Source organism: Arthrobacter sp. Y3221159 (assembly GCF_059089885.1).
Map to the genome: position 1 here is coordinate 1 of NZ_JBNHFC010000004.1, position 57,671 is coordinate 57,671.

Here is a 57,671-nt window from a genome sequence, read left to right on the forward strand (position 1 = left end):
TGGATTTGGTGACCATGCCCTGGTTCCGGCCCTGGGTGATGACGTCCAGGGAGCGTTCGTAGCGGAACGCGGGGCGGATGCGCTTGAAGATCCTGGGCACGGTTTCGACGTTGTGGGCGAAGACTTCGGGGTTGGAGTCGCAGATCGCGGTGATGTGGTCGGGGTTGCCGGAGAAGTCGGGGATGAGCAGTTCCACGCCAGTGCCGGGGTTCAGTTCGTGGATCTTGCGGACGGTTTCGGCGTAGAGCCAGACGCCTTCGTCTTCGAGGTCGTCGCGGGCGACGCCGGTGACGGTGGCGTAGCGCAGCTGCATGGACTGCACGGAGCGGGCCACCTTGGTGGGTTCGAACCGGTCCAGGGGTGAGGGTTTGCCGGTGTCGATCTGGCAAAAGTCGCAACGGCGGGTGCATTCGGAGCCGCCGATGAGGAAGGTGGCCTCCTTGTCTTCCCAGCATTCGAAGATGTTGGGGCAGCCGGCTTCTTCGCAGACGGTGTGCAGGCCTTCTTTTTTGACGAGGTTCTTGAGTCCGACGAACTCCGGGCCCATCTGGACCTTGGCCTTGATCCAGTCCGGCTTGCGCTCCACCGGGACGGCCGCGTTGCGCTGCTCGATCCGCAGCATCTTCCGGCCTTCGGGTGCCAGTGTCACAGTAGAGCTCCTTCAGGGCTTGATACGAGTGCTTCTTCGTGCTTGCGGAATTCTTCCACAATGCGTTCAACGATGTGGGCCGGGCGGATGTCCTGCCCCGTCTCCAGGGACATGGTGGTCACTCCCGCATCAGTGATGCCGCAGGCGATGATCTGCCCGTAGGGTGCCAGGTCATTGCTGCAGTTAATGGCGATGCCGTGCATGGTGACACCGTTAAGTACCCTGATGCCAATGGCGGCTATTTTTCGGTCCGGACCCTTTTCGTCAGCCCTGATCCAGACGCCGGCCCGGCCTTTGATGCGTTCGGCCTGAATGCCGTAGTCGGACATGACGGCGATCATTATCGCTTCCAGCCGCTCAACGTAGTCCCGGATTCCCGCGCGGTTCTTCAGCTTGAGGATGGGGTAGGCAATGAGCTGGCCGGGCCCGTGCCAGGTTAGCTTTCCGCCGCGGTCCACAGCCACAACGGGAGTGCCGTCGAAGGGCCGCTCGTGGTCTTCCGTGAGCTTTCCCGCGGTGTAGACGGCAGCATGTTCCAGCAATAGCACAGTGCTTGGTGCCTGGCCTGCGACTACTTTGTCATGGAGTTCGCGCTGGATGTCCCACGCCTGCTGGTAATCCACGAAGTCGGGGGCCAGACCCAGCTGTGAAAACTCAAGAGTCATGGCATCCAGCTTAGACGCCGCAGCGCCGCGTACCCGGTTTAGTGGCCAACCTCACCACCTCACCCCGCACCCGCTGGCGGAAGAGCGCCGCCTGTGGATAACTTCTGCAGGCTCCCGCGGATTCGACTAGACATGAGGGATGGACGAGACAACGGTTCCGCAGATCCCCGGTTACACCACGGGGCGGCTCCTAGGCCACGGCGGAAGCGCCACGGTTTGGCTGGGTAAGGAACACCAGACAGGCCGGGAGTTCGCCCTGAAGTGCTTCCACCCCGCCGGTAAGAACCGGCACGGGAGTGGGGGCCTGGCTGCAAACGCCGTACAAGAAGACGCCGTACAGGAAGAAGCTGTACAGCGGGAGATCCGCATCCTCTCCGTGCTGGACCACCAGCACCTCACCACCGCGCACCACGCCGTCCGCTTCGATTCCGGCTCCGGGGGCGGCACAGCGCTTGTCCTGGACTACGCCCCCGGTGGTTCTCTTGCCCATCTCGTTGCGGCCCGGGGCCGGCTGGGCATCGGGGAGACAGTCACGGTGTTGACGCCGATTGGCCAGGCACTGGCGTACCTGCACGGCAAGGGGTTCACGCATTCGGACGTTGCGCCCGGAAACGTGCTGTTCACCGGCCAGGGCAAGCCGTTGCTGTCCGACGTCGGCATCGCACGGATACTGGGCGATCCCGGCCGCGGGGGAGACTGGGGTACACCCGGTTTCCTGGATCCTGCGCCGGTGGATGCGGTGCGTGCCGGTCTGCAGCCGGAACGGGATGTCTACTCGCTGGCGGCCGTCGGCTGGTACTGCCTGACCGGCGCCGCCCCGCCCGTGACGGCCGAGCGCCCACCGCTGTCCCTGCTCGTTCCGGACGTGCCGAAGGAACTTGCCGCTGCCCTGGAATCCGGGCTCAACGAGGACAGGCGGCTGCGGCCGACGGCTGCGGCCCTGGCGGCTGCCGTCTATCGGAGCGCACCGCCCAGCCCTGTCGACCTGGCGGCCTCTGTCCATCCCACCGTCCTTCCGGAACTGGTGACGCGCAGGCATGCCGCGCCGCCGTCCGGTCGGAACAGGATCATCCGGCCCGCCAGGCTCAAGGAAAAGCTGGATGGCTGGCATCGCAGAATGCTGGCGGCACGGTGGGCCAAGGGACGGACCCCCGGTCCGCGGCTGCCGTTCCCCTCCACAGCCGCGGCGCCCGCTGCCCGCGGAAAACACGCCGGTGCCGCGGTCCGGGCCTTGCCGGGCAGGCCCCGCTTGAAGCCGTTCGTCATGACTGCCGCCGCTGCCGTGGCCCTGGCCGTGGCCTGGTGGATGGCGGCGGCCCCGGCGGGCCTGCTGCCAGCTGAACCCGGCAGCGCAGCCGGACCGGCCGCCGGCACTGCGGCTGTTCCCGGCCAGGCGGGTGCAGGCCCGGACGCGGTCCGGGAGGCAAGGCAGCACGCCGCGGCGCCGGACCCTGCCGTGGCTGTGGCAGGACTTGCGGCCCTCCGCGACCACGCGTTCGCCAGCGGCAGGCTGGAACTGCTGGATGAAGTGAATGCGGCAGGTTCACCGGCGGCTGCCGCGGACAGCGGGACGGCGGAGAGGCTCCGCGGCTCAGGCCATGTGCTGGCAGGGTTCACCAGCCTCCTGTCCGATGTACTGGCCGAAGACGTGGCCCCGGGTGGACGTGCCGTGGTCAGCGTCACCTCGGCCACCTCTGCGTACGAGGAGACGGACCGTGCAGGAACGGTGGTTGCATCAGGTGCGGCAAGCGGCGGCCAGCGCCTGCGCCTGGTCCTGGCGTCCGTGGACGGCAGGTGGCGGATCAGCGAGATCCTGTCCGGGTCCTGAACCTCGCCGGGACTGGCCGGGCTAGTCCAAAGCCTCGGCGCCCTCGGTTCCGGCCACCCACTGGGCCGCCTGCCCCAGCGCCGGATGCTGCCACCGGAACCCCGCACCTGAGAGGGCAGCGGGTTCCATCCGCTGGCTGGACAGCAGCAGTTCTTCGGCCAGGTTCCGCATCACGAGCCGGAGCACCGGCGCCGGAACCCGGAAGGAGGCGGGACGGTGCAGGGCACGGGCGAGTGCTTCAACGATAGTGTTGACATCGGCCTCCTCGGGGGCGCACAGGTTGACAGGGCCGCTGACCGAAGACTCCAGGAGGAAGAGGAAGGCGGCCGATACGTCCGGGAGGGTGACCCAGGGCCAGAACTGCCTGCCATCGCCGAAGGGCCCGCCAACGCCGAGCCGCAGCAGCGGCAACAGCCTGCCGAGGGCCCCGCCGGAGCGGCTGAAGACCACACCGGTGCGTGGCACGACAACCCGGACTCCGGACGGCGCAGTGGCGGCGGCGGCCTCCCACTCCACGCAGATCCGGGACAGGATGCCCGACCCCGGCGGAGCGTCCTCCCGCAGGACAGTATTGCCGGCGTCGCCGTAGTACCCCGAGCCGGACTGGCTGATAAATACCGCCGGCGGCGTGTCCAGTTGCCGCATTGCCTGGGTGAGGGTGCGGGTCGGCTGAAGGCGCGAGCTGAACAGTTCATCAACCCGCTTCCGCGTCCATGCCCTGTCGCCGATGCCGGCACCTGACAGATTCACGACGGCGTCTGCCCCCGTCAGTGCGGAGGGGTCGAGCAGGCCGTTGGTCGGATCCCAGCGGATTTCCCCGCTCGAGGAAGGTTCACGCCTGACGAGGGCGGTCACCTCGTGGCCGGCGCCGCGGAAAGTTTCGGACATGTGGGTCCCGAGCAGCCCGGAGGCTCCTGCCATAACAATGCGCATGCTCCATCACATCACGGGCGCGGGCGGCGGCACCTCCGGCAGGGCTGCGGGAGGGTTGACTATGATCAAACGATGACTTCTTCGAGCTACTTCCGTTACCCGCATGTGCATGGTGACCTGGTCACTTTCGTGGCCGAGGACGACGTGTGGATCGCCCCGCTGGAGGGCGGCCGGGCCTGGCGGGTCTCTTCCCTGCAGCTGCCCGCGCGCAACCCCCGTTTCACGCCCGACGGGAAGCGCCTGGTGTGGACCGTGGTCCAGGGGACGGCGCCGGAAGTTGTGGCCGCGGACGTCGACGGCGGTAACTACCGGCAGCTGACCTACTTCGGCCACAGCACCACCCGGGTCAAGGGTTTCACGGCCAGCGGGTCCGTGCTGGTGACCAGCGCCTTCCGCCAGGCCGAAAGCCGGCATACCTACGCCTACAGTGTCCCGGTGGAGGGCGGCTGGGCCGAAGAGCTGCCCTTCGGCCCGGTGGAGTCGGTGGCGTTCGGGCCCGAGGTGGGGGATGAGCGGCCAGTGGTGGTGGGCAGTGTGCTGTCCCGCGAACCGGCCTGGTGGAAGCGCTATCGCGGCGGCACCGCAGGGAAACTGTGGATCGACGCAGACGGCAACGGGGAGTTCGAGCGGCTGCTGCCGGACCTTGACGGCAACCTCGCGGACCCTATGTGGGTAGACGGCCGTATCGCCTTCCTGTCCGACCATGAGGGCTACGGCAACCTCTATTCGGTCCTTCCCGGCGGGAGCGACCTGCGCCGCCACACGGACCACGAGGACTTCTACGTCCGGCATGCCGCCAGTGACGGAAAGCGTGTCATCTTCGAATCGGCCGGGGAGCTGTGGATCCTGCACAGCCTGGACTCCGACGCCGTGCGGCTGGACATCGCACTGGGCTCCGCCTCCCAGTCCCGGCGACCGGCACTGCTGAAGACCTCAAAGCACCTGGGCGCGGTGGTGCCTGACACCGCTGGGACAGCCAGCGCCGTGGAAGCGCACGGCACCATCCACTGGCTCCGCCACAAGGACGGGCCGTCCCGGATCGTCGAGGCGACGCCGGGTGTGCGCGGGCGCCTGCCACGGCCACTCGGCGACGGCCGGATTGCCTATGTCGCCGACCATGGTGGCGTGGAGGCCCTGCACATCAGGGACATCGTGGCAGCGGTTGAGCACAACGCCACTCCCGCCGTCCAGGAAGACGGGCCGGCGGGCACCAAGCCGGGGGAGGCGCCCACTCCTGCCGACGGTGCCGGCGATGCGCCGGTGCTACCGCAGCCCGTCCCGGCGGCCGGCGCCGCGGTGCTGGCCGGGGCCGGCACCTTTGTCCCCGCGGACGACCAGCAGGCGGACCCGCGGCAGGCCGACGTCGCCCCGGAGGACACCGTATCCGCAGCAGACGCCCAGTCCGGGGCGGACGCCCCGGGGATCAACATTCCCATGCCGTCCCGGGCCAGCGCCCTGGAGGCCAGCCCCGACGGGCGCCGGGTAGCCGTTGGCACCTCTTTCGGTGAGGTGTATGCGACGGACACCCGCACGGGCGACTTTGTCCTTGTGGCCAGCATCGGGGAAGGCACCATCTCGGAACTGGCGTGGTCGCCCGACTCCCGGTGGCTGGTCTGGTCCGAGCCGGTCACGTCCTTCGGCTCGCGCAGCCGGCTCCGGCTGGCGGACATGGACAAACCCGGAACGGCCCCCGTTGAGGTGACGGACGGCCGCTTCGGCGACAAGTCGCCGGCCTTCACCCCGGACGGCAAATACCTGGCGTTCCTGTCCAACCGCAGCTTCGACCCGGTGTACGACGGCCACTCCTTCGATCTCTCCTTCCCCAGCCCCATTAAGCCGTACCTGGTGGCACTCGCCGCCGGGACGCCGTCGCCCTTCGGTCCGGCGGTGGCACCCGACGGCGGCGAAGGCTCCGTTACGGACACTCCCGGCGGGCAGGAACCCGGCGAAACTCCGGAAGTTGCAGTTGACCCCGAGGGCCTTGCACACCGCGTCATCACCGTCCCCGTGCCGCAGGGCAATTACACCTCACTGGAAACCGCGGACGGCGCGCTTCTGTGGCTTGACTGGGCACTGGCAGGCGTCACCGGCGACGGAAAAGCGAGCCAGGACGACAAGGATGCCCGCCCCAGCCTTGTCAGGTTCGACATCGCCCGGCGGAAGAAGTCCACGCTCGTGGAGTCGCTGGACAGCTACCGGCTCTCCGGGGACCGGAGCACCGTGGTGCTGATCTCGGACAAGCAGGTCACAGCGGTTCCGGCGGATGCGAAAGCGGACGAGGAATCCGGGAAGCTGGTCAAGGTGGACCTGGGCCGGATCCGCGTAATGATGGATCCGCTCAGCGTCTGGGGCCAGGCCTTCGACGAGGCCTGGCGGCTGCAGCGGGACTTCTTCTGGGCTGAGGACATGGCGGGCCAGGACTGGGAATCCATCCACAAGCGCTACCGCCCCCTGGTTGAGCGCCTGGGATCGCACGATGACCTCGTGGACCTCCTGTGGGAGATGCACGGCGAACTGGGCACCTCCCATGCCTATGTCCGGCCGGCGCCGGTCACCGAAAACGGCAGCCAGGGGCAGGGCCGGCTCGGGGCCGATATCGCCCACACTCCGGCGGGCTGGGAAATCACCCGAATCCTGGCCGGCGAATCCTCGGACCCGTTGGCCACATCGCCCCTGACGCGGCCGGGCGTTGACGCCAAGGCCGGAGACATCCTGCTGGCCATCGACGGCGTCCCGCTGTCGGCATCCGTCACCCCGGCCATGCAGCTGGTGGGTGCGGCCGGACGGGCGGTGGAGCTGACCCTCCTTAACGGCCCCGCCCACACAGGTGCGGCCGGCACCCAGCGGCGGGTCGCCGTCGTTCCGGTCAAGGACGAGGAACGCCTGCGGTACCAGGAGTGGGTAGCCGGCAACCGCCGCACCGTCCGGGAAGCATCCGCCGGAACCTTCGGCTACCTGCATATTCCTGACATGATGGCCAACGGCTGGGCACAGCTCCACCGCGACCTGGACACCGAAACCGCGCTGGACGGGCTCATCGTGGATGTCAGGCGGAACCGTGGCGGCCACACGTCGCAGCTGGTGGCGGAACTGATCGGCCGGAAGGTCACGGGCTGGAGCATGCCCCGCGGGGAGAAGCCGCGGACCTATCCGCACCACGCACCTCGAGGGCCCGTCATCGTGCTGGCGGACGAGTTCGCCGGTTCGGACGGGGACATCATCACCCAGGTGTCCAAGCTGCGGGGGATCGGCCCCGTGATCGGGACCCGTACCTGGGGCGGAGTGGTCGGCATCGACAACAGGTTCGCCCTGGCGGACGGCACCGGCGTCACCCAGCCGCGCTACGCCAACTGGTTCAGCGGGGGCGTGGGGTGGAGCGTCGAAAACTATGGCGTTGATCCGGACATTGAGGTGGCCTACCCGCCGCACGCCTACGCCGCAGGCCGGGACCCGCAGCTGGAGTACGGCATCGGTGCCCTGAAGGAAATGATCCAGGAACTTCCCACCGACCGCCCGCCGGCCCGCGAGGGGTACCGGCGGCTCCGCCCGGCTCCCTTGCCTGCGCGCAGCCAGGGCAAGTAGCCCCAGGAACAAGGAAAGGCCCTGCACCCCCGGAATTCTCCGGGCGTGCAGGGCCTTTGCCGCTTACTGGCGGATCAGGACTCCAGCGTGGCGTCCATCGTGATGTCGATGCTTGCCAGGGCGCCTGAAACCGGGCAACCCACCTTGGCTTCGCCGGCAATCTTCTGGAACTCGTCCTCCGAGATTCCCGGGACCCTGGCCTCGACCGTCAGGTGGCTGCCGGTGATGCCGGTGCCCGGAACGAACGTCACGTCAGCCTTGGCGCGGACTTCTTCGGGAGTGTGTCCGGCCTTTGCCAGTTCATTGCTGAAGGCCATTGAGAAGCATGCCGCGTGGGCTGCGGCAATGAGTTCCTCAGGGCTGGTCTTGCCGTTGGCCGCTTCGGTGCGGGCTTTCCAAGTGACATCGAACGTGCCCAGGCCTGAGGTGGCCAGGCTGGTGGTACCGGCGCCTTCCGTCAGGTTGCCGTTCCATACTGCATTTGCTGAACGTGTTGCTGCCATGTTCACTCCTCAAGTCGATGTGTACCGGGGCAGGCCGCTGCCTGGACCCCGCCGTTTCCCATCCTAGGGACTTCACCCGCCGGGTGCATCCGTGTCCGCTGCCGGTGGATTGTGACTCCGGCGGGACAGGAAACGGGCCAGGGTCAGTTCCAGATGGTGGCGATGGCGATGTTCAGCAGCGCCAGGCCGCCCACGGCATGGGCCAGGCCGGGGCTGACGTCCTGGCCGGCCTTGTACTTTCGGCGGCCGATGAAGGCCAGGACGCCCACAACCAGGGCGATGACGAGCTTGATGCCCAGTTTCGCGTAATTGGCGTCCATGTCGAGCGCCGGGATGAGGCCCATCAGGGCGACGCCGGTGAGGAGCTGCAGCATGGCGCCGTCGAACTGGCGGGGGTGGACGGTGGGCTTCTTCATCTGCCCGATCCAGATGCCCACGATCATGGCCGCGCCGACGATATGCAGGAAAACCACAATGTTGTAGAGGATGTTCATGGGACCAGTGTAGCCAGTTGTTCTACGTCCGGTAGTAGACGCGCTGACGTGCGGCGGACTGCCTGAAGGGCCTTAAAGAACGACGGCGGCGCGGGCCGCGGCGGGTTGTCCCACCGCCGGCCTGCACCGCCGTCGTCCGTGGCTGGCTGCTACAGTCCCAGGTCCGCTTCGAAGGCGCCTTCTTCAAGGCGGGCCTTCAGGGTCTGCAGGAAACGGCCGGCGTCTGCGCCGTCCACCAGGCGGTGGTCGTACGTCAGCGACAGGTACATCATGGAGCGGATGGCGATCGAGTCGTCACCGTTTTCGTCGGCAACCACCACAGCGCGCTTGACGATCGCGCCGGTGCCGAGGATGCCCACCTGCGGCTGGTTGATGATTGGGGTGTCGAACAGGGCGCCCACCGAGCCGATGTTTGTGATGCTGAACGTGCCGCCGGACAGCTCGTCCGGGCCGATCTTGCCGTCGCGGGTACGGGCTGCGACGTCGGCGATCTTGCCGGCCAGGCCGGCAAGGTTCAGGTTGCCGGCGTCGGAGATGACCGGCACCAGCAGGCCCTTGTCCGTGTCCACGGCGATCGCCAGGTGCTCGGCGTTGTGGTACGTGATCTCCTGCTTGTCCTCATCGTAGGCAGCGTTGAGCTTGGGGTGCTGCTTGAGAGCCTCGGCAACAGCCTTGGCGATGAAGGGCAGGAAGGTCAGCTTGGTGCCGTTCTGGGCCTGGAACGAGTTCTTGGCCCGGGTCCGCAGCTTGGCGATCCTGGTCATGTCCACTTCGTGGACCTGCGTCAGCTGGGTGGAGATTTCCAGGGATTCGCGCATGCGGCGGGCGATGACCTGGCGGATGCGCGGAGCCTTCTGCGTAGTGCCGCGCAGGGAGGAGACAGGAGCGGAAGAAGCGGCCGGGGCGGCTGCTGCCGGTGCTGCGGCCGGAGCGGCGGCAGGTGCGGCCTTGGCCTCGGCAGCCGCGATAACGTCCTGCTTGCGGATGCGGCCGCCGACGCCGGTGCCGGAGAGGGAGGCGATGTTCACGCCGTGCTGGTTGGCAAGCTTGCGGACCAGAGGAGTGACGTAGCCGGACTCGCCTCCTGCGGATGGGGCTTCGGCTGCTGCCGTGGCGGGTGCTGCCTGCTGCGGAGCCTCTTCCTTCGGAGCCTCGGGTGCAGGTGCTGGCTTGGGGGCCTCTTCCCTCGGGGCTTCCTGGGCGGGAGCCTCCTTGGCGGGGGCGGCCGGAGCAGCCTGCGGAGCCTCCGCGGGAGCAGCAGCGGCGCCGGAGCCGATGACGGCCAGGACGGAACCAACCGCAGCGGTCTCATCCTCGTTGACGCGGATTTCCTGGAGGGTACCGGCCACCGGGGACGGGATTTCGGTGTCCACCTTGTCGGTGGAGACCTCCAGCAGGGGCTCGTCAACCTCGACGTTGTCGCCCACGGCCTTGAGCCAGCGGGTGACGGTGCCTTCGGTGACGCTCTCGCCCAGGGCGGGGAGGGTGACTTCGTGGCCTTCGCCGCCGCCGGCGGGTGCTTCGGCTGCCGGTGTGGCAGCGGGAGCTTCCGGTGCCGCAGCTTCCTGGGCAGGGGCTTCCTGTGCCGGTGCCTCTTCGGCCGGGGCAGCGGCCGGAGCTTCTTCTGCCGGGGCAGCCGAACCGCCGTCGGAGCCGTCGCCGATGCGCACCAGGGGTGCGCCTACCTCGGCGGTCTCGTCTTCGGCCACCAGGATTTCCTCAATCACGCCAGCTACAGGAGAGGGGATTTCAGTGTCTACTTTGTCGGTGGAAACCTCGAGCAGCGGCTCGTCCACCTCTACCCGGTCACCTACCTGCTTGAGCCAGCGGGTGACGGTTCCTTCGGTGACGCTCTCACCGAGGGCGGGCAAGTTAACGGATTCAGACATGTCGTCCCCGTTCTCCTTATTGATCTTTAGTGCGATTGAATGCTGCCTGATTTTGAGCCTGGTGCCCCGGGGTTTCCATGCCGGGTGCACCAGGCTCCATGGTGCTGCGGAAAATCAGCCGTGGAGCGGCTTGCCCGCGAGTGCCAGGTGGGCTTCGCCCAGGGACTCGTTCTGGGTGGGGTGTGCGTGCACCAGCTGGGCCACATCCTCCGGGTAGGCTTCCCAGTTCACGATCAGCTGGGCCTCGCCCACCTGTTCGCCCATGCGGGCGCCGATCATGTGGACGCCCACAACGGGGCCGTCCTTCTGCCGGACAAGCTTGACCAGGCCGGACGTGCCCAGGATGGAGCTCTTGCCGTTGCCGGCGAGGTTGTATTCCTGGGTCTGTACCTGGTCCTCGCCGAACTTCTCCTTGGCGGCTTTTTCGGTGTAGCCCACGGTGGCGATTTCAGGCTCGGAGTAGGTGACCTTGGGGATGTTGATGTCCTCGACGATCACAGGCTTCAGGCCAGCGATCTCCTCGGCGACGAAGATGCCTTGCTGGTAGCCGCGGTGCGCAAGCTGGACGCCGGGAACGATGTCGCCCACTGCGTAGATGTTGCCCACGCCGGTGTGCAGGCGCTCGTTGGTGATGACGAAGCCGCGGTCGATGGTGATGCCGGCTTCCTCGTAACCGAGGTTGGCGGTGACGGGGCCGCGGCCCACTGCGACCAGGAGGAGGTCCGCTTCGAACGTCTTGCCGTCCACCAGGGTGACCTTGACGCCGTTCTCGTTCTGCTCGACGCCCTGGAAGAAGACACCGGTGGAGAACTTGATGCCGCGCTTCTTGAAGGCGCGCTCGAAGTTCTTGACGATGGTGGCGTCCTCGTTGGGAACAAGTGAGGGCAGGCCCTCCACGATGGTGACGTCCACGCCGAACGACTTCCAGACGGATGCGAACTCGACGCCAATCACGCCGCCGCCCAGGATGATGGCGCTCTTGGGGATGTAGTCCATGGTCAGGGCCTGGTCCGAGGTGATGACCTTGCCGCCGATTTCCAGGCCCGGAAGGGAACGGGAGTAGGAACCCGTGGCCAGGATGATGTTCTTGCCCCTGTAGGCGGTGCCGTTCACCACAACGGTGTCCGTGCCCTGGAGCTTGCCTTCACCCTCGATGACGGTGATGCCCTTGGACTTGATGAGTCCCTGCAGGCCCTTGTACTTGCCGGCGATAATGCCGTCCTTGTACGCGTTGACGGCGTTGATGTCGATGCTGTCCAGGGTGACGTTCACGCCGTACTTGGCGGAGTCACGTGCATGGTCGGCCAGCTCTGCAGAGTGCAGCAGCGCCTTGGTGGGGATGCAGCCGTTGTGGAGGCAGGTGCCGCCCAGCTTTGCCTTCTCCACGAGGCCGACGGTAAGGCCAAGCTGTACGGCCCGCAGTGCGGCGGCGTATCCGCCGCTGCCGCCACCGAGTACCAGGATGTCGAATTCTTGCGCAGTTGCCTGATCGGCCACTTAAACGCTCCCTCGCGTGAACGATGACGCGATCTGCGCGCATCATCTGGTCTTGGAACTTGCACTGCCGTGATTATGTCAGCAGGGCAACTCTCTTGCATTTGTGACTACCGTGGTTCACCTTAGCGAACCACTTATCCATGCTCCACCTTGGCACAGTGTTTGTGGAGCGCTTTGTGTCGAGTGTCACGCGGCTTTGTGGCGGAGGGATCACCCCATGCCACAAAGCCGCTTCCCACTCCCTCCGGGGCTGCGTCAGGCGGCAGCAGCCAGGATGTCCTCCACATACGCCACCAGGGTTCTGACCGTGCAGCCAGTGCCCTGCTTGTGCGTGTAGCCGTACGGGCTGCCGTTGTTAAAGGAGGGGCCTGCGATGTCGATGTGGGCCCAGGGGATCTGTGCGCCGTCCTTGTCCTTGCCCACAAATTCCTGCAGGAAGACGGCTGCGGTCATCATGCCGCCGTGGCGTTCGCCGATGTTGGCCAGGTCTGCCACCTGGGAGTCGAGGCTCGGGCGCAGTTCCTCCGGCAGAGGCATGGGCCACACCAGTTCGCCCGCGCGGTCGGCCGCGGCCTTGAGGGCCGTGGTGACCGGCTCGGAGCCCATGATGCCGGCGGTGCGGTTGCCCAGGGCGATCAGCTGGGCACCCGTAAGGGTGGCGACGTCGATAATGGCGTCCGGGTACTCGCGGCTGGCCGCCACGATGCCGTCCGCCATGACCAGGCGGCCTTCGGCGTCGGTGTTCAGGACCTCCACGGTCTTCCCGCCGAACATGGTCAGCACGTCGGCGGGCCGGGACGCGGCACCTGAGGGCATGTTCTCCGCAATGCACAACCATGCGGTTGCCTTGACCGGCAGGCCCAGCCCGGCGAGGGCAAGGACAGTGTTAAGGACGACGGCGGCGCCTGCCATGTCGCTCTTCATGTCGCCCATGCCGAGGGCCGGCTTGATGGAGATACCGCCGGTGTCAAAGGTGATGCCCTTGCCCACCAGGGCGATCTTCGCCGTCGCCCGGGCGGGGGAGTACTCCACCTTGACCAGGCGGGGCTGGCGGGAGGAACCCTTGCCGACGCCCATGATGCCGCCGAAGCCTTCCTTTTCCAGGCGCTTCTCGTCCCAGACCGTCACCTTGACGGGAAGGCCCTTGGCCAGGTCCTTGGCTGCCTCGGCGAATGTTTCGGGGTACAGGTGGCTGGGCGGGGTGTTGACGAGGGAGCGGGTGGCGTTGACGGCCCTGCCGATCAGGGCGGCGCGCTTCAGGGCGGCGTCGAGTTCCGTCTGGTCAGCCACGTCGGTGAAGACGATGGCCTTGGAGACCGGATCCTTCAGGCCGTCCTTCGCGGACCGGAACTCGGTGAAGGAATAGGCGCCCAGCGCGGCGCCTTCGGCGACGGCCGCGACGTCGGCCACTGACGCCGTCGGGAAGGCCAGGGCAACCGTGCCCAGCCCGGCCAGCTGGCGGACGGCGGAACCGGCGGCGCGGCGGAGGGCCTCGCCCGTGGGTGCCGTGCCGGCCGCGACCTTGCCGACACCGGCGAGGACGAGGATGCCGGCGCCTGTCTCGGGGAGGCCGGGCAGGCGGACGATCTGGTCTGCGGCACCGGTCACCCCGAGTGACTTGAGGGAATCGGTGAGGGCCTCGGCGGACTTCGCGGCCAACGGGTTGTCCAGGAGGACCGGCCCGTCCGTACCCTGCCCCACGCCGATGACCACTGCGTCGCTGGGGCTCTTTTTCAGGTCCCGGGAGAGGGTACTAAGGTTGATTTCCGTATTCTTGACCACAGGGATGAGTCCTCAATTCTCGAAGATCGGTACGGGCAGGGGTGCATGTTCGGCGCTCTGCCATGGAAGACCGGATGACGGCCCTTCCGGATGCCATCCGGGGAGGTGCAAGGCCGCCTGGCAGGCCAGTTCCGATCGTAGCCCTTGGGTGCGCCGGCGGAAGAATCTTCTGAGAGGTGCGCCACAGCCCCACTCGGAATGCCCGGCTGCCTGCCCGCGTTGTAATTGATGTCCACCCGCATCCATGAAAGGAACATGCCGTGCTTGAACGGATCTCCGGCTCCCTGCTGGACCCTGACGCGCTCTATGCGAGCAACATCGAGCTGTTCCACAGCCCTGAACTCCGTGGGCTGAATCTGGTGATGGGCTTTACCGGATTCGCCGATGCCGGGCACGTGGTAAAGCAGATCAACGCCGAGCTGCTGGACTCCCTCGATGCCCAGCCTGTTGCTGTTTTCGACGCCGACCAGCTGATCGATTACCGGTCCCGCAGGCCGCACCTCACCTTTGTGGAGGACCACCTCCAGGACTACCAGGAACCGCGGCTGGCGCTTTACCGGCTGGTTGACGGCCTGGGCAAGCCCTTCCTGCTTCTGGCCGGGTTCGAGCCGGACCTCCAGTGGGAGCGTTTTGCCCGTGCCGTCGTCGGGATCGTGGAGAAGCTGGACGTCAACCTGGTGACCTGGATCCATTCCATTCCCATGCCGGTCCCGCACACGCGGCCCATCGGCGTCACAGTGCACGGCAACAGGCCCGAGCTGATCGAGGGAATCTCCGTCTGGAAGCCCACCGTGGAAGTTCCGGCCGCCGTGGGGCACATCCTGGAACTCCGGCTGGTGGAAGCCGGGCGGAACGTTGCCGGCTACGTCATCCACGTCCCGCATTACCTGGCGGAAGCGGAGTATCCTGCTGCGGCGGTGGCCGGACTTGAGTACCTCGGCGCAGCCACATCCCTCATGCTGCCCACGGACCGGCTGCGCGAGGCGGGCCGGGAAGTCACGCGCCAGATTGCCGAGCAGATCGACGCGTCCGACGAGGTCCAGCAGGTGGTGTCCCGGCTGGAGACCCGCTACGACGAAAAGGCAGACGGCATTGTGCGCCGCTCGCTGCTCGCCGACGAAAACGACGAGCTGCCCGACGCCGATGTGCTGGGCGCCGCCGTCGAGGCCTACCTTGCCCGGGAGAACCCCGCGCAGTAGGTTTCGGGGCGGCAACCGGCACGCAGCGGCCAGGGTGCCGCCGGGCATGCGGGCATAATGAAGGCGTGACTGCACCCCGAGCATGGCTGATCTGGACCGTCGGAATCTTCGGGTACCTGGTGGCCGTGTCACAGCGCACGTCCTTCGGCGTGGTGGGGCTAGAGGCCACGGAGCGGTTCAATGCCACGGCGTCCGCCATCTCCTTCTTTACCGTCCTGCAGCTCCTGGTCTACGCCGCGCTGCAGATTCCCGTGGGACTCCTGGTGGACAGGTTCGGCTCGCGGGCAATGATCGCCGGCGGCGCCGTCCTCATGGGGCTGGGCCAGCTGCAGCTTGCCTTCGCCGACAGCATCCCGGGCGGGATCCTGGGCAGGGTCCTGGTGGGTGCCGGCGACGCCATGACATTCATTTCGGTGATCCGCCTGATCCCGCTGTGGTTTGCCCCGGCGCGGGTTCCTTTGGTCACCCAGCTGACGGGCATGACCGGGCAGCTGGGCCAGCTGGTGAGCGTCATCCCGTTCGCTTTCGTCCTGCATGCGGCCGGCTGGACCCCGGCCTTCCTGATGCTGGCTGGGCTGTCCGCCCTGGCAGTGGTCCTGGTGGTGGTGCTCCTGAAGGACGTCCCGCCGGGGACGGAGCGGCCGCAGGCGCAGCAGGGGCTCAAGGCCACCGGTATTTCCCTGGCCCGGGCATGGCGCCAGCCCGGAACAAGGCTGGGGATGTGGAGCCACTTCACCATCCAATTCAGCGGCACGGTGTTCGCCATGACCTGGGGCTACCCGTTCCTCATCTCCGGCCAGGGCCTGGAAGCCGGCACGGTGGCGGGGCTGATGGGTCTTTACGTTGCCGCCGGGATGGCCGTGGGCCCGTTCATCGGCCGCTTCGTGTCGCGGCATCCCCTCCGCCGCTCCACCATGGTCCTGCTGATCGCAGCCACCACCGCCGCCGCCTGGGCTGCGGTCCTGCTGACGCCCGGGCGTGCCCCGCTATGGTTGCTCGCCGCCCTGGTGGTCGCGCTGGCCATTGGCGGCCCGGGCTCCATGATCGGCTTCGACTTCGCCCGCACCTTCAACCCGGCCCATCGGATCGGAACCGCCACCGGCATAGTGAACGTGGGCGGATTCATCGCTGCGCTGGTTGCCATCTACCTGATCGGGCTTGTCCTGGACGTCCTGTACGCCAGCGGCTTCTCCAACGGCGTCCTGTACGGGCTGGACCCGTTCCGCATCGCCCTGAGCGTCCAATTCCTGCTGCTGGGATTCGGGGCCACAGCCACGTTGGTGTGCCGGCGCAAGGTCCGCCGGCAGATGGCAGCCCAGGGCGTGGTGGTTCCACCACTGCGCACAGCCCTGGCCCGGCAGCGGCGCGAGAACCTCGCCCGGCGCCGGCAGACGTCTCCCCCAGGCAACGGCGACTAGTCCTCCACCGGCGGGACTACCCACATAGGGAAAATTCCTGCTGAAGCACCTGCACTCCCGGGCGAATGCTGGAGCCATGACAGCTCCTGAACAACTCAGAATCACCGGACCCCAGGATGTCCTCGGGTTCATACCCCATTCCCTGGGCTACTGGCCCAAAGCCAGCCTCGTGGTCATCACCATGCACGGCAAGAGTCTCGGGGCCACGCTCCGGCTGGACCTGCCGGCAGGTCCGGTCCTGGCCGCTCCCGGCACATATCTCCTAATGGTCCGCGGTTACCTGGAGGCTGACACGGAGGCGGACGGCGCGCTGGTGGCCGTCTTTACCGGCGGCGCCGCAGCCTCGGCGGCGGCCACCTACGGCCACTTTCTTGCGGAACTGGACTCCATGCTCCAGGGCACGATGCCTGTGCGGGAGGCCTGGTATGTCGGCACCGATTACTGGCGGGAAGCGTACTGCGACGATGCCACGTGCTGCCCCGTGCCCGGCAGGCCCCTCCAGGAGATCCTGGACAGCCCGCTGAACGCGGAAATGGTGTACCGCGGCAGCAGCGTGGGGCCCGCCCCCGGGCCGCAATCCGCCCCGGCACAATCTGCCACTGCCCGGACCGTTCCAAGCCTGCACCGCGAGGCTGTCCTCGAAGCCGAGGCAGGGTGGGCTGAAGAACTCGACTTCCGCCGGGGGAGCAGGGCGCAGCTTCTGGCGGTCCTGGACCTGTGGGAGGCCGTGCTCGCCAGGCCGAAGGGGGAACCGTGGCTTCCGGAGGTGGAACGCGACGCGTTCCTGCGGGCATCCTTGCTGACCCCGGGCTGGCGGGATGCGGTCCTGGTGATGGCAGCTGCAGGGAAGGATGCAGCCGAAACGGGTGCCGCCCTTTTCGGCATCGTCGGGGACGGCGCCGGTTCCCACCCGGTGTCTCCGGCAATCCCGTGTCCCGCTGCGAAGCCCCAGCCACTTCAGGCGAAGGGCCCGAATCCGGGCTACGCCGACGTACTGATGGGTATCCGGCCTGATGTGCCGGACTGGGCCGGGCTCAACGCGCTGGACGTGGTCCTCGAACACCTCGCGGCGGTTGGCGGGCCTGCCGCCGCCGCGTCGCTGACGCTTCGCGGATGGATCTCCTGGTGCCGCGGTCGGGGGTCTTACGCCGCCGCGCATTTTGCGTCCGCCTTGGAGATCCAGCCGGGGTACCGCCTGGCCGAGCTCCTTCTTGAACTGGTGGGCCGGGGAGCAATTTGCGGCTGGGCCGGACGGAAAGAAGCGGCCTGGCAAAAATTCTGAACAGGCACTGCAGCCTGGAAGCGGGCAGCAAGCAGCGGCTGTGTACGCGGACGGACGGCATCTGGCGGTGCATGGGCAGCGGAGTGGGAACGCGCGGCGGTGATTAGGTCATTGGAGAGGCCCGATCCGGGGAAAACATGAGACAATGGATGCCGAGACCCGGTTGGGTCCGTGTATCGAGTGCCTGTGGATGTGCCCTCCGGGGAACATTGCAGCGGCTTCGGCAGTTGTCTTAAGTGACTCTGCCGGCCGTGGTGGCGCTTGGTTTTCACCACGGACTTGACAGGGTCATAGTGGTGTTGCCCGTATGGCGATTCCACAGACCACCGCTAGAAAGGTTTTCTGTGACCCCGTCTTCCACGAAGAAGGACCCCGCCGCCCAGGACGATTTGTCCGCCGAGGACAAGCAGGTTGCGACCGGCGCCAAGCGGGCAGCCACCAAGGCATCTGCCGGCGCGGACGGCAAGCGCGAGCCGAAGAAGCGCGGGCCCAAGCCCGGCGCCAAGGCGGCGGCCGAGGCCGCGAACAAGGCTTCCGCCGGTGACGTTGACCCTGACGAGGCAGAGGTCGAGGACCTCGACGACATCATCCTCGAGGGACCGGAAGCGGTTGAGGACGCCGACGCCGATGTTGAGGCCGATCCTGCCAAGGCCGTTGCCGGCAGCGGCAAGGGCTTCGTCTACTCTGATGCCGATGACGACGACGCCCCGGTGCAGCAGGTCATGTCCGCGGGTGCCACCGCGGACCCCGTCAAGGACTACCTCAAGCAGATCGGAAAGGTCGCCCTGCTCAACGCCGAGCAGGAAGTGGACCTTGCGCTCCGCATCGAGGCCGGACTGTTCGCCGAAGAGAAGATTGCCGCCGACGACGGCTCCATGGACCCGAAGTACAAGCGGGAACTGGAATTCATCATCCACGACGGCAAGCGCGCCAAGAACCACCTGCTGGAGGCCAACCTCCGCCTCGTGGTGTCGCTCGCCAAACGCTACACCGGCCGCGGCATGCTCTTCCTGGACCTCATCCAGGAAGGCAACCTGGGCCTGATCCGTGCAGTCGAGAAGTTCGACTACACCAAGGGCTTCAAATTTTCCACCTACGCCACCTGGTGGATCCGGCAGGCCATCACCCGCGCCATGGCGGACCAGGCCCGCACCATCCGCATCCCGGTCCACATGGTTGAAGTCATCAACAAGCTGGCCCGCGTCCAGCGCCAGATGCTCCAGGACCTGGGCCGCGAACCCACGCCCGAAGAGCTGGCACTCGAACTGGACATGACCCCTGAAAAGGTCGTGGAGGTCCAGAAGTACGGCCGCGAGCCCATTTCCCTCCACACCCCGCTGGGCGAGGACGGTGACTCCGAGTTCGGCGACCTGATCGAGGACTCGGAAGCCGTGGTTCCGGCCGACGCCGTGAGCTTCACGCTCCTGCAGGAGCAGCTGCACTCCGTACTGGACACCCTGTCCGAGCGCGAAGCCGGCGTCGTGGCGATGCGGTTCGGCCTCACCGACGGGCAGCCGAAGACTTTAGACGAAATCGGCAAGGTCTACGGCGTCACGCGTGAGCGCATCCGCCAGATCGAATCGAAGACCATGTCCAAGCTCCGCCACCCCTCCCGGTCGCAGGTGCTCCGGGACTACCTGGACTAGGCCACAGCAGGGCAAAGCGGGCCATTCCCGCCCGGGAACGGAAATTTCCCAGGCGCGGAATGGCCCGCGTTGCTGCTTAAAGGACCTGCCAGTGCTGCGCCGGGACGCGGCGCGCAGAAGATGCTGGTGACAGCGGACGCGGGTCTAAAAACGGGTTAAAAGAGGAACGGGACCCCTCCGGCCGGAGGAATCCCATTCCCTCGATAAGTCTCGGTGCAACTAGTCGACTTCTACGGCAGCCTTCTCATGAAGCTTGGCCGTCTCATCGTGCCAGTCGGAGCTCAACGGCTTCAGGGTAGCCTCGACCGCACGGGCGTGGTGGGCGCAGAACAGCAGCTCACCGCCGGAGGACTCGAGTACAACCCGGACATATGCCTGGGCTCCGCAACGATCGCACCGGTCGAGGGCGTTGAGCGTGCGGTCCGCCACTGCTGTTGTCATATCGGCCTCCTTAGTAGATCAGTACGTCTATATAACCAGTATTCGTAACAAAACCATCGCAAGGATGGGGCAAGTTCGCTGTGCGCGTATCCGCAAGGTTCAGTCAAGATTCACCACGGAAGGCCGAGCGGTGGGTCAGTGGTGCGCTGCACAGGCCCCTCCGCAGTGTGGCAGCCAGCCGTCCGGGCCGGGGCCGACTACCCTAGAGGGAGCGCTTTCAGCGCCCGCTTTACCTGAAGGAGTTCAACACCAGTGGCACCAAGTTCTGACTACACTGCCCGGCACCTGTCTGTGCTGGAGGGCCTGGAAGCCGTCCGCAAGCGCCCCGGCATGTACATCGGTTCCACCGACTCCCGCGGCCTCATGCACTGCCTCTGGGAGATCATCGACAACTCCGTGGATGAAGCGCTGGCAGGGTTCGGCCATGACATCAGGATCATCCTGCACGCGGACAACTCGGTGGAAATCCATGACGACGGCCGCGGCATCCCCATCGACAAGGAACCGAAGACCGGACTCACCGGCGTCGAGGTAGTGTTCACCAAGCTGCACGCTGGCGGCAAGTTCGGCGGCGGCTCCTACACGGCCTCGGGCGGCCTGCACGGTGTGGGCGCATCGGTGGTCAACGCCCTCTCCTCACGGCTGGACGTAGAGGTGGACCGCGGGGGCAAGACCTACAAGATGTCCTTCCGCCGGGGCGAGCCTGGCCGGTTCCAGGACACGGGTTCCCGGGTTGACCCGGCCGCGCCCTTCACTCCGTTCGTGGAAGACTCTGTCCTTGACGTTGTGGGGAAAGCCAAGCGCGGCGTCACCGGCACCAGAATCCGGTACTGGGCGGACCGGCAGATCTTCACCCCGGACGCAAAGTTTTCGTACGACGAGCTGGTGGCCCGCGCCCGGCAAACGTCCTTCCTGGTTCCCGGGCTCAAGCTCACGGTCCGTGATGAGCGCAGGATCGCCGGAACCCCGGGGGCGGCCGGACCGCACGAGGAAGTGTTCCACCACGACGGCGGCATCTCCGAGTTCGTCGACTTCCTGGCGGCCGACCCCGCCGTCACCGACGTGTGGCGGCTCCACGGTGCGGGCAAGTTCAAGGAAACCGTCCCGGTCCTGGACGAGCGCGGGCACAGCCAGCTGGCCGAGGTGGAGCGGGACTGTGAAGTGGACGTTGCCCTGCGCTGGGGGATTGGCTATGACAGCACCGTCCGCAGCTTCGTGAACATCATCTCCACGCCCAAAGGCGGCACGCACCAGTCCGGCTTCGAGCAGGCCCTGGTGAAGACCTTCCGGAAGGCAGTGGAAAACAACGCCCGCAAGCTCAAGGCCGGCAACGACAAGATCGAGAAGGATGACATCTTCGCCGGCCTCACAGCCGTTCTGACGGTCCGGCTGGCCGAACCACAGTTTGAGGGGCAGACCAAGGAAATCCTGGGCACCTCCGCGGTCCGCGCCATCGTTGCCAAGGTGGTGGAGCGCGAAATCAACGCCAAGCTCACCTCCTCGAACCGGAACGACAAAGCGCAGACGGCGCTGCTGCTTGAGAAGATCGTCAACGAGATGAAGTCGCGCATCTCGGCGCGCGTGCACAAGGAAACCCAGCGGCGCAAGAACGCGCTGGAAACGTCCTCGATGCCCACCAAGCTTGCCGACTGCCGGACGGACGACGTCGAACGTTCCGAACTCTTCATCGTGGAAGGGGACTCGGCGCTGGGAACGGCCAAGCTCGCCCGGTCCTCCGACTTCCAGGCCCTGCTGCCCATCCGCGGCAAGATCCTGAACGTCCAGAAGGCCTCCGTGGGGGACATGCTCTCCAACGCCGAGTGCGCCGCGCTGATCCAGGTGGTGGGAGCCGGTTCAGGCCGCAGCTTCGACATCAGCGCCGCACGCTACGGCAAGGTCATCCTGATGACCGACGCCGACGTGGACGGCGCGCACATCCGCACCCTCCTGCTGACCCTGTTCTTCCGCTACATGCGGCCCATGATCGACGAGGGCAGGGTGTTTGCGGCCGTGCCGCCGCTGCACCGGGTGGAGGTGATCAACGCCGGCCAGAAGGCCAACGAGATGATCTACACCTATTCGGAGGCTGAGCTGCATGTGCTGCTGGCGCGCCTGGCCAAGGAAGGCAAGCGGTACAAGGAGCCCATCCAGCGGTATAAGGGCCTGGGCGAAATGGACGCGGAACAGCTGGCCGAGACCACCATGGACCCGCGGCACCGGACCCTGCGCAAGGTGGGCATCGAGAACGCCAAGCAGGCGGAGGAGATTTTCGACCTGCTGATGGGTTCGGACGTCTCCCCGCGCAAGGACTTCATCATCGCGGGCGCCGCCAGCCTGGACCGGGAGCGCATCGACGCCTGACCCGGCGGTGCCTGCCGCGGCGCTCCCCGGCGGAGCGTCCGACGGCGGGATGTTCAGCCGAGCAGGCCAGGAACCACCAGCAGGGCCGTGGGGAGGGCCAGCAGGAGAACGCAACCGGTCAGCACCAGGCTGCGCACGGCGCCCGGCAGCTGGGGCTGCGGCGACAGCAGCCGGCTGACCCGCGAAGCGGTGGTCCGCGCTGAATCCGACGCCAGGACGCCATTTCCGGGGTCCAGCCCGGCCAGGGCCGCCGTGGAGGAAGCCGGAGTGAGCTCGGACCCGGCACCCTGCGCCGAACCGCTGGCAACAATGGCAATGGCCTTGATCAGGGTGGCTTTGCTTTCGCTCTTGAGGGCGACGTCGTCCGCAAGCATCTCAATCAGGGAGTTGACGGACTCCTGGGCCAGCCGGGTGGTGGGGAGCCAGGGCAGGGCCTGCCGCCAGGCCGCAAAGGCCCACAGGAGCAGGTGGTGCCGCTGACTGAGATGGGCGTTCTCGTGGATCAGGACGGCCCGCAGCTCGGCCGGCTCCAGGGCGGCCATCAATCCGTCCGACAATACGGTCACCGAGCGGGCGCCGCCGGGCAGGCAATAGGCCACAGGGGAGTCGTGACTGATGACCAGGGTCGCGGCGTCCTGCCCTGAGGGGGAGGCCAGCAGGGCCAGCAGTTCCCGGTGGCGCCGGCGCTGCCGCTCAATCTTGTAGTACGTGAGCAGCAGGGTGAAGACCAGGTGGGCCGTGAGCAGTGCGGCCGCTGACAAAGCGAAGATGTGCCAGAATCCCAGGGCCGTGGTGGGCGCGTTGAAGAACACCATCGCGGCCAGTGCCCGGAGCCCGGCGATCAGGTTGTCGCCGATCGGTTCGAGCCCGTAGACCAGCATGGCCCCGATCATGGAGAGCCCGCCGGCGAGGGCGATCGCCTGCCAGAGAAGCATGGCCGTGAACGGGGAGCGCGCGGGCCACTGTGCGCGCGACAGGAGGATGGGTACCGGCCAGGCCAGTATTACCGCCAGGACCGCCAGCAGGTACGAGGCCCAGAACATGGTTGGCTAGAGGTGGCCAAGCAGTTTGCGCAGTGTTTCGGCTTCACCTTCGGATACGGAGCCAATGAAGCGTGCCAGCACGGCTTCGCGGTCCGGAGCCGAGCCCAGGACTTCATGCATGAGCTCCGCGGTGTGCTCGGCACGGCTGGAGACGGCCTGGTAGCGGTGCGGCCGGGTGCCGCGTTCACGCTCCACCAGCCCCTTCTTTTCCAGCCGGGACAGCACCGTGAGCACGGTGGTGACGGCAAGTTCCTTGCCTTCGTGCGCGGAACCGCCCTGCCCTGCGGACGTGCGGGCCAGCTGGTCCCGCAGGGTGTTCGCCGTAGCAGCTTCCTGGCCCGCCCAGAGCAGATCCATTACTGCCCGTTCCAGTTCACCAAGACTAGCCATCGCACTCTTCCTTTGTTTCCCCGCACCGTGCGCCCTGCTGGCGCCGGTGACTGCACGCGGTTTCTTCAACTACACCTATAAATCTACCCCGAACCGGCGCTACTTTCTACGTTGAGTAGAACAGTGTGGCGTGGCGCACGGTTGGCTTTCGCAGCGCGAGGCGCGCGTGTTTACAGCGCTCCGGCGTTGTTCTACACTCGGTAGAAGTTAGAGTTCTACGAAACGTAGAAAAGTGCATCTGCTCACAGTAGGGACTGCCTTGGACGCCTTGGAAATCGCACGCTGGCAATTCGGTATCACCACGGTCTACCACTTCATGATGGTCCCGCTGACCATTGGCCTGGGCCTGGTAGTGGCCATCATCCAGACCGTCTGGCACCGCACCGGCAAGCCGGAGTACCTGCGCATGACCAAGTTCTGGGGCAAGCTGTTCCTCATCAACTTCATCATGGGCGTGGCCACCGGCATCGTGCAGGAATTCCAGTTCGGCATGGCCTGGAGCGAATACAGCCGCTTCGTCGGCGACGTCTTCGGGGCCCCGCTGGCCCTCGAAGCCCTCCTGGCCTTCTTCGTCGAATCCACCTTCCTGGGACTGTGGATCTTCGGCTGGAAGCAGCTCAAGCCCGCCATCCACCTGGCCTGCCTGTGGATCGCCGTGGTTGGCTCCGTGTTCTCCGCCTACTTCATCATCGTGGCCAACAGTTGGATGCAGCACCCCGTGGGCGTGGAAATGGTGGACGGCCGGCCGGTCATGACCGATGCCTGGGCTGTCTTCACCAACAACACCGCGCTGGTGGCCGTGCCGCACACCCTCTTCGGCGCCCTGGCTGTGGCCGGCGGCTTCCTGCTCGGCATTGCCTGGTACCACCTCTGGCGCAGGCGGCGCGACGGCGTCGACACCGTGGGTGCCGGCGGCAAGGTCATCCCGGGGGAGTCCACAACCATCCCCGGCCGCGACCGCGCAGACCACACGGTCTGGATCCGGTCCCTGCGCATCGGCGCCGTGGTGGCCATGATCTCCTTCGCCGGCACCGCCCTCACCGGCGACCTCCAGGGCAAGCTCATGTTCGAACAGCAGCCCATGAAGATGGCGGCAGCGGAGGCGGCCTGCCACGACGGCACCGGCTTCTCCGTCCTGAGCATCGGCAACCTCGGCTCCCAGGACTGCGATGACATTGTGGCCCTGATCGAAGTGCCCGGCATCCTCTCCTACCTTGCCAAGGGTGACTTCACCACCGAGGTCAAGGGCGTCAACACCCTGCTCCCCGAGTACCAGGCCAACTACGGCACCCACCTGCCGGACAACCCCATCTACGGCGAACGTGCCGGCCAGGAAATCGACTACCTGCCGGTCATGGAAGTCACCTACTGGGGCTTCCGCATGATGATCGGCTTCGGCGGACTCGCGGCCCTGGCAGCCCTCGTGGCTCTGTGGCTCACCCGCAGCGGCACCGTGCCCTCGTCACCGTGGCTCATGCGGCTTGCGGTCATGGGCATCATGGCCCCCTTCGGCGCCAACGCGGCCGGCTGGATCTTCACCGAGATGGGCCGTCAGCCGTTCGTGGTTGCCCCCAACCCTGATCCCAACGGCATCGACCAGGTGTTCATGTTCACCGCGGCAGCAGTCTCCCCGGGCGTCTCGGCCGGGGAACTGCTGGCCTCGCTCATCACCCTGACCGCTGTGTACGCCGTCCTGCTGGTGGTGGAGGTGAAGCTGCTGGTCAAGTACATCCGCGGCGGCGTGGTCTCCGCCATGCCGGAGCTCGCGCACGTCCCGGCGGACGAAAACGAGGACGCCACCCCGGGCCCCGGCGGACCGGGCAGCGCCAAACCCGCTGACGACGTCCTGGCCTTCGCCTACTAGCCGCAGCCGAACACAAAGCAGAGGAAACGAACTATGGAACTGCTGCCGACCATCTGGTTCATCGCCATCGCGGTGCTGTGGACCGGCTACCTCTTCCTCGAGGGCTTCGACCTGGGCGTGGGAATGCTGATGAAGGCCTTCGCCCGGAACAACACCGAACGCCGCGTGCTCCTGAACACCATCGGGCCGGTCTGGGACGGCAACGAGGTCTGGCTCCTCACGGCCGGCGGTGCCACGTTCGCAGCTTTCCCGCTCTGGTACGCCTCCCTGTTCTCCGCTCTCTACCTGCCGCTGCTGGTGGTCCTGGTGGCCCTGATCTTCCGTGCGGTGGCCTTCGAATACCGCGGCAAGGTGGACACAGACCGCTGGCGGGCCCGGTGGGACTGGGCCATCGCCCTGGGATCCTTCTTCGCCGCCTTCGGCGTCGGCGCCGCCCTGGCCCTGACCACCACCGGACTGCCCCTGAACGCGAACGGCGACCGTGAGGGCGGCCCCTTCGCCTGGTTCAGCGGCTACGCGCTCCTGGGCGGGCTCGCAGTGGTGTGCTTCTCGCTGGTCCACGCCCTCGCGTTCCTTGCGCTGAAGACCGACGGCGAGGTCAGGCACCGCGCCCGGCAGTGGTTCGTCCGGCTGCTGCCGGTCCTGCTCCTGCCCATTGCGGCCTGGGCGCTCAACATCCAGTTCCTGGACGGAAAACCGTGGACCTGGGCAGCGGTCCTGCTCGCCGTCACAGCCGCCGCCGCGGCATGGCTGCTGGCCCGCTCCGGAGCCGAAGGCAAGGCGTTCCTGGCGCTCGGCGTGTTCCTGGTGCTCGGAACGGCATCCATCTTCGGCGCGGTGTTTCCCGTGGTCCTGCCGTCCACCCTGGACGGGGCCTTCGACCTCACCATTTCAAACGCCTCTTCATCGGACTACACTCTGGGCCTTATGAGCATCGTCGCCGCGTTCGGCCTGCCCTTGGTGATTGCCTACCAGGCCTGGACCTACTGGGTGTTCCGCCGCCGGGTCAGCGCCGCGTCCATCCCGGAGGCCCACAGCTTCCTGCCGGCAGTCGCCGCCAGGGCGTTCACCACGAAAGGCTGACGTGCGGCCAACGTTCCCCGCCGGTCCCGCCACCCGCTCCGCCCTCTACTGGCTCGGGCTCCTGGCAGCGCTCAAGGCGCTGTCGCTGGTCCTGATCGGCCAGGCCGTGGCTTCCGCGCTGGCGGGGCTGGCCGCAGGGGAACCGGACTGGGCCGGGCAGATGATCCCGGGGCTGGCCGGCGTGGTCCTGCGCTCGCTCACTGTGTGGGGGCAGGCCGTTGCTGCCCGCCGGGCCGCCCTGGGCATCAAGGAGGAACTGCGGTCCGGGCTGCTCGAACGGGCACTGCGGAACGGTACCCGGGGCACCGGTCCGGCGGACGGGGGCCTGGCGGTGTTGGCCACCCGGGGACTGGACGCGCTGGACAGCTACTACACCCAGTTCCTGCCTGCCCTGGTGAACTGCGCCGCCATCCCGCTGCTGCTGGGCGCCCGGATTCTCTTTGCCGACTGGGTCAGCGCCGTGGTGATCGTCCTCACCGTGCCGCTGGTGCCGCTCTTCATGGTGCTGATCGGCCGGTACACCGAGGACAAGGTGCGCGAGGCGCAGTCCGCGCTGGCCCGGCTCTCGGCCCACATGCTGGAGCTGGCCAAGGGACTGCCGGTGCTGGTGGGGCTGGGGCGCGCGTCCGCCCAGCGCAGGGCACTGGAGGAGATTTCCGAGGAGTACCGGTTCCGGACCATGGGTACCCTGCGGACGGCCTTCATGTCCGCCCTGGCCCTGGAGCTGATCGCCACCATTTCCGTTGCCGTCGTGGCGGTGTTCATCGGCGTGCGGCTGGTGCACGGCGACATGCCGCTCGAGGCCGGGCTGCTGGCGCTGATCCTCGCCCCGGACTGCTATCTTCCGCTGCGTGAACTGGGTACCGCCCACCATGCCAGCGATGACGGCCGCGTGGCGCTCGCAGAGGTGACGGCCGTGACCGAGGCACCTGAGCCCCGGCCGCTTGCTGCCGTGCGGGCAGGACGGCCGGGCGCCCCCATTACAGTCTCCGCGCTCACTGTCACCTTCGGCGGAAGGTCCCGGGCCGCCGTCGGACCGCTCAGCTTCGAGGCGCCGCAGAGCCGAATCACCGCCCTGGGCGGGCCCAGCGGCGCGGGAAAGAGCACCGTCCTGGGTGTCCTGGCCGGGACCATCGGCGACGGCGGCGGCACGTCCGTCACCGGTTCCGTCAAAGGCCTGGACCGTACCGCGGTGGCCTGGGTCCCGCAGCATCCTGTGATGGTGGCCGACACCGTTATGGACGAGGTGCTGCTCTACCTGTCCGCCCACGCCCGGAATTCGCGGGACCGGGCGCTGACAGTGGATGTTGCCAGGTCCTGCCTGGTGCGGGCCGCGGCGGGGCACCTGGCCGCTAAACACCCCGCTGAGCTGAGCCCAGGCGAATTGCGCAGGGTTGCCCTGGCCCGCGGGCTGGCCCGGATCGAGGCAGGCGCCGCGGTCCTGCTGCTCGATGAACCCACTGCGCACCTCGACGACGAGTCGGCTCTGGCGGTGGAGGATGCCATCCGCAGGCTGCGGGGCCAGGTCACGGTGATCCTGGTGGCGCACAATGACCGTACCCGCGCCCTCGCGGACCACCTGGTCCCTGTAGGCGGCACAGTCCCGGACGTGCCGGCAGCAGGGGACCCGGGCCGGCAACCGCTGCCCGCTACCCGCGGTTCCGGCGGCGATGCCACCCTGATTGCACCCGCCGGATCCCGTTGCGGACCGGCCGGACCCGGCCCCCGCGCCCGGGAAGTCAGTACAGGCGGGCAGCGGCGGGCGCCCGTCCGGCTCCTGGCAGCACTGCTGGCGCCGGTACAGGGCAAGTTCGGCGGCGCGGCCGCGGTGGGCACGCTGGCGGCGGTCTGCGCCGTCGCCCTGTCCGGACTCTCCGGCTGGCTGATCATCCGGGCCAGCGAGCAGCCGCCCATCCTGTACCTGCTCTCAGCCATCGTGGGTGTCCGGTTCTTCGGCATCGGCCGTGCCGTGTTCCGGTACTGGGAGCGGCTGCTCCTGCACGACGCCGTGTTCGCGGCCCTCACCAGGCTCCGGGGCCGGCTGTGGGAGTCGCTGAGCCGCCGGGCACTGGCACTCCGCCGCCTGCTGCAGGGCGGCAACGTGCTGGGAACGGTGATTGACGACGTCGACACCATCCGTGACCTGCTTCCCCGCGTGGTCCTGCCGCCGGTAACCGCCGTGGCTGTGTCCGTGCTCGCGCTGGCCGCCACCTGGCTGCTGGTGCCGTCCGCGCTGCCTGCCGTCATCGCTGCCGCCCTTGCCAGCCTGGTGCTCGCCCCGGCGGTTGCCCTGTGGGGCGACCGGAAGTCGGCTACGGCAGAGCAGCTTCTGCGCTCCGGCGTGCTGCGCCGCATTTCAGCGGCACTGGACGCCCGCGCGGAACTCCATGCCAACGGCGTGGCGCCCCTGGTCCTGGAGGACCTGCAACGGCAGGACGCCAACGCCACCGTGGCGTCCCGGCGATCCGCCTGGGCGGACGGGCTGGGCCACGCTGTCACGACGGCCGCCTGCTGTGCCGCTGCCCTCGCGGCCGCCTGGCTCGCCGCCCCGGCCGTGTTCGATGGCCGGATAGCGCCGGCAACCGCGGCGGTGGTGGTCCTGCTCCTCCTCGCGCTGGTGGAACCCTACGCAGCCACGACGACGGCGGTACGCCAGTTCCCGGCGCTGCGGACAGTCCTGCAGCGAGTGGAGGAATCCGGCGCGCTGGCAGCCCTGGACCCGGCCGCGGACGATTCCGACGGGCTCCACGCGGTGCCGGCCCGCACCGGAAACCGTCCCGGCGTCGAACTGGACAACCTCGCCGCCGCATGGCCGGGCGGCAGGCCTGTATTCACGGGCGTCAATGCCGTTGCCGAACCGGGGCGCTGGCTCGCCGTCACAGGTCCCTCGGGGTCCGGGAAATCGACCCTGCTCTCGGTCCTGTTGGGATTCCTCCCTGCGGCGGCGGGCGAGGCACGCGTGACGGGCCGGGCCGCGTGGTGCCCCCAGGAGGCACACCTCTTCGACTCGACCATCCGCGGCAACCTGCTGCTGGGACGCCCCGCGGAGCGCAGCGGGGCCGGCATGGAGGCAGAGATGGGCGCCGTCATCCGGGCCGTGGGTTTGACCAGCCTCATGGAGCGGCTGCCCTACGGCCTGGATACCCGGATCGGCCCCGGCGGCGCGTTCCTCAGCGGGGGAGAGCGCCAGCGCCTCGCCGTGGCGCGGACCCTGATGACGGGGGCGGAAGTGATCCTCCTGGACGAGCCCACCGCACACCTCGATGCCGGGTCCGCCCGCCATATGCTGGCAGACCTGCGGCACGGGCTGCGCGGCCGCACGGTGGTGCTGGTGACGCATAACCCGGCCGATATCCAGCCGGAAGATGCCCGGCTCGTCCTGCGCGCGGCGCCGGACGACGAAGACGCCCTGGTGGCTTCGCGAAGGGGAGCAAACGCAGGAAACGCTTAGCCGTCCACGTCGTGGAGGTGATGGACGGCGTCGTGCAGGAAGTACTGGGCGAGCGTCAGGACGGTGAACTCGGAGCCGTTGCTGCGGAGCCCTTTCCTGCCCCACTCCGATTCCCGGACGCCGGCGAACGACTCGGCCACCTGCTTGCCCTCGGCCGCGAGTTCGGCACTGACCACCGCGGGGTCCGCGTTGGCGTAATCCTTCTCGATGGCCGTCCGGTCCTGGTCCCAGTTCTCGAACCGGGCCTCGTCCGATTCGAGCATGAGGTTCAGCCGCTGGTCGAACAGGCTGAAGACGTCCCGGACGTGGCAAGCGTACTCCAGCGCCGACCAGGTGTGGTCATTCGGTCGCTCCGCCGCATCGGGCCGCCGTAGCACCGCCCGCCACCGAGGCAGCATGCTCGCAATGGTCCCGGGGACCGTTGACGGCGTGGCGGTGGAGGCGTCAAAGGCGCATTCCGGGCAGGGACGCGTCAGGACCCAGGTCCAGTCCTTTTCATCAGGAACGATAGGCATGGCAGCAGTCTAGGCGGGATCTGGCCATGCCATCGCAGGACCCACGGCTTCCACCGGCTGGGACAGCGGCACGCCCGAGCCGTCGCGCCGGCCGTGCTCCTGCGGCAGGGACCTGGCCACACCCGCCGCGGAGGACGCCTTTGCCGGGCCATGGCCGGCCCACGCGAGCAGCAGCGTGTCCTCGCCCTTCAGGAACCGGTGCGCCCGGACGCCGGCGGTAGCACGCCCCTTGGCAGGGTACTCCGAGAAAGCCGTCACCTTGGCGGTGCCGGAAGCGGTGCCCGGCAGGGCGCCGTTGCTGCCGGCAATGGTGACCACGACGGCGGCCCCGTCTTTGGGCTGCACCGCACCGAAGAAGATCACGCGGTCGTCCGCACCCAGCTTGATGCCGGTCATGCCGCCCGCCGTGCGGCCCTGGGGCCGGACGTTGGCTGCCGGGAATTTCAGCAGCTGTGCCTGGCTAGTGAGGAACACCAGTTCGGCGTCGTCAGCCCCGGCGGGTGCCACGCCCACCACGAAGTCCTTGTCCTTCAGGGCGATGACTTCCCAGTCCTCGCGGTTGAGCGGGTAGTCGGGCTGGACCCGCTTCACCACGCCCTGGGCGGTGCCGATGGCCAGGACCTCGTCCAGCGGGGCAAACGCCACCAGGGTTTCGCCCTTGACCAGGGTGAGGAAGTCCTTGGCCGGCACGCCGCCGGCGAGGTTGGGCAGTCCTGACATGGCCGCGAGGACGGGCATGTCCATCACCTGCAGGCGCAGCATCCGCCCCTGGGAGGTGACGGCCGCGATTTCACCGCGGGCCGACGTCTTCACAACGGAGGTGAACACGTCGTGCTTGCTCCGCGGCCCCGCCTCCGCCAGCGGCTCCTGGTTGCTGGTGCGGCCGATTTGGCCTGAGGCGGTGAGGATGGCCCAGCAGGGATCGTCAGCGATCTCCAGGGCCAGCGGTGCGGGCTTGCCCTTCTTGCCGTTGGCCCCGGACAGTTCGGCGGCGACCGTAGGGGACACGGCTTCCGATTCCAGCAGGACGGTGCGCCGCGGGGTGCCGTGCTGTTCGGCAATCCCGCCCAGTTCGTCGGACACCACACCGCGGAGCAGTTCCTCGGAGCCGAGGATGGCCTCCAGTTCCTCGATCTCGCGGCGCAGCTCCTCCTGCTCCTTCTCCAGCTCGATCCGTGAGTACTTGGTGAGCTGGCGGAGCCGCAGCTCCAGGATGTAGTTCGCCTGGACTTCCGAGAGGTCGTAGATGGACATCAGGCGGGCGCGCGCGGCGGCTGCCTCGTCCGAGGACCGGATGATCTGGATGACCTCATCGATGTCCACGATGGCGATGAGGAGGCCCTCCACCAGGTGCAGGCGGTCCTTCTTCTTGCCCAGCCGGAACACGGTCCGGCGCCGCACCACGTCAATCCGGTGGTTCACGTACACCCGCAGCAGGTCCACCAGGCCGAGCGTCTGCGGCTGGCCGTCCACCAGGGTGACGTTGTTGATGCCGAACGAGTCCTCCATCGGCGAGTACCGGTACAGCTGCTGCAGGACCGCGTTGGGGTTGAAGCCGTTCTTCAGCTCGATGACCAGGCGCAGGCCGTGCTTGCGGTCGGTAAGGTCCACGATGTCGCTGATGCCGGTCAGCTTCTTGGCGTTGACGGCGTCCTTGATCTTTTCGATCACCTTCTCCGGGCCCACCATGTAGGGGAGCTCGGTGACCACCAGTCCGGTGCGGCGTGCGGAGAGCTGTTCAACCTCGACCTTGGCGCGGGTCTTGAATGAGCCGCGTCCGGTGGCGTAGGCGTCGCGGATGCCGTCCAGTCCAACAATCCGGCCACCGCTGGGCAGGTCCGGGCCCGGCACGAAGCGCATGATGTCATCCAGCGTGGCGTCCGGGTGGGCGATGAGGTGCCGGGCGGCGGAGATGACCTCCACCAGGTTGTGCGGTGCCATGTTGGTGGCCATGCCGACGGCGATGCCGGTAGCGCCGTTGACCAGCAGGTTGGGGAACGCCGCCGGCAGCACATCGGGCTGGGTCAGCTGGTTGTCGTAGTTGGGGACGAAGTCCACCACGTCTTCGTCGAGGTGGTCGGTGAGCGTGAGGGCGGCGGCAGCAAGCCTGGCCTCCGTATACCGCGGAGCCGCCGGGCCGTCGTCGAGCGAGCCGAAGTTGCCGTGCCCGTCGATCAGCGGCAGCCGGAGCGAGAAGTCCTGCGCCATGCGCACCATGGCGTCGTAAATGGCGGTATCGCCGTGCGGGTGCAGCTTGCCCATCACCTCGCCCACCACGCGGGCGCTCTTGACGTGGCCGCGGTCCGGGCGCAGGCCCATGTCGCTCATCATGTACAGGATGCGGCGCTGTACCGGCTTCAGCCCGTCGCGGGCATCGGGGAGCGCGCGGGAGTAGATGACGGAATAGGCGTACTCCAGGAAGGAACCCTCCATTTCGGAGGTCACATCGATATCCACGATGTTCTCCGTGTAGGGGGTGGTGTCCACGGGAGGGGCTGAACTTTGGCGGCGGGCCATGGGGGTTGGTGAATCCTTCTGGGGGTTACTGTGCAGCTTTCCGGAGTGCTCCGGAAGTTTTTGGCTAGGCTAAGCCTATGGTGGATCAGCCCGGGGACGGCGAATATCCGGAACATTGGGAAGCCGATGTCGTCCTGCGCGACGGCGGAACAGCGCACCTGCGCCCCATCCATCCCTCGGATGCCGATGCGGTCCAGGCGTTCCATATGCGCCAGTCCCAGGATTCAATTTACATGCGGTTCTTCGCCTTCAAGGCCCGGCTGTCCAGCAAGGAGCTCAAACGCTTCACGGAGGTGGACTACAAGGACCGGGTGGCGTTCGTCATCACCAGCCGCGGGGAAATCATCGGAATCGGCCGCTACGACCGGCTGGATGATCCCGCGGAGGCGGAGGTCGCGTTCAACATCGCCGACGCGCACCAGGGCAGGGGACTGGGCTCCATCCTGCTGGAACACCTCGCCGCTGCCGCGCACGAAAACGGGATCCGCCGGTTCACTGCCGAGGTGCTCCCGGAGAACCGCAAGATGCTGATGGTCTTCTCCGACGCGGGCTATGACGTCAAACGGCATTTCGACGACGGCGTGGTCAGCCTTGAGTTCAACATCGACCCCACGGAGAAATCCCGGGCCGTCATGGAGTCCCGCGAGCACCGCGCGGAGGCGAGGAGCGTGCGCGACCTGCTGACGCCGACGTCCGTTGCCGTCATTGGTGCCAGCCGCAAATGGGGGACGGTGGGCTACCAGCTGCTCGAGCACATCATCGAAGGCAAGTACCCGGGGCCGGTCTACGCCATCAACCCCGAGGCCTTCGAACTGGCCGGCATGCTGTCCTACGGCAGCCTGTCCGAGGTGCCGGATCCGGTTCACCTGGCCGTCGTTGCGGTGCCCTACGAGGAAGTTCCGGGGGTTGTGGCCGACTGCGCTGCGGCGGGGGTGAAGGGCCTGGTGATTGCCTCGGCAGGTTTCGCGGACGACGGCGAACGCGGCCTCCAGCGGCAGCGGGACCTGGTGCGGCAGGCGCGGGCGAACGGGATGCGCGTCATTGGCCCGGCCTCGCTCGGGATCGTGAACACGCACCCGGACGTCTCGCTCAACGCGTCGATGGCGCCCACACTGGCCCTGCGCGGCAGCCTCGGCCTCTTCAGCCAGTCCGCCGCCATCGGCGTCTCGCTCTACGCCGCGTCCAGCCGGCGCCGGCTGGGCCTGTCCACGTTCCTCTCCGCGGGAAACAGGGCGGACGTCTCCGGCAACGACATGATGCAGTACTGGGAGGACGACGCCGATACCTCCGCCGTCGGCCTCTACCTGGAATCCATCGGCAACCCGCGCAAGTTCTCGCGGCTCGCCCGGCGGCTGGCCCGGACCAAACCGGTGATCGTGGCCAAATCGGACACCATGGGCCTGCGGCTTCCCCCGGGCCACGCCGTGCGCACAACCCAGGCCCCGGTGGGGGCACTGGATGCCATGCTGCGCCAGTCCGGCGTCATTAGGGTGGAGACCATCGAGCAGCTGGTGGACGTGGCGCAGGTTGTATCCGGCCAACCGCTTCCCGCCGGCCCGGGCATCGCCATCTTCAGCAACTCGCAGGCGCTGGGCAAAGTGGTGGCGGACAGCGCCACCGACCAGGGGCTTAGCGTCGGGCAGCTGGTGGCCGGGGTTGATCTCGACGCCGGACGGTCCGTTGCCCTGCCGGCCCTGCGCGCGGAGCTGCTGAAGGCGCTGGAATCGGAGGCCGTGCACGCGGTGGTGGCTGCGCTCCTGCCCGCGCGGGGACTCACGGTGGACAGCATCGCCGAAGTGCTGGCCGAATGCTCGGCTGCCGCCGGGAAGCCCGTGGTGGCGGCGTTCACCGGCATCCTGGACCCCTCCGTCTACGTCGAGGGCATGGTGGGGTCGCTTGACCACACCGTCCCGTGCTACTCGAACCCCGGCGCCGCGGTGGCTGCGCTCGCGGCCGTGGTGCGGTATGCGGAGTGGGTATCGCGGGACCACGGACATTTCGTGGAACCCGCCGGCTGCGACCCGCAGCAGGCACGCGCCGAGATCGAGGTCCTCCTGCGGGATGTCCGCGGTGAGCAGCTGAAGCAGCTGGACCCCGCAGCGGCAGCGTCCCTGCTGGGCCACTACGGCATCCGGCTGCTCCCGTCCGTGGGCTTCGATACCCCGGAGCAGGCCGTCGAAGCGGCTGACGCACTGGGCTGGCCCGTCGCTTTGAAAACCACCGCTCCCGCGCTGCGGCACCGGCTCGACCTGGGCGGAGTACGGCTCGACATCCAGGACCCGGAGTCTCTTCGCCAGAACGTCCTCCAGATGCGCCGGGCGCTCGCCGCCTACGGCGACCCGGCACTGGAGGTGCAGTCCATGGCGCCTGTGGGCCAGGCGTGCACGTTCAGGGCCATCGAGGACCCGCTGCTGGGTCCGGTGGTCTCGTTCGGGCTGGCCGGTGACGCCACCAGCCTGCTCGACGACTGGGCGCACCGGGTGCCGCCCCTGTCCGCCGCCGACGTGCACGACTTCATCCGCGCGCCCCGGGCTGCCCGGAAGCTGTTCGCCTACCAGGGACTGCCGGCCGTCGACGTTGAAGCGCTGGAGGACCTGGCCGGCAGGCTGGCCTGGATGAAGGACAACCACCCCGAGATCGCACTGGTGGAATTCAATCCCGTGTTGTGCGGCACGTCGGGCGCCACCATCCTTGCCGCGGACGTCCGGATCGGCAACGCCGCCCAGCGGACCGACAGCGCACGCCGGGCCATGCTGGGCTGAGCCCGCGCGTGCGGGACCGGCGCGGTTCGCAATGTGTATGGCCGATCTGTGAAAATAGGGGTCATGAGCTCACAGCCTCCCGCGTCGGCGCCCGAAACGCCCGGCAATGACAACCAGGCCGTCCGCCACCACAGCTCACACAGCCACGGTGCCCAGGGCCAGAGCCTGGACGACGCCCTGCAGAAGGCCGGCTTCTACCCCCGCCTGGTGGCCGACGTCGTGGACGATGCCCTGGACGGACGCGATTGCGTAGCCCACCTGGTGCACCTGGAAACCCACTTCGACCGTGCCGAGGTCCGCCGCCACATCACCGTCCTGGTCCTGACCTCGGACATGCTGGTGATCACGCATGTCGACGACCAGCAGCTGGACGATGCCGGCGAGCAGATCGTCGCCCAGATCTCCACCGAATCAGTGCCTGTGGCGCAGATCCGCTCCGTGGTCCTCAGCTACATGTACTCCCAGCCGCAGAACTACAAGCCCTCCGACCCCGTCCGCGAACTCACGCTGTCCATCGCCTGGTCCGGCGGCCAGCGGCTGGACATGGGCCCTGCCAGCTGCGGGGATCCCCAGTGCGAAGCGGACCACGGCTACACCGGCACCATCGCCCAGGAGGACATTGTCCTGCGGATCAGTGCCGAGGCCGACGGCCTGCAGGCGGTGCAGGACGCCAAGCTGTTCGCCCGTGCCCTGCGTGCAGTGAATACCGGCTCCAGCGCCCCGGCACCCCATGTGCAGTCGCTCCCGCCACGCCCGCGCGCCGGTGTCTTTGGCACCCGGCTCAGCCGCGGCCACCAGCAGCGCTGATGCCCGAAGACCGGAACCAGACTGTCAGTACCCCTCTTGCCCCCGCAGGCCAGGCGCAGGGCCTGCCTTCCGCCCCCGCCTACGGCCGGCGCTCGGTCGCCGAAGTCCTCACCAGCGCCGCGGCCAGCCTCGGCGTCGACGGCTTCACGAACACGCTCGGCCTGCCGTCGGCCCAGCGCGTCTGCGTGGTCCTGGCCGACGGCCTGGGGCGGAGCCTGCTGAAGCAGAAAACAGCGCACACCCCCTTCCTGCGGTCGGTGATCCAGGCCGGGCAGGGCGACGTTCCCGTGTGGCTCGATTCGACTTTCCCCTCCACCACGGCAGCGGCACTGTCGAGCTTCGGGACGGGGCTGCCGCCCGGCCAGCACGGCATGGTGGGCTACGACGTGCTCGATCCGGAGCAGGACAAGGTGGTCAACCTGTTGGGCAACTGGGACCCCGGTGTGGACCCCGAGTCCTGGCAGCCGTTCCCCACGGTGCTGGAGCGCGCCGCCGGCGAAGTAGACGTCACCACCATTAGCCTGCCGCAATTCGGTGACTCTCCCATGACCCGCGCCGCCCTCCGCGGCGGCCGGTTCGTGTCCGGAACCACCTCCCACGCCCGCACGGCCGCAGCCGCCGAAGCCATGGCCGGCTCCGACCGGTCATTGATGTACTTCTACCTGAACGAGCTGGACAAGGCAGGGCACCGCTACGGCTGCGGCTCCGAGCAGTGGGAGCACCAGATCGAGGAACTGGACGCGACCGTGAAGCGGCTCAGTCTGTCCCTTCCGGCCGGCACCACCATCCTCCTCACGGCCGATCACGGGATGCTGGATGTGCCGGAGCAGCACCGCATCGACTTCTCCGCGGACCCCCAACTGGTGGACGGTGTCCGGCACACGGCGGGCGAGCCCCGGATGGTGCACCTGTACCTCGAAGAGGGCGCAGACCGGGACCGCCTGCTGGCAGCCTGGCGTGCCCGCTTCCGCGGCAGGATCTGGGCTTTCACCCGGGAGGACGCGCTGTCCGCCGGCCTCTTCGGCCCGGTGCGTCCCGCCGTCGAAGGCAGGATCGGCGACGTCATGATTGCCGCGCGGGACAGCCTGGCCCTGTACGACACGCGGCGCAGCCGCCCCGCCGCCATGGAGGTGGTGGGCCAGCACGGCTCGCTGACGAAGGCCGAACGTGAGGTGCCGCTGCTGTGTTTCACCGCCGGCGGCAAGGGCGCGCGCCGTGGCTGAGCTCGTCTTTTTCTCCGGCACCATGGACAGCGGCAAGTCCACCCTGGCATTGCAGATGGATCACAACCACCGCGCCAGGGGGCGGGGCGGGGTCCGGTTCAGCCGCAACGACCGCGCCGGTGAATCCCGCATCTCCAGCCGCCTCGGCCTCCAGACGGATGCGGTGGAAGTAGGGGACGGCACCGACTTCTGGGAGGAAGTCATGCGCCGGCGCACCCAGGGGCAGCGTGTGGACTACCTGATTTGCGACGAAGCGCAATTCTACTCGCCGGAGCAGGTGGAACAGCTCGCCAAGGTGGTTGACGAGATCGACGTCGACGTCTTCGCCTTCGGCATTACGGCCGACTTCCGCACCCGCCTGTTTCCCGGCTCCCAGCGGCTCATCGAACTGGCGGACCGGGTGCAGGTGCTCCAGGTCGAGGCCTTGTGCTGGTGCGGCCGGCGCGCCACGCACAACGCCAGGACGGTCGACGGCGTCATGGTCACCGAGGGTGCCCAGGTGGTGGTGGGTGATGTTGACATGGCCATGGACCCGTCAGCCACTGTGGAAAGCGGTCATGTCCCGGTAGTGGGTTACGAGACACTGTGCCGGCGGCACTACATGCGGCGCGTTACAGCCCATGGGGCCAACCTGATGGCCGAACAGGACCAGTTGCTGCCGTTCGACGTGGATGCCTGCCTGTGGCGTGGAACGGGTGGAACAGGCGCTGGAATGAAACCGGGGACCGGGGCATAAAGCCCGCCCGGGAATTGTCGGACCCTCCTGCCATGCTTTTGGGTATGGACGGCACGGCGCAGGGCGCAGAGGGCAGGGACGCGATTCTCGCTGCCGTTGCGTCGGTGGCCGGGTTCGCTGACGAGCTTGCCGGCGTCGTTGCGGGTGCTTCGCCTGCCGCTTCCGCTGACTCACGTCTGGGCGATGGTGTTGATCCCTTGCGCCGGTTCGCTGATGACTGCCTGGATGGGCTGGCATTGATTAGCAGGATCGAGGCGGCCACCGCGGCTGTGAAGGTGCGGTTGGTGGCCGGGCACGTGGAGGCTGCGGCTGCGTTGGCGGACCCGGACCCGAGCCCGCAATGGGTTACCGGGCAGCAGATGGCCGTGGTCGCCGAGGTCGCCTGCGTCCTGACCATCGGCGAACGCGCAGCAAGTTCATTGCTTGATGCCGCGCACGCATTGACCAGTTCGTTGCCTGCGGCGCTGGATGCGCTGCAGGCCGGGACGGTGTCGTGGCAGAACGCCCAGGTCCTGGTGGACGAGGCCGCGGGCCTGGACGCCGCTGGCGCGGCAGCCCTCGAAGCGCACTTCCTCACGCCTGATGCGGCTGGTCCTGACGCACTTGGGGCCGGGCCCGGGGGTGTGGCGGGGGAGTTGCCGCCGGCGAGGTTGCGGCGGAAGGTGCGGTCTTGGCGGGAACGCCACCACCCGGAATCGATCGAAACCCGGCATACCCGGGGTGTGGCCCAGCGGCGGATGGAGTATTCTCCGGACCGCGACGGGATGGGCTGGGTCTCGCTGTTGCTGCCCGCCGAGCAGGCCAACGCGGCATGGAACCGGACCAGGGCATTGGCCCGCGGCCTCCAGGGCCCGGATGAGCCGCGCACCCTTTCCCAACTGATGGCGGATATCGGGGCTGCGGCGCTCCTGGGCGCCGGGAGCAGTGTTGCGCCGGGCGCCGGGGCAGCGGCCGGCCTGGCAGAGGTCCCGTCCCCGGCGGCGCAGGTGCTCGTCACCGTGCCGGTGTTGTCGCTGCTGGGGGTCACTGACGAGCCCGCGGTGCTGGATGGTCATGGCCCGGTTCCGGCGTCGATGGCCCGGCAACTCGTGGCCGAGGGGGCGGCGTCGTTCTATCGGGTACTGGTGGACCCGCGGGACGGGGCGCCGCTGGAGATCGGCCGAAAGAACTACCGGATACCGGCTGCAATGCGGCGGTGGCTGCGGCTGCGGGACGGCAAGTGCCCGTTCCCCGGCTGCAGCAACGCCTCGCTCGACAACGAAGCCGACCACCTGCTCGCCTGGCATCACGGCGGGACCACCGGCCTCAGGAACCTGGGACAGCTCTGCCCAAAACATCACCGGATGAAACACGGCAGCGGCTGGGAACCCACCCCCGCAAGCAAGGACCGCCCGCCGGGCTGGACCTCCCCGGCAGGCCGCACCTACAACAGCGAACCCCAGGACTGGGAACCACCACACCTGCCAGCCGGACTCCTGGCCGGGCAAGTCCTGCCTGGGGAAAAACGCTCAAAAGGTCAGCTGCCTGCAGAGCTGCCGGCGGAGTGGAGCTATCTCGAACACGTGCTGGTGGAGAGCCTGTCCTAGTTAGGTCCTCAGTCGCCGCGGGTGCCGAAAACGATCTCGTCCCAGGACGGGACACTGGACCGCTTCGGCCTGGACGGCTGGCGTTCAGGTGCCTCCGTCTCGGGCAGTTGGCCCGTGGCGGGTGTGGAGTCGTCGTGCCGCGGTGCCCTGCGCCGAGGATTTCCGCCCAGCAATTCGTTCAGGCCGACATTAGGAGATGCAGCGGCCCCACTGGCTGCTGCAGGCTCCGAATCGTCGCCCGTTTGGTCGGTGCCACTCTCGTCGGTACCGGTTGGGGACGCTCCGGCCGAAGCAGTGCCCGAAGGACGGGTGGGGGAGGCAACGATGGTGACTTCGCGGGTGTCTGTGCTGACGCCGTCGTGCAGCCGCAGGGCCTCCTCCACCGGATCGCGGTGCGGCGGGATGAGGCTGAGCCTGGACATCATGGAGGGACGGGCGTCGCGCCGGCGGATAAAGGAATCCCCCTTGGCGGCGGGTGCGTCCTCCATATCGTCCTGCGGCCCGGTCTCCGGCTCCTCCGGTTCCGGGATGACCTCCGACGGACGGGGGTGGGCTGCCGGTACGCCATGGGTCAGCAGCAGCGCGAGGGCGTCGTCGGAATCCTCGTCCACGCCCAGGCGCTGTCCGCGGCGGGAGCGCAGCATGTCGAGCAGCCCGTCAGGGTCCTTGCCCGGACCTTGGGCAGGTCCGGCCTGGTTGCCGTGGCCGGAACGGACGTTGTCCGCATCGGCCTCGAAGTCGAAGGGCCTGTCCGAGACGGCTGAGAGCCGCCGCGCGGGAACGGGACCGTCAAGCGGCTCCAGTTCACTCAGCTGCTGCGCCCACCGGTTGGTGTTTTGCAGGGATTTCCGGACCGGGTTGAAGGTCCACAACGCCGGTGGTTCCTCGCCGATGCCGGCCGTACCGCCGGTCTGGGGTTCGAAGCTGGCCGAGACGGTCCAGGTCCCGTCCTGCCGGCGCCAGGAGTCCCACTCCACTGTTGAAGGATCGATTCCATGCGCGGACAGCCGGTGGGCCACCATATCGTCCAGGGTGGCCGGGCTGTCGCCGAACGCCGCGCGGTACACGTCGTGGCCGGGGGAGGGCGTGGCAACTTCCACCTTGCGGGCCTGCTGGGCCACGTACTCGCGCTCCGCCAGGACCGGCCCCTCATAGCGCTCCACCTTGGCGAGCGGCAGCCCGGACAATTCCGCAACCTCGGCGGCCGTGGCACCGGCACGGATCCGCGCCTGGATGTCCCGGGGGGACATGGGGATGGCAGGCCGGTCGGCGGGCCGCTTTGCCGCTGATCTGCTTGCCGTCCTCAGGGCTTCATCGATCGGCAGCTGGAACATCTCGCCGCCGGCTCCGCTCAACAGGAGGTGCGTCCCGTCGTCGTGCACGCCCACAAGCCGTAGATCCTGCATCCAAATCCTCCACCCTGGCATTACTATCAATCGAAACTCTGCCACCCGGTGTACGTGTTTTGCCTCAAGGGGCCGGGCGTGCCGCGATTTTCCGCCGTATCAGGGGACCGGGGGCCGCAACTGTGGATCAGGGCCGGCGGCGGCAGAGGGGCCGGGAAGTGGTTGCCGGAGCGGCAGCCCTACCTGCGGGTCAGGGCTGCCGTGAGCTGGGCCGGGTGCCGGGTGGAGGTGAGCCAGTAGGGTGTGCTGTCCGCGGGGTCCGTGATGTCGATTTTCACCACGGGATCAATCCAGCCCCGTATGCAAAGGTAGGCAAGGCCATTGAGCCGCGTCCCGCGCTCTGCCGTTGCTTCCTCGCCGCGGAATTCCTTCACGTCACCCACGAACTTGCGCTCGATGGTGGCTCGGCCCACCGTCAGCGTGTCCCCGGTCACCAGGATGGTGGGAGTGGACAGCAACAGGAGCACCGCGATGATGACAAAGAGCACCGCTGCCGCAGTAAAACCGGCGGCCGCGCTGATGGGGGCAAAAACCAGGATTCCGGCGCCCGAAACACCCGCCGCGATGATCCAGATCCACAGGTTGGGCCAAAGCTTTTCCTTGTAGGTCACCGACGCTCCCGTGGACGAAGAATTGGGCACGGGCGAAGGGGAGCTTGATTCGGGCATACGCCAAGCTTTCCACCTTTGCCCCGCTATTTCATCTTGGCGCCGGGTGTCCCGGGTCGGCACTGCACCGGGGGTCATGCTGCCCCTTCCCGTGCCATAAGCGGGACGCCTAGGTTCGGCGCGGGCGCGGGGGTTAGAGTGAGTGACTGTGACTGATCATCCCGCCACACTCGACACTGCCCTCCACGAAGCACCCGCAGCCCCGGGCGCGGACTACCCGGCACCCACCCTGCAGGTCCAGCTGAAGATGCTGGACCCCGGTTTGGCAGCACCTTCCTACGCGCACCCGGGCGACGCCGGCGCTGACCTCCGGGCGCGGGAGGATGTAGTCCTGCAGCCGGGTGAGCGCAAGCTCGTTCCCACCGGAGTGGCCATCTCGCTTCCCTATGGCTTCGTGGCCCTGATCCATCCGCGCTCCGGTCTGGCCACCAAACACGGTCTCACTATCGTCAATTCTCCCGGCACGGTGGACGCCGGCTACCGCGGCGAAATTTCCGTCACCCTGCTCAACACCGACGCAAGCCAGCCCATCGAACTGCGGCGCGGCGATAGAATTGCCCAGATGGTCATCCAGCGCGTCGAGCACGCGCAGTTCGTCCCGGTCGCAGAATTGAGCGAATCCGTACGCGGCACCGGAGGGTTCGGGTCAACCGGCGGATTCACCTTTCCCTAACGCCGGTTTCGTGCCGGCGCAGACGCCGGCGGCCGGCACAAGCACGACGGCGGGGCCTCCCCAGGCCGGACCGGAACTTCACAACTAAGGAGACACCCTGATGGTCTTTGGGCTCGGCAGGAAAGCCAAGAAGGAACAGGCGGCCGAACCGGACGAACCGCTGACGCTCGCGGACGCCGAAGCGGGCAGCACCGGACGCCGTGCCAGCGGCCCTTTCGATGCATCCGAAATCAGCAGCCGCGACGGCTACGTTGACCTCGGGGCGCTCCTGATCACGCCCAGCGAGGGCCTCCAGTTGCGTTTGGAAGTTGAGGAAGCCACCCAGCGGGTGGTGGCCGTCACCATGGACCTCAACGGTTCGAGCCTTCAGCTGCAGGCGTTTGCCGCGCCCAAGACCGAAGAGCTGTGGGAGGAAATCCGCGGCCAGATCGGCCAGTCAGTGGGCGCCCAAGGCGGCCAGGTCGAGGAGGTGCAGGGTGAGTTCGGGACGGAACTCGTCGCCAAGCTTCCCGCCGGCCTGCCCGACGGCAGCCAGGGCTACCGCGTGGCCCGCTTCATCGGCGTCGACGGTCCCCGCTGGTTCCTCCGCGGCGTCCTGGGCGGCGCCGCAGCACTGGACCGTGAGGCGGCCGGACCCCTCGAAGCCCTGTTCAAGAAGGTAGTGGTAGTCCGGGGCGACAGCCCCATGCCGCCCCGTGACCTCCTCCAGCTGCGCCTGCCGAAGGATGCCACTGCCACGCCCCCGCCTGCTGCTCCCGGCCTGCAGGAACCGGAGCGTGGCCCCGAAATCACCCAGATTGGCTGATTCCGTGCAGGACGGAGCATCCAGGGACGGTGGCCGCACCACCCCCCTCAGCCAGTTGCCCGTCAAGGGCCGGGTGCTCTGCCAGGGACGGATCGAGTCCATCACCTACGTCCCGGCGGACCGGAGCGCCGCTTTCAGCGCTATCGTCTCCGAGTCCGGGCCCGGCCGGCAGCGACCTGCAGCGGGGCGGCATCCCCGGCTGCGGGTGGTGTGGCTCGGACGCAGGCGGGTGCCCGGCATCGAAGCCGGCACCGAGCTCCGCCTCGAGGGAATGCTGTCCCGGAGCGAGGGCCTGCCCACCATGTTCAACCCCCGCTACGAGATATTGTCCCGTCAGGAGAACGAATGACCTCGCCCCAGCCCGACCCGTCCTCCGGAGGATCCCGTTCCGGGAACAACGGCCCGGAGCAGGAGCCGGGGACAGCGCAGGAGTCCTCGCCTGTGGCCGGCCTCGCCGCGGAATACGCGGCCAAGGCAGGACTGCACAGGACGCACGACGGCCGGGTGGATGTCCTGCGCAGTGCCGGTGGAGTCCAGGGCATCGCGGAAAGCATCATGCCGGGACTGGTGTTCCTGGTTGCGTTCACCATCACGCAGGACCTTCCGCCGTCGCTGGTTGCCGCGCTAGGCACCGCTGCCGTGTTCACCGTGGTCCGCCTCATCCAGCGCCGGCCCCTGACCCAGGCACTCGCCGGCGTTGTCGGCGTCGGAATTTCCGCCTGGCTGGCCAACACCACCGGAAAGGCCGAGGACTTCTACCTCCCGGGGTTCTTCACCAACGCGGCGTACATCATCGCAATGGTGATCTCCATCCTGGTCAAGTGGCCGGTGGCCGGACTGCTGTTCGGGTTCATCCGGAACGAAGGCCTCGACTGGCGCAAGGACCCGGGCCGGCTCAAGGCCTACCGGCTGGGGACCTGGATCATCGTGGCGGTCCTGGCGCTCCGGCTTCTCGTCCAGGTGCCGCTGTACCTGATGGGCCCGGAAGGCCTTGCCGCACTTGCCACCACCCGCCTCCTGATGGGGGCCCCGCTGTACATCCTGGGCGTCTGGGTGGCCTGGCTGGTGACCCGTCCTGCGCCGGCAAAGGACCTGACGGGCGGGGAACCGGCGCCGAAAGCCTGACGGGCCCCGCGGCCATTAGCCGTCGAAGCCGTCGTCCTCGAGGGCCTGCTGTTCCGCGCGGCCTGCCGGCACCCCTTCTTCCTGATGCTCTTCCTCCATCGAGTCGGCCGCCTCGGGTGAAAGCAGGGCGCGCAGCTGGTCCTCGGCGGCAATGGTTGTCACGAAGAACAGCTCGTCGCCGCCGTCAATAACGTCGTCGCGGCTGGGCGTGATGGGGGCGTGGTCGCGCAGGATTGCCACCAGGGTGGCATCCTCCGGCCAGTCAATCTGCCCCACCGTCCGGCCAATCACGTGCGAATCGTGCGGCACGGTAAATTCGACCAGGGACGACACTCCGGTCTGGAGGGTCAGGAGCCGGACCAGGTCGCCGATTTCCACGGCCTCCTCCACCAGCGCTGTCATGAGCTGCGGCGTGTTGACGGCCACGTCCACGCCCCAGGAATCGTTGAACATCCAGTCGTTCTTCGGGTTGTTCACGCGGCCCACGGTGCGGCCGACGCCGAATTCGGTCTTGGCGAGCAGGGACACCACAAGGTTGACCTTGTCGTCGCCGGTGGCTGACACCACCACGTCCGCCTCTTCCACTTTCGCGCCCTGCAGTGTGCTCAGCTCGCAGGCGTCGCCCACCAGCCAGTGTGCGCCGCGCAGTCCGCTCCGGCCGATCACTTCCGGCTTCAGGTCGATCAGCAAAATTTCGTGCTTATGGGCCAGCAGTTCCCTTGCGATGGATGACCCGACGCTTCCCGCGCCGACAATAACGACTTTCACTGCAACTCCTTGGCGGGGGCTTTGGCCAGGATCTGGGCGACGTGCGCGCTGCGGTCCACCTGCAACATGGCGTGCACCGTGTCGCCGTCCTGGTAGGCGGTTCCCGCATCGGGGAGCATGCCCTCGCCGAAGCGCGTAAGGTATGCCACCCGGACGTCCGCCGCTTTTTCGATGCTGCTGATCCGGTGTCCGATCCAGCCGGTGTCCAGGTCCAGTTCAGCCAGGACCAGGCGTCCGGAGGGCTCACGGAAATCACCCGCCAGGTGCTGCTCGGGAAGGATGCGCCGCAGGACCTGGTCTGCGCTCCAGCGCACCGCGGCCACGGTGGGGATGCCCAGCCGCTGGTAGATTTCCGCCCGCCCGGGGTCGTAGATCCGGGCCACCACGTGCGGGACGTGGAACGTTTCGCGGGCCACCCGGGTGGCGAGGATATTGGAGTTGTCGCCGCTGGACACGGCCGCGAATGCGTAGGCTTCGGCGACGCCGGCCTGCTTGAGGGTGTCACGGTCAAAGCCGACACCGGTGACCTTGCGGCCGGTAAACCCCTGGCGGAGCCGGCGGAAGGCGCGGTCGTCCTGGTCGATGATGGCCACGGAATGCCCGGCGTCCTCCAGCGTATGAGCCAGCGTCGCCCCCACCCGGCCACATCCCATGATCACGAAATGCGCCACCGTATCTCCTCTGTAATCCTGTGCAGGTTGTGCAGCTAGAACTCTACCGCCAGCATCCGGCGTTGCCCCTGTCAAGGGGCCGTCATGACAACCCCAGGGAATCAGACTAGCTTTGTGGGGTGCTGACAATACTGAACGCCGTCAAACGCGTGCTGGTGGGCAGGCCGTTCCGGAACGACCGGCTTTCCCACACCCTGCTTCCAAAGAAGATTGCACTGCCGGTTTTCGCGTCCGATGCCCTGTCCTCCGTAGCCTACGCACCGGACGAAATCCTGCTGACGCTCGCCCTGGCCGGCGTCAGTGCAGTGGCCTTCTCCCCCTGGGTTGGGCTGGCCGTGATGGTGGTGCTCCTGACCGTGGTTGCCTCCTACCGGCAGAACGTCCACGCGTATCCTTCCGGAGGTGGGGACTACCAGATCGCCGGTGAAAACCTCGGGAAGAACGCGGGCATTACGGTGGCGTCTGCCCTGCTGGTGGACTATGTCCTGACCGTGGCCGTGTCAATGTCCTCCGCCGCGGCGTACCTGGCCACCGCCATCCCTTCACTGTATGGGCAGCAGGCGCTGATCGCCGCCGTCGGCATTGTCATCCTGGCACTGCTCAACCTGCGGGGTGCTAGCAAAGGCGGCACCCTTTTCGCATTACCCACCTACATCTTCATCGCATCAATTTTCGGCATGACGGCCGTGGGGATATACCAGGCGGCCACCGGCCAATTAGGGGAGGCGCCGTCAGCGGCCTTCACGATCGTGCCCGCAGCCGGTTTCGATGAAGGGCTGGTGGGGTTGGCCGGTGCCTTCCTGCTGCTTCGCGCGTTCTCCTCCGGCGCCGCAGCGCTCACCGGAATCGAAACGATTAGCAGCGGTGTACCCAGTTTCCGGCCGCCGAAGAGCAAGAACGCCGCTACAACCCTGCTTCTGCTGGGCGTCATCGGCGCCTCCATGCTGGCAGGCATCATCTACCTCGCCAATGCCACCAAGGTCCACGTCGTCCTGGACCCCGCCACCGAACTCCTGTTGAACGGCAGCCCGCTGCCTGAGGGTTACATCCAGAACCCTGTCATCAGCCAGATCGCCCAGACCATCTTTGGCCCCGGTTCCATCCTGTTCTACATTGTGGTCGCAGCGACCGGCGTCATCCTGGTGTTCGCCGCCAACACTGCGTTCAACGCGTTTCCCGTCCTTGGCTCAATCCTTGCCCAGGACGGCTACCTTCCGCGCCAACTCCGGACCAGGGGCGACCGCCTGGCTTTCAGCAACGGTGTCGTGGCCCTGGCGGCTGGGGCTTTGGTGCTAATCCTGGCGTTCAATGCCGACGTCACCAAGCTCATCCAGCTTTATATCGTGGGGGTCTTCATTTCCTTCACCGCCAGCCAGCTGGGAATGGTCCGGCACTGGGGGCGGCAGCTGAAGGTAACGAGGAACAAGACAGTCCGACGACGGATGGCCAAGTCCCGTGCGATCAACACCGTCGGCTTCGGCATGACCGCCACCGTCCTTGGCATTGTGCTGGTCACCAAATTTGAGCAGGGCGCCTGGCTTGCCCTGCTGGCCATGTTCATCCTGTACCTGATCATGTGGAGCATCAAAGCCCACTACGACAACGTGGCGCGGGAGCTGGCGGTGGACGAGGACGCGTCCCCGCGGGCCCTGCCTACCAGGGTGCATGCGGTGCTCCTAGTCTCGCATGTGCGCAAGCCGGTCCTGCGGGCTCTGGCGTATGCACGGGCGTCACGGCCCTCCCGCCTTGACGCCATCACCGTGGACATAGATCCGGAGGAAACGGCCCAGACCGTCGCCGACTGGGAAAAACTCGAAATCCCCGTGCCGCTGACCGTGCTGGCCAGTCCCTACCGCGAAACCGTCACCCCGATCATGGAGTACATCAAGCAGATGCGGCTGGACTCCCCGCGCGACCTTATCGTGGTGTATATCCCCGAATATGTCGTGGGCAAGTGGTGGGAGCAGCTGGTGCACAACCAGACCGCACTGCGCATCAAGACCCGGCTGCACTTCGAACCCGGGGTCATGGTGGCCAGCGTTCCCTGGCAGCTCAAATCATCCGAAGAAGCAAAGAACCTCCAGGACGTCCAATGACCGCCAAAACCTCCACCACCCCTGCCGCTACGCCGGAGGCCGGCGGGCACAGCGGCGAAGAAGCCGTCCTCGACGTCGGACCGGTGGCCCACGGCGGGCACTGCGTGGCCCGCCACGAGGGGCGGGTCATCTTTGTCCGGCACGCCATCCCCGGCGAAAAGGTCCGCGTGCGCCTGACGGATGCGGAGGACAAAGCCAAGTTCTGGCGGGCCGATGTCATCGAAGTACTGGAAGCGTCACCTGACCGGGTGGAGCACTTCTGGCGCCCTGCGGATTCAGGCCGTGCCTGGCAGCAGGGCCGTCCGCCAGTGGGCGGTGCTGAGTTCGGGCACATCACCCTCCAGCGGCAGCGCAGCCTCAAGGCCGACGTGCTGGCCGAGCAGCTTCGCCGGCTGGCCGGCGTCGAACTTTCCCCGGCAGTGGAGCCGGTGGGTGCTGGCGCCGGCGATGGGGAAGCAGCGTCCGACGGCGGCACGGGCCTCGCGTGGCGGACGCGGGCCAGCTTTTCGGTCACCCCCGGCGGCAAGCTCGGGATGCATGCACACCGGTCTACGCACATTGTTCCAGTGCGGGACATGCCGCTGGCCACCGACGCCATCAACGCCCTGCAGCTGTGGAACCTGGACCTGCAGGGGATCGAACGGGTGGAGGTGGCCGCGCCGGCCAACGGGTCACGGCCGCTGGTGCTTCTCGCCCCGGCGCCGGGGACGAAGGCAAAGCGGCTGGCCGCCGTGGCGGCCCAACTGCCCGCGGACGTGTCCGTCGCGTCCTTCGATCCGGTCACGGAGGACGTCACTCAGCTCCGCGGCCGGACCTGGGTGCAGGAATCGGCGGCGGGCCACGACTACCGCGTCACAGGCGCGGGGTTCTGGCAGATCCACCGCGACGCGCCCGACGCCCTTGTGGGGGCTGTCACAGATTTCCTGCACGGCGGCGGGTTCCTTCATGCCGGTGCCGTGGTGGCTGACCTCTACGCCGGGGCGGGCCTGTTCACCGCCGTGCTGGCCGACGCCGTGGGGGAGACCGGCTCAGTCCTGTCCGTGGAGGGCGCCCCCGGGACCAGCCGGGACGCCCGCAAAAACCTCCACGCCGCCCCTCAGGTGGAGATCATCCAGGGCCGCGTGGAGCGGGTATTGCGCCAGAAACCGCGGGACTTTGACGCCCTCATCCTGGACCCTCCCCGGGCCGGTGCCGGCAAGTCCGTGGTGGGACAGCTCGTCGCGGCGCACCCGCGCGCCATTGCCTACGTGTCCTGCGACCCGGCGTCGTTCGCCCGTGACGTGGGTTACTTCCGCCAGTCCGGCTGGGACCTGGCCGGCCTGCGCGCGTTCGACCTCTACCCCCACACCCACCACCTTGAAACAGTGGCGCTGCTTGCTCCCCGCCCGTGATGCCGCCGCGGTTATCGACTACGATGACCGTAGTAGTCCCACGTCGCGCCCGTATTCACGGCCGGCCGTGTGCAATTTTCGGGCCCGAAAGTAATTAGGGCGTCCTAACTAGCAGGCGGTCAACCGCGCGACAAAGATGAAACTGTTGCGAGAGGAGTCCTGCGATGAGCACTGTGGACAGCTTCGGTTCAAAAGGCAAACTTAATGTAGCCGGAACCGAGTACGAAATTTTCCGGTTGAACTCCGTTGAAGGTGCAGAAAACCTTCCGTTCAGCCTCAAGGTATTGCTTGAAAACCTGCTGAGGACCGAGGACGGCGCGAATATCACTGCCGATCACGTCCGCGCCTTGGCCGGCTGGGACCCGAATGCCCAGCCTGATACAGAAATCCAATTCACGCCGGCACGCGTGATCATGCAGGACTTCACCGGCGTTCCCTGCGTGGTTGACCTGGCGACGATGCGCGAAGCGGTCAAGGAACTGGGCGGCGACCCCAAGCGGGTCAACCCGCTGGCACCGGCCGAAATGGTCATCGACCACTCGGTCCAGATCGACGCCTTCGGCAACTCCGGTGCGCTGGAGCGCAACATGGAGATCGAATACCAGCGCAATGGTGAGCGTTACCAGTTCCTGCGCTGGGGCCAGACCGCGTTCGACGACTTCAAGGTGGTCCCGCCGGGAACCGGCATCGTGCACCAGGTCAACATCGAATACCTGGCCCGCACCGTCATGACCCGCGAAGTTGACGGCGCCCTCCGCGCCTACCCCGACACCTGCGTCGGAACCGACTCGCACACCACCATGGTCAACGGCCTGGGCGTGCTCGGCTGGGGCGTCGGCGGCATTGAAGCCGAGGCAGCCATGCTCGGCCAGCCCGTCTCCATGCTCATCCCGCGCGTCGTCGGCTTCAAGCTCAGCGGCAGCATCCCGGCCGGCGCCACCGCCACCGACGTGGTGCTCACCATTACCGAAATGCTGCGCAAGCACGGTGTTGTGGGCAAGTTCGTCGAGTTCTACGGTGAGGGCGTCGCCGCTGTGCCGCTGGCAAACCGCGCCACCATCGGCAACATGAGCCCGGAATTCGGTTCCACCGCCGCGATGTTCCCCATCGACGACGTCACCCTGGACTACCTGCGCCTCACCGGCCGCTCCGAGCAGAACGTTGCCCTCGTGGAGGCTTACTCCAAGGAGCAGGGCCTCTGGCACGATCCGTCCCGCGACATCAAGTTCTCCGAGTACCTGGAACTGGACCTCTCCACCGTTGTTCCGTCCATCGCAGGCCCCAAGCGCCCGCAGGACCGCATCGAGCTCACCGAGGCCAAGGACGAGTTCCGCCACGACCTCAAGAACTACGTTTCCCACGACGCCGATGCCGGCACCCTGGACGAGTCCCTTGAGGAAAGCTTCCCGGCCTCCGACGCCCCGTCCTTCACCGCCGGAGCGACCCACGTCTCCGACACCGACCGCGAACCGCCGAAGTACTCGGCAGCGCACGGCGGCGCCGGACGCATCTCCAGCCCGGTGCCGGTCAAGATGGCTGACGGACGCGAGTTCGAGCTGGACCACGGTGCTGTCACCATCGCCTCCATCACGTCCTGCACCAACACGTCCAACCCGTCGGTCATGCTCGCCGCCGCCGTGCTGGCACGCAACGCCGTCGAAAAGGGCCTGACCGCCAAGCCGTGGGTCAAGACCTCCGTCGCCCCCGGCTCCAAGGTGGTCACCGACTACTACGAGAAGTCCGGCCTGACCCCCTACCTGGAGAAGCTCGGCTTCTACATCGTGGGCTACGGCTGCGCTACCTGCATCGGCAACTCCGGCCCGCTGGAAGCCGAGATTTCCGAGGCTGTCCAGGCCAATGACCTCGCCGTCGCCGCGGTGCTCTCGGGCAACCGCAACTTCGAAGGCCGCATCAACCCGGACGTCAAGATGAACTACCTGGCCTCCCCGCCGCTGGTCATCGCCTACGCCCTGGCCGGTTCCATGGACTTCGACTTCGAAACCGATGCCCTGGGCAAGGACACCGACGGCAACGACGTCTTCCTGAAGGACATCTGGCCCAACCCGGTTGAGGTCCAGCAGGTCATCGATTCCTCGATCGACAAGGAAATGTTCGCCAAGGGCTACGAAGGCGTCTTCGACGGCGACGATCGCTGGAAAGCACTGGACACCCCGGCAGGCGACACCTTCGCCTGGGATCCGAACTCCACCTACGTCCGGAAGCCCCCGTACTTCGAGGGCATGCAGGCGCAGCCGGAGCCGGTCAAGGACATCACGGGCGCGCGCGTCCTGCTGAAGCTGGGCGACTCGGTCACCACCGACCACATCTCCCCGGCCGGTTCCTTCAAGTCCGACACCCCTGCCGGCCAGTACCTGCTGGCCAACGGCGTGGAGCGCAAGGACTTCAACTCCTACGGTTCCCGCCGCGGTAACCACGAGGTGATGATCCGCGGAACGTTCGCGAACATCCGCATCAAGAACCAGATCCTGGACGGCGTCGAAGGTGGCTACACCCGCGACTTCACCCAGGAAGGCGGCCCGCAGGCGTTCGTCTACGACGCAGCGCAGAACTACCAGGCAGCCGGCACCCCGCTGGTGGTCCTGGCCGGCAAGGAGTACGGTTCCGGCTCCTCCCGCGACTGGGCAGCTAAGGGTACCGCCCTGCTGGGCGTCAAGGCCGTCATCGCCGAGAGCTACGAGCGCATCCACCGCTCCAACCTCATCGGCATGGGTGTCCTGCCCCTGCAGTTCCCGGCCGGCGAGTCAGCTGCGTCGCTGGGCCTGACGGGCACGGAGACGTTCTCCGTTGAGGGCGTCACCGCCCTGAACGAAGGCACCACGCCCAAGACCCTCAAGGTCACGGCAACCGCCGAAGACGGTTCCGCCACCACGTTCGATGCCGTGCTGCGCATCGACACCCCGGGTGAAGCGGATTACTACCGCAACGGCGGCATCCTGCAGTACGTGCTGCGCCAGATTTCCGCGAACTAGCGGGAACTGCCCAGCAGGCAGCATCTCCCGAAGCCCCGGCCGGTCACCGACCAGCCGGGGCTTCGGCTGTGCAGGCGCGTCCGGTCCCGTGGACCAAGGCGTTAGAGTTAAACGGCACGTCTACCACCTGAAGGAGGGGTCATTGGGAATCTTGGACACCATCCGGAATCCGCAGGACCTGAACGAGTTGACCGAAGAACAGCTCAAGCAGCTGGCTTCGGAGGTCAGGGAATTCCTGATCACAAACGTTTCCCAGACGGGCGGTCACCTCGGGCCAAACCTTGGCGTGGTGGAGCTGACCCTCGCCGTGCACCGCATCTTCGACTCGCCGCGTGACAGCATCGTCTTTGACACCGGCCACCAGTCGTATGTCCACAAACTGCTCACCGGACGCCAGGACTTCACCACCCTCCGCCAGGAAGGCGGGCTGTCCGGCTACCCGTCCCGTGCCGAGTCCGAGCACGACATCGTGGAAAGCTCGCATGCTTCCTCCTCGCTGTCCTGGGCGGACGGAATCTCCCGTGCCCGCCAGCTGACCGGGGAAGGCGACCGGCACGTCGTCGCCGTCGTCGGTGACGGGGCCCTGACCGGTGGGATGGCCTGGGAGGCCATCAACAACATCGCCGCGGACAAGAAGCGCCGGGTGGTCATCGTCGTCAATGACAACGGCCGGTCCTACGCCCCCACGGTGGGCGGTTTCGCGGACTACCTGGCCTCGCTGCGGCCCACCATCGACTCGTTCCGCACCGCCCCCGCCTATGAGGTGGCGCTGGACTGGTGGAAGAAAAAGCTCCAGAACGGCGGCCCGGTGGGCCAGTTCACCTACAAGAGCCTGCATGCCATGAAGAAGGGCATCAAGGACTGGTGGGCTCCGCAGGGCATGTTCGAGGACCTCGGCATGAAGTACATCGGCCCCGTGGACGGCCACAACCTCCAGGCGATGGAGCATGCCCTCGCCACCGCCAAGCACTACAACGGCCCGGTCATCGTGCACGCGATGACGGAAAAGGGGCACGGTTACGCCCCTGCCCGCGCGCATGAGGCGGACCAGTTCCACGCCGTCGGCATCATCGACCCGGAAACCGGCGAACCCACCGGGAAAGCCGGCGCCAAGTCCTGGACCTCGGTCTTCGCTGACGAAATCGCTGCCATCGCCGACGAACGGCAGGACGTGGTGGGCATCACCGGAGCCATGCTCATCCCGGTAGGCCTGCACAAGTTCGCCGCCAAGCACCCGGACCGCGTCATCGACGTCGGCATCGCCGAGCAGCATGCCCTCACCTCCGCGGCGGGCATGGCCTACGGCGGCCTGCACCCCGTGGTGGCTGTCTATGCCACCTTCCTCAACCGCGCTTTCGACCAGCTGCTCATGGACGTTGCCCTGCACAAGGCAGGGGTCACCATCGTCCTGGACCGCGCCGGCGTCACTGGTCCGGACGGCGCCAGCCACCACGGGATGTGGGACATGGCCATGGTCCAAGTGGTACCCGGACTCCACCTGGCTGCTCCCCGCGACGCCACCCGGCTGCGGGAGGAACTCCGCGAGGCCATCGCCATCAGCGACGCGCCCAGCGTTGTCCGTTTCTCCAAGGGCTCTGTGGGGGCCGAGGTTGAAGCACTGGAACGCCTCAGCGACGGTGTGGACATCCTGGCCCGCCGTCCTTCGGGGTCCACCGAGAACGATGTGCTGATCGTCAGCGTCGGCGCCATGGCCGAGCTGGCCCTCGACGTCGCCAACAGGCTTGGCGCGCAGGGCATCAGCACCACGGTGGTGGATCCGCGCTGGGCCCTTCCCGTCCGCCGCTCCATCATCGCGCTTGCCTCCCACCACCGGCTGGTGGTCTGCATCGAGGACGGCGTACGCGCCGGCGGCGTGGGCTCGCGCATCCGCCAGGAGATGCGCGCGGCCGGGGTGGACACTGCCCTGAACGAGGTCGGCCTGCCGGTCGAGTTCCTGGACCACGGCAGCCGCAGCCAGGTCCTGGAGCGTGTGGGGCTCACTGCCCAGCAGATTACGCACGACGTCGTAGCGCAGGTTTTGGGGACGAAGGTCCCGTTCGCGCGCCCGCTGCCGGGGCAACAACACCCCACCACCGGCAGCCTTCCAATCCTGTGAGGGAAGAGGATGCGCTGAAGATTCCGGGCGCAACGGGGGAGTCCGGACCGGTCATGCACACCACTACAACGAGGGTCCCCAGCGGCCTCCAGCCCGGCCAGCTGGTGGTGTCCCGGAACCGGAAATGGAATGGCAAGGCCCACTGGGTGGTGCCGGGGCGCTACCTTGGCGAGGACCGGCACGGCTGGTGGATCTTCCAGGGCACCAACGAGTTCTGCTCGCGTCCGGGCGCCGCGTTCTACACCCGGTCCGACGCCGTCCTGCTGGTCCCGCGACAGGGGGACTGGGTTGCCACGTTCTACGACTCGGCCCATCCGAACGGGGTACGGGTCTACGTGGACCTGGCAGTAGGCCACGAATGGACGGACATCCGGCCGGCCGTCACCGAGTTCCACGTCATAGACATGGATCTGGACGTCATCCGGACCGCGGACCGGGGCGTTTTCATCGACGACCAGGACGAGTTCGCCGACCACAGTATGTCCATGAACTACCCCGAACGGCTCATCGGAGACATCCAGGCCGCAGCGGACGAACTATACCGGGCCGTCAAGGCACAGCAGGCACCCTTTGACGGCACCGACGTCGAATGGTTCACGGAGGGACGCAAATGAGCGGGATTGTCAGGGTCTACAAGCGCGACGACGAGGGCGTGCTCCACTTCCGGGAGGCCTGGTTCGACGAGGAGTACAGCCAGTTCGTGATGAACTTCGGCGTGGTGGGGCACCAGAGCAAGACCGAAGAGACGGACGTCGCAGACGCCGCGGCCGCCGATGCGCTGCTGGACGCCTTCGCCGTGCAGTGCGCCGAGGACGGCTACGCGGAGATTCCGGATGAGGAGCAGTTCTGGGTGGTGGCGCAGTTTGCCTTGAAGACCAGGGAAGGCACCGAACGCGACCGGTTCCTGGAGGAGAAGGCGAAGGATGCCCTGGTCAGCCACCTCGCGTGGCGCGGCCTCGGCACCGTGGACCGGTCCGAATTCACGGACTTCAAGCTCAACATCTTCTGCCTCTGCCCGGACGCCAACAAGGCCGCCAACGCCATCAAGGTCTGCGCCCGCGGCGAGGACCTGGACTTCACCAAGCTCACCATCGCCGCGGCCCCGTTCAAGGAACCGGACAAGTTCAGAATGAAGCACTCCGCCAGGTCCGCCACCACGTTCAGCCTCTAGGAGTTTCCTTGACCACCTACCGCCGCGTCGGAAAATCAGGGCTGACGGTCTCCACGGTCGGCCTGGGCTGCAACAACCTCGGCCGCGCCAACACCGCCACCGAATCGCAGGAAGCCACCGACGCCGTGGTCTCCGCTGCGCTCGACGCCGGGATCACCCTGTTCGACGTCGCCGACACCTACGGCCGGGAGCCGGGGCTCAGCGAGATAATGCTGGGCAAGGCCCTTGGCAGCCGCCGCGCCGACGTGGTGGTGGCCACCAAGTTCGGCATGGACATGAAGGGCGCCAACGGCCCCGACTTCGGCGCACGCGGCTCACGGCGCTACATCATCCAGGCGGTGGAGGCTTCGCTGCGGCGGCTCGGCACGGACTGGATCGACCTCTACCAGTTCCACACCCCGGACCCGCTGACCCCCATCGACGAGACACTGTCCGCCCTCGATGCGCTGGTCATCAGCGGCAAGGTCCGGTACCTCGGCCACTCGAACCGAGCCGGCTGGCAGATCGCGCAGGCCGAGTACGTGGCGCGGGAGCTGGGCGGCGCCCGCTTCATTTCCACCCAGAACCACTACAACCTCCTGGACCGGCGGGCGGAACTGGAAGTGACACCGGCTGCCGAGGAATTCGGCCTGGGGGTCCTGCCGTATTTCCCGCTGGCCAACGGCCTGCTCACCGGCAAGTACTCGCCCGGGCACGCGCCCGAAGGCTCCCGGCTCAGCCACACGCGGACACACATGGTGCACGACGCCGACTGGGAGCAGCTGGGACGCTTCAGCCGCTTCGCCAAGGAACGCGGGCTCACCGAAATCGACGTCGCATTCTCCTGGCTTGCCGCACAGCCGTCGGTGGCCAGCGTCATCGCCGGCGCCACCCGGCCGGACCAGGTCCGGCAGAACGCCGCGGCTGCCGACTGGATCCCCACTGAAGCCGACCTGCAGGAACTGGACGGGATCTTCCCCGCAGTCCCCAAAGTGGCACTCTTCTAGGCCGCCATGCCCGCCTACCTCCTGGACGTCGATACCGGCATCGACGACGCACTGGCCGTTGCCTACCTCGCGGCCCTGCCGGACACGGAGTTCGTCTCGGTTACGGCAACACCCGGCAACGTCGATGCGGACCAGGTGGCGCGCAATACCCTCGCGCTCCTCGAATTGTGCGGCCGGCACGGGGTGGAAGTGGCCATCGGTGCGCGCAGGCCTCTGTCCGTACCGCTGCTGACCACCCCTGAGACTCACGGACCCCAGGGCATCGGCCACGCCGTCCTGCCGGAACCGGAAGGGCGCGTGTCGCCGCGCCACGCCGTCGACCTTTGGATTGAACATGCCAAGGCACGGCCGGGGGAGCTGACGGCCCTGGTCACTGCACCGCTGACCAACTTTGCGCTGGCACTCCGCAAGGAGCCGGACCTGCCGGAGCTCCTGGCCGGCGTGGTGATCATGGGCGGCTGCTTCTACTACCAGGGCAACACCACGCCTACCGCGGAATGGAACACCCACGTGGACCCGCACGCCGCAAAGGAGGTCTACGCCGCGTACCGTGGGCGGGCCATGGAGAAGCTTCCCGTGGTGTGCTCGCTGGACACGACAGAACGCATCGAGATGCGGCCGGAGCATGTCCGGCGGCTGGCGGAAGCGGCAGGCGCCGC

The 57,671-nt window shown here is 67.4% G+C and carries 44 protein-coding genes (1 of these 44 running past the window's edge); 27 read left to right on the top strand and 17 right to left on the bottom strand.

Annotated elements, in window-relative coordinates; all coding sequences use genetic code 11:
• Window positions 1-649 (bottom strand): lipoyl synthase (locus tag AC5RT3_RS05430; protein WP_494123679.1); only part of this gene is annotated, 649 nt, incomplete at its 3' end.
• The gene (gene lipB / locus AC5RT3_RS05435; protein ID WP_494053639.1) at window positions 646-1,323 is read right to left on the bottom strand and encodes a lipoyl(octanoyl) transferase LipB; all 678 of its coding nucleotides are present in this window, start codon (window positions 1,321-1,323) and stop codon (window positions 646-648) included. The genes lipB and AC5RT3_RS05430, both read right to left, overlap by 4 nt.
• Before the next feature lie 130 nt (window positions 1,324-1,453).
• Here lipB and AC5RT3_RS05440 point away from each other — a divergent pair, with 130 nt between their 5' ends.
• The gene (locus AC5RT3_RS05440) at window positions 1,454-3,142 is read left to right on the top strand and encodes a serine/threonine-protein kinase (protein WP_494123680.1); all 1,689 of its coding nucleotides are present in this window, start codon (window positions 1,454-1,456) and stop codon (window positions 3,140-3,142) included.
• 21 nt (window positions 3,143-3,163) lie between these two features.
• On the opposite strand, the gene AC5RT3_RS05445 is transcribed toward AC5RT3_RS05440, so the two are convergent.
• On the bottom strand, window positions 3,164-4,075 hold the full coding sequence (locus AC5RT3_RS05445) for a TIGR01777 family oxidoreductase (protein WP_494053636.1): 912 nt from the start codon (window positions 4,073-4,075) through the stop codon (window positions 3,164-3,166).
• A gap of 72 nt (window positions 4,076-4,147) precedes the next feature.
• Here AC5RT3_RS05445 and AC5RT3_RS05450 point away from each other — a divergent pair, with 72 nt between their 5' ends.
• Window positions 4,148-7,657, top strand: coding sequence for a S41 family peptidase (locus AC5RT3_RS05450; protein ID WP_494053635.1), 3,510 nt, complete (start codon window positions 4,148-4,150; stop codon window positions 7,655-7,657).
• A gap of 74 nt (window positions 7,658-7,731) precedes the next feature.
• Here the strand turns inward: AC5RT3_RS05450 and AC5RT3_RS05455 are convergent, their stop codons facing one another.
• From AC5RT3_RS05455 to AC5RT3_RS05475, 5 genes are all read right to left on the bottom strand, one after another.
• Entirely contained in the window at window positions 7,732-8,160 is a 429-nt protein-coding gene (locus AC5RT3_RS05455) for an OsmC family protein (RefSeq protein ID WP_133350932.1), read from the bottom strand.
• Between the two features lie 143 nt (window positions 8,161-8,303).
• On the bottom strand, window positions 8,304-8,654 hold the full coding sequence (locus tag AC5RT3_RS05460) for a hypothetical protein (protein ID WP_494011002.1): 351 nt from the start codon (window positions 8,652-8,654) through the stop codon (window positions 8,304-8,306).
• A 149-nt stretch (window positions 8,655-8,803) separates the two neighbouring features.
• Window positions 8,804-10,543, bottom strand: coding sequence for a 2-oxoglutarate dehydrogenase, E2 component, dihydrolipoamide succinyltransferase (sucB, locus tag AC5RT3_RS05465; RefSeq protein ID WP_494053634.1), 1,740 nt, complete (start codon window positions 10,541-10,543; stop codon window positions 8,804-8,806).
• A gap of 114 nt (window positions 10,544-10,657) precedes the next feature.
• On the bottom strand, window positions 10,658-12,040 hold the full coding sequence (gene lpdA / locus AC5RT3_RS05470) for a dihydrolipoyl dehydrogenase (protein ID WP_494053633.1): 1,383 nt from the start codon (window positions 12,038-12,040) through the stop codon (window positions 10,658-10,660).
• Window positions 12,041-12,295: 255 nt separating this feature from the next.
• On the bottom strand, window positions 12,296-13,822 hold the full coding sequence (locus AC5RT3_RS05475) for a leucyl aminopeptidase (protein ID WP_494053632.1): 1,527 nt from the start codon (window positions 13,820-13,822) through the stop codon (window positions 12,296-12,298).
• A gap of 260 nt (window positions 13,823-14,082) precedes the next feature.
• Between AC5RT3_RS05475 and AC5RT3_RS05480 the strand changes: the two genes are divergently transcribed.
• The 4 genes from AC5RT3_RS05480 (at window position 14,083) to AC5RT3_RS05495 (ending at window position 19,367) form a co-directional block, all read left to right on the top strand.
• Entirely contained in the window at window positions 14,083-15,021 is a 939-nt protein-coding gene (locus tag AC5RT3_RS05480) for a proteasome assembly chaperone family protein (protein WP_494053631.1), read from the top strand.
• A gap of 65 nt (window positions 15,022-15,086) precedes the next feature.
• Window positions 15,087-16,439 (top strand): MFS transporter, encoded by a 1,353-nt coding sequence (locus AC5RT3_RS05485; RefSeq protein WP_494053630.1) that lies wholly within the window; start codon window positions 15,087-15,089, stop codon window positions 16,437-16,439.
• Between the two features lie 76 nt (window positions 16,440-16,515).
• Window positions 16,516-17,721 carry a DUF4192 family protein gene (locus tag AC5RT3_RS05490; RefSeq protein WP_494053629.1) on the top strand — a complete coding sequence of 402 codons (1,206 nt, stop codon included), beginning with the start codon at window positions 16,516-16,518 and terminating at the stop codon, window positions 17,719-17,721.
• A 344-nt stretch (window positions 17,722-18,065) separates the two neighbouring features.
• Window positions 18,066-19,367 (top strand): RNA polymerase sigma factor, encoded by a 1,302-nt coding sequence (locus AC5RT3_RS05495; protein ID WP_494053628.1) that lies wholly within the window; start codon window positions 18,066-18,068, stop codon window positions 19,365-19,367.
• 219 nt (window positions 19,368-19,586) lie between these two features.
• Here AC5RT3_RS05495 and AC5RT3_RS05500 read toward each other — a convergent pair whose 3' ends face one another.
• Window positions 19,587-19,808, bottom strand: a complete 222-nt coding sequence (locus tag AC5RT3_RS05500; protein WP_009358954.1) for a DUF7455 domain-containing protein — start codon at window positions 19,806-19,808, stop codon at window positions 19,587-19,589.
• 252 nt (window positions 19,809-20,060) lie between these two features.
• Between AC5RT3_RS05500 and AC5RT3_RS05505 the strand changes: the two genes are divergently transcribed.
• Complete coding sequence (locus AC5RT3_RS05505) at window positions 20,061-22,169, top strand: DNA gyrase/topoisomerase IV subunit B (RefSeq protein WP_494053627.1); 2,109 nt, start codon at window positions 20,061-20,063, stop codon at window positions 22,167-22,169.
• Between the two features lie 53 nt (window positions 22,170-22,222).
• Here the strand turns inward: AC5RT3_RS05505 and AC5RT3_RS05510 are convergent, their stop codons facing one another.
• Window positions 22,223-23,212 carry a M56 family metallopeptidase gene (locus AC5RT3_RS05510; protein ID WP_494123681.1) on the bottom strand — a complete coding sequence of 330 codons (990 nt, stop codon included), beginning with the start codon at window positions 23,210-23,212 and terminating at the stop codon, window positions 22,223-22,225.
• Between the two features lie 6 nt (window positions 23,213-23,218).
• The gene (locus AC5RT3_RS05515; RefSeq protein WP_494011012.1) at window positions 23,219-23,602 is read right to left on the bottom strand and encodes a BlaI/MecI/CopY family transcriptional regulator; all 384 of its coding nucleotides are present in this window, start codon (window positions 23,600-23,602) and stop codon (window positions 23,219-23,221) included.
• A gap of 259 nt (window positions 23,603-23,861) precedes the next feature.
• On the opposite strand from AC5RT3_RS05515, the gene AC5RT3_RS05520 reads away from it, so the two are divergent.
• Genes AC5RT3_RS05520 through cydD form a run of 3 tightly spaced genes read left to right on the top strand, consistent with a single transcriptional unit; the run spans window position 23,862 to window position 30,000 of the window.
• Window positions 23,862-25,466, top strand: coding sequence for a cytochrome ubiquinol oxidase subunit I (locus AC5RT3_RS05520; RefSeq protein WP_494053638.1), 1,605 nt, complete (start codon window positions 23,862-23,864; stop codon window positions 25,464-25,466).
• A gap of 33 nt (window positions 25,467-25,499) precedes the next feature.
• Complete coding sequence (cydB, locus tag AC5RT3_RS05525) at window positions 25,500-26,549, top strand: cytochrome d ubiquinol oxidase subunit II (RefSeq protein WP_494123682.1); 1,050 nt, start codon at window positions 25,500-25,502, stop codon at window positions 26,547-26,549.
• Between the two features lies 1 nt (window position 26,550).
• Window positions 26,551-30,000 (top strand): thiol reductant ABC exporter subunit CydD, encoded by a 3,450-nt coding sequence (cydD, locus tag AC5RT3_RS05530; protein ID WP_494123683.1) that lies wholly within the window; start codon window positions 26,551-26,553, stop codon window positions 29,998-30,000.
• Here the strand turns inward: cydD and AC5RT3_RS05535 are convergent.
• Window positions 29,997-30,515, bottom strand: coding sequence for a DinB family protein (locus AC5RT3_RS05535; RefSeq protein WP_494123684.1), 519 nt, complete (start codon window positions 30,513-30,515; stop codon window positions 29,997-29,999). The two genes, cydD and AC5RT3_RS05535, sit on opposite strands and share 4 nt — an antisense overlap.
• Before the next feature lie 9 nt (window positions 30,516-30,524).
• Window positions 30,525-33,032: a DNA gyrase/topoisomerase IV subunit A gene (locus AC5RT3_RS05540; RefSeq protein ID WP_494123685.1), complete on the bottom strand. Its 2,508-nt coding sequence runs from the start codon at window positions 33,030-33,032 to the stop codon at window positions 30,525-30,527.
• Window positions 33,033-33,109: 77 nt separating this feature from the next.
• Between AC5RT3_RS05540 and AC5RT3_RS05545 the strand changes: the two genes are divergently transcribed.
• The 5 genes from AC5RT3_RS05545 (at window position 33,110) to AC5RT3_RS05565 (ending at window position 40,146) form a co-directional block, all read left to right on the top strand.
• The gene (locus AC5RT3_RS05545) at window positions 33,110-35,794 is read left to right on the top strand and encodes a bifunctional acetate--CoA ligase family protein/GNAT family N-acetyltransferase (protein ID WP_494123686.1); all 2,685 of its coding nucleotides are present in this window, start codon (window positions 33,110-33,112) and stop codon (window positions 35,792-35,794) included.
• Window positions 35,795-35,857: 63 nt separating this feature from the next.
• Window positions 35,858-36,601 (top strand): DUF5998 family protein, encoded by a 744-nt coding sequence (locus AC5RT3_RS05550; protein ID WP_494011018.1) that lies wholly within the window; start codon window positions 35,858-35,860, stop codon window positions 36,599-36,601.
• Window positions 36,601-37,824 (top strand): alkaline phosphatase family protein, encoded by a 1,224-nt coding sequence (locus tag AC5RT3_RS05555; protein WP_494123687.1) that lies wholly within the window; start codon window positions 36,601-36,603, stop codon window positions 37,822-37,824. Before AC5RT3_RS05550 ends, AC5RT3_RS05555 begins: the two co-directional genes overlap by 1 nt.
• Window positions 37,817-38,560 carry a thymidine kinase gene (locus AC5RT3_RS05560; protein WP_494053619.1) on the top strand — a complete coding sequence of 248 codons (744 nt, stop codon included), beginning with the start codon at window positions 37,817-37,819 and terminating at the stop codon, window positions 38,558-38,560. The genes AC5RT3_RS05555 and AC5RT3_RS05560 overlap by 8 nt, the downstream gene beginning before the upstream one ends.
• A 32-nt stretch (window positions 38,561-38,592) precedes the next feature.
• Window positions 38,593-40,146 carry an HNH endonuclease signature motif containing protein gene (locus tag AC5RT3_RS05565; RefSeq protein WP_494123688.1) on the top strand — a complete coding sequence of 518 codons (1,554 nt, stop codon included), beginning with the start codon at window positions 38,593-38,595 and terminating at the stop codon, window positions 40,144-40,146.
• Window positions 40,147-40,154: 8 nt separating this feature from the next.
• Here AC5RT3_RS05565 and sepH read toward each other — a convergent pair whose 3' ends face one another.
• Both sepH and AC5RT3_RS05575 read right to left on the bottom strand, forming a co-directional pair.
• Window positions 40,155-41,552, bottom strand: coding sequence for a septation protein SepH (gene sepH, locus AC5RT3_RS05570; protein ID WP_494052911.1), 1,398 nt, complete (start codon window positions 41,550-41,552; stop codon window positions 40,155-40,157).
• A 179-nt stretch (window positions 41,553-41,731) separates the two neighbouring features.
• A complete protein-coding gene (locus tag AC5RT3_RS05575) occupies window positions 41,732-42,220 on the bottom strand; it encodes a DUF3093 domain-containing protein (protein WP_494052912.1) in 489 nt (162 codons plus the stop codon).
• 148 nt (window positions 42,221-42,368) lie between these two features.
• On the opposite strand from AC5RT3_RS05575, the gene dut reads away from it, so the two are divergent.
• From dut to AC5RT3_RS05595, 4 genes are all read left to right on the top strand, one after another.
• Window positions 42,369-42,893 (top strand): dUTP diphosphatase, encoded by a 525-nt coding sequence (gene dut, locus AC5RT3_RS05580; RefSeq protein ID WP_494052913.1) that lies wholly within the window; start codon window positions 42,369-42,371, stop codon window positions 42,891-42,893.
• A 100-nt stretch (window positions 42,894-42,993) separates the two neighbouring features.
• Window positions 42,994-43,698: a DUF3710 domain-containing protein gene (locus AC5RT3_RS05585; RefSeq protein WP_494011024.1), complete on the top strand. Its 705-nt coding sequence runs from the start codon at window positions 42,994-42,996 to the stop codon at window positions 43,696-43,698.
• A 4-nt stretch (window positions 43,699-43,702) separates the two neighbouring features.
• Window positions 43,703-44,047 carry a single stranded DNA-binding domain-containing protein gene (locus tag AC5RT3_RS05590; RefSeq protein ID WP_494052914.1) on the top strand — a complete coding sequence of 115 codons (345 nt, stop codon included), beginning with the start codon at window positions 43,703-43,705 and terminating at the stop codon, window positions 44,045-44,047.
• Entirely contained in the window at window positions 44,044-44,823 is a 780-nt protein-coding gene (locus tag AC5RT3_RS05595; RefSeq protein WP_494052915.1) for a DUF3159 domain-containing protein, read from the top strand. The genes AC5RT3_RS05590 and AC5RT3_RS05595 overlap by 4 nt, the downstream gene beginning before the upstream one ends.
• Window positions 44,824-44,838: 15 nt before the next feature.
• Here AC5RT3_RS05595 and AC5RT3_RS05600 read toward each other — a convergent pair whose 3' ends face one another.
• Entirely contained in the window at window positions 44,839-45,591 is a 753-nt protein-coding gene (locus tag AC5RT3_RS05600) for a potassium channel family protein (protein WP_494052916.1), read from the bottom strand.
• A complete protein-coding gene (locus AC5RT3_RS05605; RefSeq protein ID WP_494011028.1) occupies window positions 45,588-46,262 on the bottom strand; it encodes a potassium channel family protein in 675 nt (224 codons plus the stop codon). The genes AC5RT3_RS05600 and AC5RT3_RS05605 overlap by 4 nt, the downstream gene beginning before the upstream one ends.
• Window positions 46,263-46,381: 119 nt before the next feature.
• On the opposite strand from AC5RT3_RS05605, the gene AC5RT3_RS05610 reads away from it, so the two are divergent.
• The 8 genes from AC5RT3_RS05610 to AC5RT3_RS05645 all read left to right on the top strand — a co-directional run.
• Window positions 46,382-48,358 carry an APC family permease gene (locus tag AC5RT3_RS05610; protein ID WP_494052917.1) on the top strand — a complete coding sequence of 659 codons (1,977 nt, stop codon included), beginning with the start codon at window positions 46,382-46,384 and terminating at the stop codon, window positions 48,356-48,358.
• Complete coding sequence (locus AC5RT3_RS05615) at window positions 48,355-49,749, top strand: class I SAM-dependent RNA methyltransferase (RefSeq protein ID WP_494123689.1); 1,395 nt, start codon at window positions 48,355-48,357, stop codon at window positions 49,747-49,749. Before AC5RT3_RS05610 ends, AC5RT3_RS05615 begins: the two co-directional genes overlap by 4 nt.
• Window positions 49,750-49,913: 164 nt before the next feature.
• Window positions 49,914-52,739, top strand: coding sequence for an aconitate hydratase (locus tag AC5RT3_RS05620; RefSeq protein ID WP_494052919.1), 2,826 nt, complete (start codon window positions 49,914-49,916; stop codon window positions 52,737-52,739).
• Window positions 52,740-52,881: 142 nt separating this feature from the next.
• On the top strand, window positions 52,882-54,855 hold the full coding sequence (gene dxs / locus AC5RT3_RS05625; protein ID WP_494052920.1) for a 1-deoxy-D-xylulose-5-phosphate synthase: 1,974 nt from the start codon (window positions 52,882-52,884) through the stop codon (window positions 54,853-54,855).
• Window positions 54,852-55,469 (top strand): DUF402 domain-containing protein, encoded by a 618-nt coding sequence (locus tag AC5RT3_RS05630; RefSeq protein WP_494052921.1) that lies wholly within the window; start codon window positions 54,852-54,854, stop codon window positions 55,467-55,469. Before dxs ends, AC5RT3_RS05630 begins: the two co-directional genes overlap by 4 nt.
• Complete coding sequence (locus tag AC5RT3_RS05635; RefSeq protein ID WP_494052922.1) at window positions 55,466-56,026, top strand: hypothetical protein; 561 nt, start codon at window positions 55,466-55,468, stop codon at window positions 56,024-56,026. Before AC5RT3_RS05630 ends, AC5RT3_RS05635 begins: the two co-directional genes overlap by 4 nt.
• 8 nt (window positions 56,027-56,034) lie before the next feature.
• A complete protein-coding gene (locus AC5RT3_RS05640) occupies window positions 56,035-57,012 on the top strand; it encodes an aldo/keto reductase (protein WP_494052923.1) in 978 nt (325 codons plus the stop codon).
• Window positions 57,013-57,018: 6 nt separating this feature from the next.
• Window positions 57,019-57,671, top strand: the 5' portion of a protein-coding gene (locus tag AC5RT3_RS05645; RefSeq protein WP_494123690.1) for a nucleoside hydrolase. 373 nt of this gene lie beyond the right edge of the window; the window shows 653 of its 1,026 coding nt (coding positions 1-653); the start codon lies at window positions 57,019-57,021; the stop codon falls past the right edge of the window.

What these genes read in the sequence shown, in the direction of transcription:
- AC5RT3_RS05450 (WP_494053635.1), top strand. Translation starts at nt 4,148, where the DNA reads ATGACTTCTTCGAGCTACTTCCGTTACCCGCATGTGCATGGTGACCTG.
- AC5RT3_RS05510 (WP_494123681.1), bottom strand. Translation starts at nt 23,212, where the DNA reads ATGTTCTGGGCCTCGTACCTGCTGGCGGTCCTGGCGGTAATACTGGCC.
- AC5RT3_RS05545 (WP_494123686.1), top strand. Translation starts at nt 33,110, where the DNA reads ATGGTGGATCAGCCCGGGGACGGCGAATATCCGGAACATTGGGAAGCC.
- AC5RT3_RS05565 (WP_494123688.1), top strand. Translation starts at nt 38,593, where the DNA reads ATGCTTTTGGGTATGGACGGCACGGCGCAGGGCGCAGAGGGCAGGGAC.
- AC5RT3_RS05500 (WP_009358954.1), bottom strand. Translation starts at nt 19,808, where the DNA reads ATGACAACAGCAGTGGCGGACCGCACGCTCAACGCCCTCGACCGGTGC.
- AC5RT3_RS05620 (WP_494052919.1), top strand. Translation starts at nt 49,914, where the DNA reads ATGAGCACTGTGGACAGCTTCGGTTCAAAAGGCAAACTTAATGTAGCC.
- AC5RT3_RS05455 (WP_133350932.1), bottom strand. Translation starts at nt 8,160, where the DNA reads ATGGCAGCAACACGTTCAGCAAATGCAGTATGGAACGGCAACCTGACG.
- AC5RT3_RS05445 (WP_494053636.1), bottom strand. Translation starts at nt 4,075, where the DNA reads ATGCGCATTGTTATGGCAGGAGCCTCCGGGCTGCTCGGGACCCACATG.
- AC5RT3_RS05515 (WP_494011012.1), bottom strand. Translation starts at nt 23,602, where the DNA reads ATGGCTAGTCTTGGTGAACTGGAACGGGCAGTAATGGATCTGCTCTGG.
- AC5RT3_RS05490 (WP_494053629.1), top strand. Translation starts at nt 16,516, where the DNA reads ATGACAGCTCCTGAACAACTCAGAATCACCGGACCCCAGGATGTCCTC.
- sucB (WP_494053634.1), bottom strand. Translation starts at nt 10,543, where the DNA reads ATGTCTGAATCCGTTAACTTGCCCGCCCTCGGTGAGAGCGTCACCGAA.
- AC5RT3_RS05575 (WP_494052912.1), bottom strand. Translation starts at nt 42,220, where the DNA reads ATGCCCGAATCAAGCTCCCCTTCGCCCGTGCCCAATTCTTCGTCCACG.
- AC5RT3_RS05555 (WP_494123687.1), top strand. Translation starts at nt 36,601, where the DNA reads ATGCCCGAAGACCGGAACCAGACTGTCAGTACCCCTCTTGCCCCCGCA.
- AC5RT3_RS05615 (WP_494123689.1), top strand. Translation starts at nt 48,355, where the DNA reads ATGACCGCCAAAACCTCCACCACCCCTGCCGCTACGCCGGAGGCCGGC.
- AC5RT3_RS05540 (WP_494123685.1), bottom strand. Translation starts at nt 33,032, where the DNA reads ATGGCCCGCCGCCAAAGTTCAGCCCCTCCCGTGGACACCACCCCCTAC.
- AC5RT3_RS05460 (WP_494011002.1), bottom strand. Translation starts at nt 8,654, where the DNA reads ATGAACATCCTCTACAACATTGTGGTTTTCCTGCATATCGTCGGCGCG.
- AC5RT3_RS05440 (WP_494123680.1), top strand. Translation starts at nt 1,454, where the DNA reads ATGGACGAGACAACGGTTCCGCAGATCCCCGGTTACACCACGGGGCGG.
- sepH (WP_494052911.1), bottom strand. Translation starts at nt 41,552, where the DNA reads ATGCAGGATCTACGGCTTGTGGGCGTGCACGACGACGGGACGCACCTC.
- AC5RT3_RS05550 (WP_494011018.1), top strand. Translation starts at nt 35,858, where the DNA reads ATGAGCTCACAGCCTCCCGCGTCGGCGCCCGAAACGCCCGGCAATGAC.
- cydB (WP_494123682.1), top strand. Translation starts at nt 25,500, where the DNA reads ATGGAACTGCTGCCGACCATCTGGTTCATCGCCATCGCGGTGCTGTGG.
- AC5RT3_RS05595 (WP_494052915.1), top strand. Translation starts at nt 44,044, where the DNA reads ATGACCTCGCCCCAGCCCGACCCGTCCTCCGGAGGATCCCGTTCCGGG.
- AC5RT3_RS05585 (WP_494011024.1), top strand. Translation starts at nt 42,994, where the DNA reads ATGGTCTTTGGGCTCGGCAGGAAAGCCAAGAAGGAACAGGCGGCCGAA.
- AC5RT3_RS05635 (WP_494052922.1), top strand. Translation starts at nt 55,466, where the DNA reads ATGAGCGGGATTGTCAGGGTCTACAAGCGCGACGACGAGGGCGTGCTC.
- AC5RT3_RS05535 (WP_494123684.1), bottom strand. Translation starts at nt 30,515, where the DNA reads ATGCCTATCGTTCCTGATGAAAAGGACTGGACCTGGGTCCTGACGCGT.